Source organism: Cupriavidus sp. 05L310, from assembly GCF_056398185.1.
The window spans coordinates 1-55,799 of sequence record NZ_JBFTOX010000067.1; the positions used below are offsets into that span (position 1 = coordinate 1).

At 65.2% G+C, this 55,799-nt stretch carries 51 protein-coding genes, 1 tRNA gene, 1 rRNA gene and 2 pseudogenes; 19 read left to right on the forward strand and 36 right to left on the reverse strand.

All coding sequences use genetic code 11. The features are described from left to right. A pseudogene (locus AC1DS6_RS35305) lies at nucleotides 1-972 on the forward strand (hypothetical protein); the annotation flags it as partial. A 574-nt stretch (nucleotides 973-1,546) separates the two neighbouring features. Here AC1DS6_RS35305 and tam read toward each other — a convergent pair. Together tam and AC1DS6_RS35315 are read right to left on the reverse strand one after the other, a co-directional pair. Then, entirely contained in the window at nucleotides 1,547-2,317 is a 771-nt protein-coding gene (gene tam / locus AC1DS6_RS35310) for a trans-aconitate 2-methyltransferase (protein ID WP_477104225.1), read from the reverse strand. Between the two features lie 61 nt (nucleotides 2,318-2,378). Beyond that, the gene (locus AC1DS6_RS35315) at nucleotides 2,379-2,678 is read right to left on the reverse strand and encodes a hypothetical protein (RefSeq protein ID WP_276287717.1); all 300 of its coding nucleotides are present in this window, start codon (nucleotides 2,676-2,678) and stop codon (nucleotides 2,379-2,381) included. Between the two features lie 104 nt (nucleotides 2,679-2,782). On the opposite strand from AC1DS6_RS35315, the gene AC1DS6_RS35320 reads away from it, so the two are divergent. After that, entirely contained in the window at nucleotides 2,783-3,697 is a 915-nt protein-coding gene (locus tag AC1DS6_RS35320) for a LysR family transcriptional regulator (RefSeq protein WP_441630733.1), read from the forward strand. A 91-nt stretch (nucleotides 3,698-3,788) separates the two neighbouring features. Further along, nucleotides 3,789-4,683 (forward strand): annotated as a pseudogene (locus tag AC1DS6_RS35325) (methyl-accepting chemotaxis protein); the annotation flags it as partial. 131 nt (nucleotides 4,684-4,814) lie between these two features. On the opposite strand, the gene AC1DS6_RS35330 reads toward AC1DS6_RS35325, so the two are convergent. After that, nucleotides 4,815-5,426, reverse strand: a complete 612-nt coding sequence (locus tag AC1DS6_RS35330; protein ID WP_477104226.1) for a hypothetical protein — start codon at nucleotides 5,424-5,426, stop codon at nucleotides 4,815-4,817. Between AC1DS6_RS35330 and AC1DS6_RS35335 the strand changes: the two genes are divergently transcribed. Together AC1DS6_RS35335 and AC1DS6_RS35340 are read left to right on the forward strand one after the other, a co-directional pair. Then, nucleotides 5,425-5,730, forward strand: a complete 306-nt coding sequence (locus AC1DS6_RS35335; RefSeq protein ID WP_477104227.1) for a LuxR C-terminal-related transcriptional regulator — start codon at nucleotides 5,425-5,427, stop codon at nucleotides 5,728-5,730. The two genes, AC1DS6_RS35330 and AC1DS6_RS35335, sit on opposite strands and share 2 nt — an antisense overlap. Before the next feature lie 425 nt (nucleotides 5,731-6,155). Further along, on the forward strand, nucleotides 6,156-8,360 hold the full coding sequence (locus AC1DS6_RS35340) for a TonB-dependent siderophore receptor (protein ID WP_441630738.1): 2,205 nt from the start codon (nucleotides 6,156-6,158) through the stop codon (nucleotides 8,358-8,360). 83 nt (nucleotides 8,361-8,443) lie between these two features. Here AC1DS6_RS35340 and AC1DS6_RS35345 read toward each other — a convergent pair whose 3' ends face one another. The 4 genes from AC1DS6_RS35345 to AC1DS6_RS35360 all read right to left on the reverse strand — a co-directional run bounded on the left by AC1DS6_RS35345 (nucleotide 8,444) and on the right by AC1DS6_RS35360 (nucleotide 12,241). Next, the gene (locus AC1DS6_RS35345) at nucleotides 8,444-8,767 is read right to left on the reverse strand and encodes an FmdB family zinc ribbon protein (RefSeq protein WP_441630740.1); all 324 of its coding nucleotides are present in this window, start codon (nucleotides 8,765-8,767) and stop codon (nucleotides 8,444-8,446) included. A gap of 115 nt (nucleotides 8,768-8,882) precedes the next feature. Then, complete coding sequence (fmdA, locus tag AC1DS6_RS35350; protein WP_035873612.1) at nucleotides 8,883-10,115, reverse strand: formamidase; 1,233 nt, start codon at nucleotides 10,113-10,115, stop codon at nucleotides 8,883-8,885. A 117-nt stretch (nucleotides 10,116-10,232) separates the two neighbouring features. Continuing rightward, nucleotides 10,233-10,745, reverse strand: a complete 513-nt coding sequence (locus AC1DS6_RS35355; protein WP_035873613.1) for an AmiS/UreI family transporter — start codon at nucleotides 10,743-10,745, stop codon at nucleotides 10,233-10,235. Between the two features lie 302 nt (nucleotides 10,746-11,047). Further along, a complete protein-coding gene (locus tag AC1DS6_RS35360) occupies nucleotides 11,048-12,241 on the reverse strand; it encodes a LuxR C-terminal-related transcriptional regulator (RefSeq protein WP_477104228.1) in 1,194 nt (397 codons plus the stop codon). A gap of 308 nt (nucleotides 12,242-12,549) precedes the next feature. On the opposite strand from AC1DS6_RS35360, the gene AC1DS6_RS35365 reads away from it, so the two are divergent. Next, a complete protein-coding gene (locus AC1DS6_RS35365; RefSeq protein WP_441630745.1) occupies nucleotides 12,550-15,300 on the forward strand; it encodes an ATP-binding protein in 2,751 nt (916 codons plus the stop codon). Then, nucleotides 15,297-16,607, forward strand: coding sequence for an EAL domain-containing response regulator (locus AC1DS6_RS35370; protein ID WP_477104229.1), 1,311 nt, complete (start codon nucleotides 15,297-15,299; stop codon nucleotides 16,605-16,607). The genes AC1DS6_RS35365 and AC1DS6_RS35370 overlap by 4 nt, the downstream gene beginning before the upstream one ends. Before the next feature lie 380 nt (nucleotides 16,608-16,987). Here AC1DS6_RS35370 and AC1DS6_RS35375 read toward each other — a convergent pair whose 3' ends face one another. Next, on the reverse strand, nucleotides 16,988-17,419 hold the full coding sequence (locus AC1DS6_RS35375; protein WP_477104230.1) for an RNA ligase family protein: 432 nt from the start codon (nucleotides 17,417-17,419) through the stop codon (nucleotides 16,988-16,990). Between AC1DS6_RS35375 and AC1DS6_RS35380 the strand changes: the two genes are divergently transcribed. Next, a complete protein-coding gene (locus tag AC1DS6_RS35380; RefSeq protein WP_441630751.1) occupies nucleotides 17,413-18,354 on the forward strand; it encodes an energy transducer TonB in 942 nt (313 codons plus the stop codon). The two genes, AC1DS6_RS35375 and AC1DS6_RS35380, sit on opposite strands and share 7 nt — an antisense overlap. 119 nt (nucleotides 18,355-18,473) lie before the next feature. Continuing rightward, nucleotides 18,474-18,842 (forward strand): hypothetical protein, encoded by a 369-nt coding sequence (locus AC1DS6_RS35385; RefSeq protein WP_441630753.1) that lies wholly within the window; start codon nucleotides 18,474-18,476, stop codon nucleotides 18,840-18,842. 151 nt (nucleotides 18,843-18,993) lie between these two features. On the opposite strand, the gene clpB is transcribed toward AC1DS6_RS35385, so the two are convergent. The 11 genes from clpB to AC1DS6_RS35440 form a co-directional block, all read right to left on the reverse strand. Continuing rightward, on the reverse strand, nucleotides 18,994-21,582 hold the full coding sequence (clpB, locus tag AC1DS6_RS35390) for an ATP-dependent chaperone ClpB (RefSeq protein ID WP_441630755.1): 2,589 nt from the start codon (nucleotides 21,580-21,582) through the stop codon (nucleotides 18,994-18,996). Nucleotides 21,583-21,781: 199 nt separating this feature from the next. Beyond that, nucleotides 21,782-22,699, reverse strand: coding sequence for a MaoC/PaaZ C-terminal domain-containing protein (locus AC1DS6_RS35395; protein ID WP_441630757.1), 918 nt, complete (start codon nucleotides 22,697-22,699; stop codon nucleotides 21,782-21,784). Continuing rightward, nucleotides 22,699-24,864, reverse strand: coding sequence for a D-(-)-3-hydroxybutyrate oligomer hydrolase (locus AC1DS6_RS35400; RefSeq protein WP_441630759.1), 2,166 nt, complete (start codon nucleotides 24,862-24,864; stop codon nucleotides 22,699-22,701). The genes AC1DS6_RS35395 and AC1DS6_RS35400 overlap by 1 nt, the downstream gene beginning before the upstream one ends. 113 nt (nucleotides 24,865-24,977) lie before the next feature. Further along, nucleotides 24,978-26,525, reverse strand: a complete 1,548-nt coding sequence (locus tag AC1DS6_RS35405; protein WP_477104231.1) for an acyl-CoA synthetase — start codon at nucleotides 26,523-26,525, stop codon at nucleotides 24,978-24,980. A 92-nt stretch (nucleotides 26,526-26,617) separates the two neighbouring features. Beyond that, complete coding sequence (locus tag AC1DS6_RS35410; RefSeq protein WP_477104232.1) at nucleotides 26,618-27,694, reverse strand: branched-chain amino acid ABC transporter permease; 1,077 nt, start codon at nucleotides 27,692-27,694, stop codon at nucleotides 26,618-26,620. Nucleotides 27,695-27,709: 15 nt separating this feature from the next. Further along, nucleotides 27,710-28,741, reverse strand: coding sequence for a branched-chain amino acid ABC transporter permease (locus AC1DS6_RS35415; RefSeq protein WP_045239967.1), 1,032 nt, complete (start codon nucleotides 28,739-28,741; stop codon nucleotides 27,710-27,712). A 98-nt stretch (nucleotides 28,742-28,839) separates the two neighbouring features. Next, entirely contained in the window at nucleotides 28,840-29,577 is a 738-nt protein-coding gene (locus AC1DS6_RS35420; RefSeq protein WP_035872323.1) for an ABC transporter ATP-binding protein, read from the reverse strand. After that, nucleotides 29,570-30,415, reverse strand: coding sequence for an ABC transporter ATP-binding protein (locus AC1DS6_RS35425; protein ID WP_477104233.1), 846 nt, complete (start codon nucleotides 30,413-30,415; stop codon nucleotides 29,570-29,572). Before AC1DS6_RS35425 ends, AC1DS6_RS35420 begins: the two co-directional genes overlap by 8 nt. Beyond that, nucleotides 30,415-31,599, reverse strand: coding sequence for a substrate-binding domain-containing protein (locus AC1DS6_RS35430; RefSeq protein WP_035872326.1), 1,185 nt, complete (start codon nucleotides 31,597-31,599; stop codon nucleotides 30,415-30,417). Before AC1DS6_RS35430 ends, AC1DS6_RS35425 begins: the two co-directional genes overlap by 1 nt. A gap of 112 nt (nucleotides 31,600-31,711) precedes the next feature. Continuing rightward, nucleotides 31,712-32,491, reverse strand: coding sequence for an enoyl-CoA hydratase/isomerase family protein (locus AC1DS6_RS35435; RefSeq protein WP_477104234.1), 780 nt, complete (start codon nucleotides 32,489-32,491; stop codon nucleotides 31,712-31,714). After that, the gene (locus AC1DS6_RS35440) at nucleotides 32,488-33,093 is read right to left on the reverse strand and encodes a TetR/AcrR family transcriptional regulator (protein ID WP_006161576.1); all 606 of its coding nucleotides are present in this window, start codon (nucleotides 33,091-33,093) and stop codon (nucleotides 32,488-32,490) included. The genes AC1DS6_RS35435 and AC1DS6_RS35440 overlap by 4 nt, the downstream gene beginning before the upstream one ends. 232 nt (nucleotides 33,094-33,325) lie before the next feature. Between AC1DS6_RS35440 and AC1DS6_RS35445 the strand changes: the two genes are divergently transcribed. Then, nucleotides 33,326-34,234: an alpha/beta fold hydrolase gene (locus AC1DS6_RS35445; protein ID WP_477104235.1), complete on the forward strand. Its 909-nt coding sequence runs from the start codon at nucleotides 33,326-33,328 to the stop codon at nucleotides 34,232-34,234. Nucleotides 34,235-34,244: 10 nt separating this feature from the next. On the opposite strand, the gene crcB is transcribed toward AC1DS6_RS35445, so the two are convergent. The 7 genes from crcB to AC1DS6_RS35480 form a co-directional block, all read right to left on the reverse strand. Then, nucleotides 34,245-34,625 carry a fluoride efflux transporter CrcB gene (gene crcB / locus AC1DS6_RS35450; protein ID WP_035872335.1) on the reverse strand — a complete coding sequence of 127 codons (381 nt, stop codon included), beginning with the start codon at nucleotides 34,623-34,625 and terminating at the stop codon, nucleotides 34,245-34,247. After that, nucleotides 34,625-35,155, reverse strand: coding sequence for a molybdopterin synthase catalytic subunit MoaE (moaE, locus tag AC1DS6_RS35455; RefSeq protein ID WP_477104236.1), 531 nt, complete (start codon nucleotides 35,153-35,155; stop codon nucleotides 34,625-34,627). Before moaE ends, crcB begins: the two co-directional genes overlap by 1 nt. Nucleotide 35,156: 1 nt before the next feature. Continuing rightward, nucleotides 35,157-35,414, reverse strand: a complete 258-nt coding sequence (gene moaD / locus AC1DS6_RS35460) for a molybdopterin converting factor subunit 1 (protein ID WP_035872339.1) — start codon at nucleotides 35,412-35,414, stop codon at nucleotides 35,157-35,159. A gap of 14 nt (nucleotides 35,415-35,428) precedes the next feature. Beyond that, a complete protein-coding gene (locus tag AC1DS6_RS35465; RefSeq protein ID WP_477104237.1) occupies nucleotides 35,429-36,670 on the reverse strand; it encodes a molybdopterin molybdotransferase MoeA in 1,242 nt (413 codons plus the stop codon). Between the two features lie 189 nt (nucleotides 36,671-36,859). Beyond that, nucleotides 36,860-38,308, reverse strand: a complete 1,449-nt coding sequence (thrC, locus tag AC1DS6_RS35470; protein ID WP_477104238.1) for a threonine synthase — start codon at nucleotides 38,306-38,308, stop codon at nucleotides 36,860-36,862. A gap of 8 nt (nucleotides 38,309-38,316) precedes the next feature. Further along, a complete protein-coding gene (locus AC1DS6_RS35475) occupies nucleotides 38,317-39,627 on the reverse strand; it encodes a homoserine dehydrogenase (protein WP_441630780.1) in 1,311 nt (436 codons plus the stop codon). 64 nt (nucleotides 39,628-39,691) lie between these two features. Next, nucleotides 39,692-40,924 (reverse strand): pyridoxal phosphate-dependent aminotransferase, encoded by a 1,233-nt coding sequence (locus AC1DS6_RS35480; RefSeq protein ID WP_441630782.1) that lies wholly within the window; start codon nucleotides 40,922-40,924, stop codon nucleotides 39,692-39,694. Nucleotides 40,925-41,239: 315 nt separating this feature from the next. Between AC1DS6_RS35480 and AC1DS6_RS35485 the strand changes: the two genes are divergently transcribed. The 5 genes from AC1DS6_RS35485 to AC1DS6_RS35505 all read left to right on the forward strand — a co-directional run bounded on the left by AC1DS6_RS35485 (nucleotide 41,240) and on the right by AC1DS6_RS35505 (nucleotide 45,713). Next, the gene (locus tag AC1DS6_RS35485; RefSeq protein ID WP_035872350.1) at nucleotides 41,240-41,620 is read left to right on the forward strand and encodes an Mth938-like domain-containing protein; all 381 of its coding nucleotides are present in this window, start codon (nucleotides 41,240-41,242) and stop codon (nucleotides 41,618-41,620) included. 143 nt (nucleotides 41,621-41,763) lie between these two features. Continuing rightward, on the forward strand, nucleotides 41,764-42,225 hold the full coding sequence (locus tag AC1DS6_RS35490) for a peroxiredoxin (protein ID WP_035872353.1): 462 nt from the start codon (nucleotides 41,764-41,766) through the stop codon (nucleotides 42,223-42,225). Nucleotides 42,226-42,607: 382 nt separating this feature from the next. Continuing rightward, nucleotides 42,608-44,332 (forward strand): PhoH family protein, encoded by a 1,725-nt coding sequence (locus tag AC1DS6_RS35495; protein WP_441630785.1) that lies wholly within the window; start codon nucleotides 42,608-42,610, stop codon nucleotides 44,330-44,332. A gap of 212 nt (nucleotides 44,333-44,544) precedes the next feature. Continuing rightward, entirely contained in the window at nucleotides 44,545-44,982 is a 438-nt protein-coding gene (locus tag AC1DS6_RS35500; RefSeq protein WP_441630796.1) for a hypothetical protein, read from the forward strand. A gap of 71 nt (nucleotides 44,983-45,053) precedes the next feature. Next, nucleotides 45,054-45,713 carry a C40 family peptidase gene (locus AC1DS6_RS35505; protein ID WP_441630787.1) on the forward strand — a complete coding sequence of 220 codons (660 nt, stop codon included), beginning with the start codon at nucleotides 45,054-45,056 and terminating at the stop codon, nucleotides 45,711-45,713. A gap of 88 nt (nucleotides 45,714-45,801) precedes the next feature. Here AC1DS6_RS35505 and AC1DS6_RS35510 read toward each other — a convergent pair whose 3' ends face one another. The 8 genes from AC1DS6_RS35510 to AC1DS6_RS35545 form a co-directional block, all read right to left on the reverse strand. Continuing rightward, nucleotides 45,802-46,812, reverse strand: coding sequence for an inorganic phosphate transporter (locus tag AC1DS6_RS35510; protein WP_045239979.1), 1,011 nt, complete (start codon nucleotides 46,810-46,812; stop codon nucleotides 45,802-45,804). A gap of 13 nt (nucleotides 46,813-46,825) precedes the next feature. Beyond that, nucleotides 46,826-47,452, reverse strand: coding sequence for a DUF47 domain-containing protein (locus AC1DS6_RS35515; protein WP_035872371.1), 627 nt, complete (start codon nucleotides 47,450-47,452; stop codon nucleotides 46,826-46,828). 211 nt (nucleotides 47,453-47,663) lie between these two features. Then, complete coding sequence (locus AC1DS6_RS35520) at nucleotides 47,664-49,055, reverse strand: replicative DNA helicase (protein ID WP_035872375.1); 1,392 nt, start codon at nucleotides 49,053-49,055, stop codon at nucleotides 47,664-47,666. Between the two features lie 239 nt (nucleotides 49,056-49,294). Beyond that, entirely contained in the window at nucleotides 49,295-49,747 is a 453-nt protein-coding gene (rplI, locus tag AC1DS6_RS35525; RefSeq protein WP_441630790.1) for a 50S ribosomal protein L9, read from the reverse strand. 31 nt (nucleotides 49,748-49,778) lie between these two features. Beyond that, nucleotides 49,779-50,057: a 30S ribosomal protein S18 gene (gene rpsR / locus AC1DS6_RS35530; RefSeq protein WP_006163606.1), complete on the reverse strand. Its 279-nt coding sequence runs from the start codon at nucleotides 50,055-50,057 to the stop codon at nucleotides 49,779-49,781. Nucleotides 50,058-50,060: 3 nt separating this feature from the next. After that, nucleotides 50,061-50,360 carry a primosomal replication protein N gene (priB, locus tag AC1DS6_RS35535; protein WP_017228959.1) on the reverse strand — a complete coding sequence of 100 codons (300 nt, stop codon included), beginning with the start codon at nucleotides 50,358-50,360 and terminating at the stop codon, nucleotides 50,061-50,063. Nucleotides 50,361-50,434: 74 nt separating this feature from the next. Continuing rightward, the gene (gene rpsF / locus AC1DS6_RS35540; protein ID WP_006163598.1) at nucleotides 50,435-50,809 is read right to left on the reverse strand and encodes a 30S ribosomal protein S6; all 375 of its coding nucleotides are present in this window, start codon (nucleotides 50,807-50,809) and stop codon (nucleotides 50,435-50,437) included. 101 nt (nucleotides 50,810-50,910) lie between these two features. Continuing rightward, nucleotides 50,911-51,909 carry an asparaginase gene (locus AC1DS6_RS35545; protein WP_441630792.1) on the reverse strand — a complete coding sequence of 333 codons (999 nt, stop codon included), beginning with the start codon at nucleotides 51,907-51,909 and terminating at the stop codon, nucleotides 50,911-50,913. Nucleotides 51,910-52,133: 224 nt separating this feature from the next. Here AC1DS6_RS35545 and lexA point away from each other — a divergent pair, with 224 nt between their 5' ends. From lexA to AC1DS6_RS35560, 3 genes are all read left to right on the forward strand, one after another. Continuing rightward, on the forward strand, nucleotides 52,134-52,790 hold the full coding sequence (lexA, locus tag AC1DS6_RS35550) for a transcriptional repressor LexA (protein ID WP_035872382.1): 657 nt from the start codon (nucleotides 52,134-52,136) through the stop codon (nucleotides 52,788-52,790). A 109-nt stretch (nucleotides 52,791-52,899) separates the two neighbouring features. After that, nucleotides 52,900-53,067, forward strand: coding sequence for a hypothetical protein (locus tag AC1DS6_RS35555; RefSeq protein WP_200876818.1), 168 nt, complete (start codon nucleotides 52,900-52,902; stop codon nucleotides 53,065-53,067). A 169-nt stretch (nucleotides 53,068-53,236) separates the two neighbouring features. Continuing rightward, nucleotides 53,237-53,312: transfer RNA gene (locus AC1DS6_RS35560), tRNA-His, on the forward strand. A 198-nt stretch (nucleotides 53,313-53,510) separates the two neighbouring features. Here the strand turns inward: AC1DS6_RS35560 and AC1DS6_RS35565 are convergent. Continuing rightward, nucleotides 53,511-53,786: a hypothetical protein gene (locus tag AC1DS6_RS35565; RefSeq protein WP_441630795.1), complete on the reverse strand. Its 276-nt coding sequence runs from the start codon at nucleotides 53,784-53,786 to the stop codon at nucleotides 53,511-53,513. A 783-nt stretch (nucleotides 53,787-54,569) separates the two neighbouring features. Here AC1DS6_RS35565 and AC1DS6_RS35570 point away from each other — a divergent pair. Further along, entirely contained in the window at nucleotides 54,570-55,511 is a 942-nt protein-coding gene (locus tag AC1DS6_RS35570; RefSeq protein WP_477104239.1) for a DUF808 domain-containing protein, read from the forward strand. A 199-nt stretch (nucleotides 55,512-55,710) separates the two neighbouring features. On the opposite strand, the gene rrf is transcribed toward AC1DS6_RS35570, so the two are convergent. Then, nucleotides 55,711-55,799 (reverse strand): 5S ribosomal RNA (gene rrf / locus AC1DS6_RS35575); the annotation flags it as partial.

Sequence of the window (55,799 nt, forward strand, 5' to 3'; positions counted from 1 at the left end):
GAGGTGCTGTACCCCGGCATGCACTCGGACGTGGGCGGCGGCTATGGGGCGGGCGACCAGGGCAAGGCCCGGGATGGCCTGCCCGCGCTGATGTCGCAGATCCCGCTGCTGCATATGTACAAGGCGGCCCTGCTGGCTGGCGTGCCGCTCACCCAGACTTGGGGCATGGAGGACAAGGTGCGAGCCGACCTGGAGGCGGACCCCCGCATGGTGCAGGTCTGGAACCAGTACATGCGGTGGAGCCGTTGCGAAGGCGGGCCCTACAACGAGCAGCTCAGCCAGCACTACGCGCGCTTTTTCCAGTGGCGTGCGTGGCTGCTGCGGCGTTTGGAACAGCGCCCTTTCTACCTCGCGTCCAATCCCCAGGACCAGGCCGACCTGCAGGAATCGAATGACCGCCTCAAGGGCGACCTGGTGCTGGTGCGATACCGGGCCGCGCCCCATCGTTCCCCTTATGGGGATCGCAACCCGCTCATGCTGTCGCCCCAGGAGCGTGCCGGGGCCAACCTGATGCAGGTACTCGCCGCCAATATGGCCAAAGCGTTGACGCCGTTTGAGACCGCTGCGATGTCGCACTTTGAAGATCCTGTGCCGCCGCCGGATGGCTGCCATGCGCTGTTCGAGGACCACATGCATGACTCGCTGGCGGGCTTCTACATGGCAGGGGCCGTGACCGAGCTCGATCGCAACACGTCCATCGAGAATGTGTGCCGCAAGCATGCGGCCAACCGGCCGCTCAGCGGGTTCGAGCTGAAGATCTACAAGGAAAACCGGGCCTGGATCGACCGCCGGATGACGCCGCCGGAGGTTGGCCAGGGGCCGAATTGCAAGGCCGAGATTGGCGCCGTCTTCCCGGTGCAGACCGATGCGGATGTCGGAGACCTGCGCGACTGGGTGATCGTGAGCCAGACCAACACGCGGCGGGAGGGCGGTGGCTACCTGCGGGACCGGGCCATCTTTAGCGAGCTGTAACGGGGACCAGTCCCGGCCGGCGCGGCAGGCACCCATTTTTTGAATGGTGTTCGGCACCGATTGGCGAACAATGTGCCGACCGGGTTGCCGTGACCGGAGCACGGTCTGTTAAATGCGGGCGTCATCGCCGAGGATCGAGGTATTGGGCACTAGCCGATCGTGTCCATCTATTCGATCAGGAAAATGATCGGCGGACTAGTCAAAGCCAACGCCAGCAAACCGGCGAAGTCACGCCAGCGCCAGTAACCTAACGGCATGCCTTCAGCTGCCGCCGCCGATATGCGGTCTGCCAGGGTCTATATTCCTTAGGCAACATGCGCCAACCGCAACCGGAGCGCAGACGCTGTTGGTTGCCGTCCCGGTTCTCGTGTTCGCGTTCCTCGCTGCGATGTCGGCGACCGGCTACGCGTGGCTGGATTGACGGACTTACACGGTCGTCATGCCTGTCACGGTGCATGAGGATATCGTCGATGTGCCTTCGTCCGCTTTGGTTGATGAAAAACCGATCGTAGTCCTCGCTCCAGCTACCAAATGCAAGCTGACAGCGGGCCGCTGAAGCCCGCCTGTTTCACCGCTAACGTGTCGCCACGATAAAGAACCTCGGGAACGGCAGCAGCACGGAGCCGTCCGCCATCGGCGGATAGGCTCGCGCCACTTCCGCCGTATAGCGCTCCAGGTAGGCCGCCCGCTCCGCTTCGTCCAGCGGATCCAGGAACGGGCGCAGGCCGGTACCCTTGAACCACTCCACGATCGCGGCCGGGCCATCCGCCAGCGCGTGATGGTAAGTGGTGTGCCACACATCGACCGTGGCACAGTGCGCGCGCAACAGCGCGTAGTACCAGGCCGCGCCCGGCAGTGCGATGCGCGCCTGCGCGGCGGCGGCCAGCTTGCCGGCCCACGGGCCGTCGGCGGCGACGTCGCGCATCAGGCGGTGCGCCGGCGTGTCCAGCGTGTCCGGCACCTGGATCGCCAGGCTGCCGCCCGGCGCCAGCTTGGCGGCGAGCGCGGGCAGCAGGCGCGCGTGGTCGGGCAACCATTGCAGCACGGCGTTGGCGAGGATCACATCGTAGGGTCCCGGGTCGTCCCAGGTTTCGATGCTGCTGACTTCGAACTTCAGCTCCGGCAGCCGCTTGCGCGCGGCCTCGACCATGTCGGCCGAGCTGTCCAGCCCGGTCACGCGGGCGCCGGGAAAGCACGCGGCCAGCACCTCGGTCGAGTTGCCCGGGCCGCAGCCGATATCCACCGCCACGCGCGGCTCGCGCCCTGGCACGGCGGCCAGCAGGTCCCGGACCGGACGGGTCCGTTCGTTCTCGAATTTCACGTACTGCCTGGCTGACCAAGTCATTGCTGCTCCTTTGCGGGTTCGGTTCCGGTGCTTGGTGAATGCGTCGAAACGCTGGCGTTCTTCACGCCGATGGCGGCCTCGCCCGGCGCAGCACGGCCTTGCCCTTCGCGGTGAGCAGGACCACAGCCTGCGCGCGCGGCACGCCCGCCGCGCACTCCATGTCGACCAGGCCGGCCGCGTTCGCGTCCTCCCACGCGGAAAGCCGCGGGCAGGAAGTGCGCCATGCCTCCATGGTGTCGGCATAGGTGCGCGGCCCGGCTGCCAGCCAGGCCAGGAATTCCAGCAGATTGCCTGCATGCGACGCGGCAGGCAAACCGGCATCCCCGGCCTGATCCTGCCCTCCATCCCTGTCTTGCTGCATGGCCGTGCTCCAGCGCGATGCGATTCACGCCGTCAGCATAGGCCCGAACTGCTATGATTTCCAATGCATCCTGAGTACAAAATCCATACCCTGAGAGTATCGCAATGATCGAGCTACGCCGGCTGCGCGCCTTCGTCGCGTTGGCCGAAGAAGGACACGTCACCCGCGCCGCCGAGCGCCTGGGCATGCAGCAACCGCCGCTCACGCGCTTGTTGCGCGGCCTGGAGGCCGAACTCGGCGTACTGCTGATGCGGCGCCTGCCGCGTGGTGTGCGGCCTACCGAGGCCGGGCTGGCGTTGCTGGAGGAAGCCCGCGCGGTGCTGGCGCGAGCCGAAGGCGTGGCCGAGGTGGTGCGCCGTGCCGCGGCCGGGGAGCAAGGGCGGCTCGCCGTCGGCTTCACCAGTTCCGCCGCCTCGCACCCTTTCGTCCCCGCCGTGCTGCGCAGGTTTCGCGAGAGCGTGCCGGGCGTTGCCGTCACGCTGGAGGAAGCCGGCACCAGCGAACTGGTGGACGCGATCCTGCATGAGCGGCTCGACGCGGCCTTCGTGCGCTCGCCGGTGGGCAGCACCACCGGGCTGTTGCTCGATGCCGTGCTGGAGGAGCCGATGCTGGCCGCGCTGCCGGCCGGGCACCCGCTGGCGGCGGATGCCGGCGCCTTGCCGCTATCGGCGCTGGCGCGCGAGCCGTTCATCCTCTACCGCCGCCCGGCCGGGCCGGGGCTGTACGACGCCATCCTGACCGCATGCCGCGCGGCGGGCTTCAGCCCGCTGGTGGCGCAGGAAGCGCCGCGCCTGCCCGCCACGCTGAGCCTGGTGGCGGCAGGCCTTGGTGTTTCTGTGGTACCCGCCTCCATGCGCCGCCTGGGCGGCGACGACATCGCCTACCGCGCGCTTGCCGGCAGCCCGTCGCTGACTGCCCCGCTGCACCTGGCGATGCGCCAGGCCAACCTGCCGGCAGCCGTCATGCGCTTGCGCGCGCTGGTGTACGAGATGCTGCCGCCGGAAGGGCCGGCCGCGTGAAGACCGGCATCATGGCCTGATTCGCGGACATCCCTGATCTGCCCGGCAGACAACAGGCCCTGAAGAGCGGATTTCCGATGCTCCGGCGCTGGTACACCAGCCCTCCGTAAGCGCCTTTCCGCCATCGCGGACGGCTACCGCGGGCGATCTGAGCCGGCCGGTCGAAATCCGCTCGCAAGATGAGATGGGCCAGCTTCTGTCGGGCATCTCCCAGATGCAGGACGGCCTGGCGCAAACCGTGCTGTCGGTACGCACCGGCAGCGAAACGATCGCGGCGGCAACCAGGCAAATCGCCGCGGGCAACGTCAACCTGTCATCGCGCACCGAGCAGCAAGCCGCCTCGCTCGAAGCAACCGCGGCCAGCATGGAAGAGCTGACCACCACCGTGAAGCAGAACGCCGATAACGCGCGCCAGGCCACGGTGCTGTCGGCAACGGCAACGCAAACCGCCAACCACGGCGGCGAAGTGATCCGCAACGCGGTCGCGACCATGGGCGAGATCAACGAAAGCTCCACCCGCATTGCCGACATCATCAGCATCATCGAGGGCATCGCCTTCGAGACCAATATCCTGGCGCTGAATGCGGCTGTGGAAGCGGCTCGCGCGGGCGAACAGGGGCGCGGCTTTGCCGTCGTCGCCGGCGAGGTGCGCACTCATGGGCGAGATCTCCGCCGCATCGGTCGAACAGAACAGCGGCATCGACCACGTCGCGCACGCGGTGAGCCAGATGGACGAAGTGACGCAACAGAACGCCTCGCTGGTCGAGGAGGCGGCAGCCGCCGCGCAATCGCTGGAGGAGCAAGCCAGCAGGTTGAAGGACACGGTGGCCGTCTTCAGGCTGGGCAACCAGGCCGTGGCCAGCGCCGCCAGCCGCGCGCCCGCGCCGAAGGCCGTCACTGTCTCGCCGCGGGGGGTTGCGCCGCGTGCAAGCGCTGCGGCTGCGCCGGCGGCATCCTCATCGGCTTCGGACTGGTCGTCCTTCTGAAGCCGATGCACGCTCGCCCGCGTCAGTGCCTGGCCAGTTCCCATGCGCTGCGCGACCGCCTGGCGTTCGCGGCAAGCCAGCCGCGCAAGGTGCGCGGGTACCTGAATGCGCGTCCGGATCAGTCCGGCGACCTAGTTCTCGCCGGCCACAAGCGACTTCGTGATCCGTTCGAGCACTGGCAGCCATGTGCCGCGCCCCGCGTCGCGGCAGGCCAGGATCAGCAGAAGCTCCTGGTCTGGCGTATAGATGTCGAAGTGCTGCACGTAAATCGTGCCCTGGTCGCCGCTTCGGGTGTAACTGATGGCAATGGCAGGCCAGCCGCCAACCGTCTCAAGTCGCGGACTGGTGATCGACAGCAATTGCCTGCCGGACTTCCTGAGCGAATCCCGGATCAAGCGTTCGAAGCCTGCGCCGAACGCCTCGAGCATGTCCTCATCGAACTTGCGCACCTGCCTGAACGAAACGCCCGGCGGCTGAATCGAGTTGATCACGACGGCTGCATACGGGCCACTGGGGTTCGACACGGCGTGAAGGAGGTTCAGCCGGTCCCCCTCCGATGCATGGCGCGTGATGTCGGTCGCGGCATCGAGCGTCACCTCGCGGCCCCGGCTTTGCGCCTCCGACAACAGCGTCCATCCCTTCGGCAACTGAATCTCAACGTGCCGCGGGAGCTTGACGGGCAATAGCGCTACGTCCTCGCCGCCCAGCCCGGACGCGGAATACGCGAGCACGCAGGCAAGCATGCCTGCCTGGACGAGCCTGCTGCAAAACCGTGCCATTCGGCCCCCTCCGCTCGCGACGTGTTGGTCTCGCAAGGCAATTCTAGGCCATGCCAGCGACGGCCGGTTCCGCGGTTTCAGGGAACACCGGGCGTCCCCGGACGCCAAGGTGCTTTCCGGCCTCGTCGCCGGACAGTCGCCCGCTGAATTCGCCGTGCAGAACGGCGTATCCGAGAACACGGTCCGCAAGCAGGTCGCCTCCCTGAAGTTCAAGATGAACGGCAGCCGGAGCGTGGAACTCGTAAGGCTCGCGCTCATGCACCGTTAATCGCGCTGGCGACGGCCACCGCCTCGCCAGACACGCCCCCTTCCGCCTCGTCGATGCCTCGTACCGAGGTCAGGCTTCGGCAACCGGGGGCGACGCGGCCATCCTTGCTCCACCTCCCCCTGCGCAGCGCGATCGCCTGCCTATCCCGCTGACGCGGCAAGTGGCGGTCTGCCGCCGCGCTGCGTCTCGCGCGCGTTTTCCGCTTCCACTTCAAGGGAGCCCGGGGCGCGCGCAGGCCCGCGCCGGTAAGCCAATGCGGCCGGCAGGCCAATAACCCTGTCGCGCTATCACCTTTGTATTCTTTTCGACACATTCAGTTACAATGCAAACGATATTGATAATGATTTGTATTTCTATTTATAAAGCAACAGGCCAACGGTTTCCCGCCATCTCCCCGGCCGTCTCGAAACATCCTGAAAATACCGATGAACCTGAACATGCCGAAGCGCGCCGCACTCCGCCAACCCCGCCGGAGGCGCCACACCGTTTCCCTGACCACCGTGGCATTGAGCCTCCAGGCCATCGGTACGGCCTTCGCCCAGGCGCCGGCGGCCCAGCCGTCAGTTGGCAAGGCGGATGCAGCGGAGCTGCCAGCGGTGACGGTGCGGGCCAGCAACGCCGACGAAACGCCGACCGGCCCGGTGCACGGGTTCGTGGCCAAACGCAGCGCGACAGCGACCAAGACCGACACTCCCTTGATGGAAACGCCGCAGTCCATCTCCGTGATCACCCGCGACCGCATCGAAGCGCAAGGCGCCCAGTCGGTGCAGCAGGCGCTGGGTTACAGCGCCGGCGTCTATGCCGGCCCGTATGGCAATGACAACCGGGGCGACTGGGGCAAGTTCCGCGGTACGGACTTCACGCAATACCAGGACGGTTTGCTCAACCAGGTCGGCTTCTATAACAACGTGCGCACCGACGTCTACGGGCTGGAACGCATCGACGTGCTGCGCGGCCCGTCGTCGATGCTGTTTGGCCAGGGCGCGGTCGGAGGGATCCTGAACCTTGTCAGCAAGCGCCCGCAGGCCGAAGCCGCCCGCGAGATCGGCGTGCAGTTCGGCAACTACAACCGCAAGCAGGTCCAGGCCGACCTGACCGGGCCGCTGGATGCCGACGGCAAGTGGCTGTACCGGCTGGTGGCCCTTGCGCGCGACAGCGATACCCAGGTCGACTACGTCAAGGACAACCGCTACCTGATCGCGCCCTCCCTCACATTCCGGCCCAGTGCCGACACGTCGTTCACTTTGCTTGCCAACTTCCAGCGAGATGAAAGCGGCACGTCGGTGGGCTTCTATCCCTGGCGCGGGACGCTGTACTCCAACCCGGCGGGCCAGATTCCCGATCACCTGTTCAGCAGCGAACCGGGCTTCGACCGGTACACCGCCGAACAGGCCTCCGTCGGCTACCAGTTCGAGCACAAGGCGAGCGACACCTGGACGGTGCGCCAGAACCTGCGCTATTCGCACAGCACGGTCGACTACCGCAGCATCTATGCGGCGGGCTTTACCGGCGCGACGCATGGCTGGGTGCCGGGCAGCGATACGCTGATGCGCCGCACGGTCTACCTGAACCAGCCCACGCTGAACGCATTTGCCATCGATAACCAGGCACAGGCGACATTCCGGACGGGCAGCATCGGCCATCGGCTGCTCACCGGCCTGGACTACCAGCACGCCGAGATTACCGGCCGCACCGGCGTGGGCGGCACCGCCGCGCCGCTCAACGTATTCAATCCCGTCTACGGCAACTTCGTCGCGCCGGCATCGACACGCGATCTCAACCCCAGCACACAGGCGCAGACCGGCATCTACCTCCAGGACCAGCTCTCCTGGAACAAGTGGCTGCTGATGCTTGGCCTGCGCTACGACTGGTCGCGCGCATCGCAGGACAACACGCCGTCGGCCTCGCGCGACGACAACGAACTGACTAAGCGATTCGGCCTGATGTACCAGTCCGACATGGGCCTGAATCCATACGTGAGCTACTCGGAATCCTTCCAGGGCCTCGCCGGTTTCAACAAGGCCAACCAGGCCTTCAAGCCGCTGCGCGGCTCCCAGTGGGAGGCCGGGATCAAGTACCAGCCGCCGGGCAAGAACGCCATGCTGACCGTGGCCGCCTTCGACATGCGGGAAAAGAACCGCAAGACCGCCGGCGTGGTCAACGGCATGCCGGACACCGTGCAGGTGGGCGAGGCGCGTACGCGCGGCATTGAAGTGGAAGCCACGGCCTCGCTGTCGAACCGGCTCGACGTGATTGCCAGCTACACCTACCTGGACGCCCGCGTGACCGAAGGCAGCGCCGCCGAAATCGACAAGCGCCTGGCCAGCACGCCGTCGAACATGGCCTCGCTGTGGGCAACCTACAAGTTCAACCTGTTCGAACTGCCGGGCTTCGCCGCCGGCGGCGGCGTGCGCTATGTCGGCCCGAGCTACGACGGCACGGACCAGAACAAGGTCAGCGGCGTGACGCTGTTCGATGCCATGCTCGCCTATGACCATGGCCCGCTACGCGTCGCGCTCAACCTGACCAACCTGTTCGACAAGCAATACGTCACCACTTGCCTGGCACGTGGCGACTGCTACTTCGGCGCGCGGCGGACCGTTGTGGGCAGCGTGACCTACCGCTTCTGAATCCGGCCGCGGGGGTGCCAGGCCGCGCGCTTGCTGCCTTCCTTCGATCCGTGCCTTGCGTAGCCCGTCGCCAGATGGCGTCGCTAATGGCTGATCATCCAGGGCCGCGTGCCGGGAAAGGACTTGGCGCCGTCCGGCTTGCCGGCCAGCCGGGCACTCCCCCCCGAGCAGCCGCAGCCGGGCCCGTGGCGGTGCCCCTGCGAACTGACCGGCGCATGGGCGCTGCGCTCGTTACCGGCATGCGCGGCACGCCGGGCCGACGGCATCAGCGCCAGCATCGTCGCCGTGACCATGCGCGGCGCTTCCTGGCCGCAGCCGGGACACGCCTGAGGCGCATCGCGATCGTCGATGCGCCGCACCGCGCTGAAGGTGCCGCAATCCACGCACGCGTATTCATAAATGGGCATTCAGGTCTCCGCTCGGTTGGAACCGGCCGGCGCGGTCCGTGCGAATACGGGAATCCGCGCCGGCCGCCGGTTGCTTCAGATCGCTTCACATCGACCCGGCGCTCGTCAGGCTACGTCAGGCCAGGTCGGGTGAGAGGAGCACATCGGCACCTCCCTTGATATGCACAGTGGGTCCATTGGCCTCCGGCCGGATATCGAAGTCGAAGATCTGCGTCGGTATCCATAGCGTGGCGCAGGAGTTGGGTATGTCCACGACGCCACTGATATGCCCCTGCACAGGCGCCGTGCCCAGGATGGCGTAGGCCTGCGCGCGCGAGTAGCCGAACTTGGTCAGGTATTCGATCGCGTTCAGGCAGGCCTGCCGGTAGGCGACGTTGACATCCAGGTAGTGCTGCTTGCCGCTTTCATCGACCGAGATCCCCTCGAAGATCAGGTAGTCGTTGTAGGTCGGCGTGATCGGGCTGGGCTTGAAGATGGGATTCTTGATGCCGTACTTCGCCATCCCCCCCTTGATCACGTTCACCCGCATGTGCACCCACCCCGCCATCTCGATGGCGCCGCAGAAGGTAATCTCGCCGTCGCCCTGGCTGAAGTGAAGATCGCCCACCGACAGCCCCGCGCCATCCACATACACCGGGAAATACACCCGCGAGCCGCGCGACAGGTCCTTGATATCGCAGTTGCCACCGTGCTCACGCGGTGGCACCGTGCGCGCGCCCTCTGCCGCCGCCCGTTTCGCGCCGTCGCCCTGGAGCTTGCCCATGTGCGCGGTCGCGGCGAACGGCGGGTTGGCCAGCGGCGGCACGCGGTCCGGGTCGGTCTTGATCAGGCCTACCTCGCGTTCGTTCCAGGTCTGCAGCAGCTTGGGATCGGGCAGGCAACCGATCAGCCCCGGGTGGATCAGCCCCGCGAACTGCACGCCGGGCACGTGGCGCGACGTGGTGTAGACGCCGTGGAAATCCCAGATGGACTTCTGCGCCTGCGGGAAATGGTCCGTCAGGAAGCCACCGCCGTTCTTCTTCGAGAAGAAGCCGTTGAAGCCCCACTGGCTCTCCTGCTTGGCGCCCACGTCGAGCAGGTCGACCACCAGCAGGTCCCCCGGCCCGACGCCATGCACGCCCACCGGCCCGGACAGGAAGTGGACGATCGACAGGTCGATGTCCCGCACGTCGTCCGCGGACTCGTTGTTCTTGATGAAACCGCCGGTCCAGTCGTAGGTTTCCAGGATGAACTCGTCGCCGGGATTGACCCAGCAGGCCATCGGGATATCCGGGTGCCAGCGGTTGTGCACCTTCTCGTTCTCGTACGCCGACTGCGCGAGATCGACCTTGATAAGGGTATCTGCCATTTGCCTGTCTCCTTGGTGTGGATCCGGTCAATCGCCGGATTGCGGCCGTGAAACCATGCAGCCGTGGTGGCTGCCTGAACCCGCTTCGTCGTGCGCGATTACGTGCCCCGTTGCTGTCTATTTGAATGACTCGCTCAGCAGCAGATAGCCCGGCAGCCAGCCGGTCGCGATGCCTGCCAGGACCGTGGCGAAACCGGTGAACTTCAGGATGGGGCGCTGCATCGCGAGCAACAGGAAATACAGGAACCACAGCACGCCCCAACCGACCCAGCACCAGGCGAACCAGGTGTCCCAGACGGAGTTCGCGTTGCGCAGCGCGTCGATGGCGACGGGAATCACCGTGACCGAGACGAACAGGCTGAACCAGCCAAGGCCGCGCCCGTCGGCACCATTGAAGCGGTTGAGCGCAACCCACAGGTAGGTGAAGGTGAACAGCAGCGTCAGCGCGCCGGCCTTGATCGATGCGCTATCCGCCTCGCCGCCAAAAATGAGCCGCAGCGACACCAGCATCGTTACCCCGCCGGCGAAGATATTCACGACCCAGATCTCGCGGTCGCCAATTTTTCCGAGCAGCCAAAGGCCGTTCAGGCATAGCACTGCTCCGACGTACAGCAAGGTCAGGCCTAGCATGGCGTGTCTCCCCCGTAAGGTGGTCTAGTTTTATTGGGTGTTCGTGTTCGTGGCCCTGGCGCCGCGCGCTGCCGTGTGGCGACGGATCAACTATATGCAGGGCCGTGCTCATGCGAATCCCTCACGGCGAGGATTTCCGTCTCATCCGGCTGGGTGAGGCGAGTTCACCCAGGCGCATGAGGCAACGGCGCAAGCGGGATACGAAACACGCGTGTCGGTTCGCGCCGGGGAAGGATGGTGCGCCGCGCCAATGCGGGCCTGCGCGGACCCCGGCCCGCAAGGGTTTTGCCGCGTCCGGGCGCTCAGGCCGGCGGGCAGTGCTGGGCGTGCAAACGCACCAGTTCCATCTGGCCGTGCGTGTTGGTCTTCTGGAAGATTTGCTTGAGGTGGCTGCGCACCGTGTTATCGGAGACGTGCAGCACCTCGGCCAGGCTGGCGATCGAGTGGCCGGCAAAGACCAGCGCGTTGACCCGCGCCTGGGCCTCGCTCAGCTTGAACTGGCGCGCGAACAGGCAATCGTGGTGCGCGTGCTCCGTGCCCTGCCGGCGCGCGCTGACCACCACCACCGCGCGCTCCTCGCCCAGGCCGGTACGCAAGGACGCGTCGGCGGCCTGCAGCGTCAGTGTGGTGGGCAACGCAAATCCCGGCGCGCAGACCGACAGCACCTGGGTCGGCACCAGCGCGGCATGACCCGCGTGGGCATCGCGCATGTCGCCGGCACCGCGCGCCAGCCCGGCCAGCATCTCGCGCAAGGCACGGTGATCGGTGGGCATGACGGCGGCGAGATAGTCCCCGTCCCGGTACAGCCCGCTGCCCTGCCCGCACAGCGCCTGGGCACTGCGGTTGCAATAGACGATGCGTCCGTCCTGCTCCACCAGGAAGGTAGCGCTGGGATGGCCGTCGATGATGCGCATCAGCGCCTGGCTCAGGTCGGTGGCGCTGTGCCGTTGCCAGCGGTTCTCCAGCGACAGCGCCATATGCGCCAGCAGCCCGCGGAACTCGGTCTTTTCCTTTGCGCTGAATCGCCGCTGGTCTTCGCGCCGGTACAGCTCAAGGAAATAGACCACGTCTGCCTCGCGGGCGACGACCCCGCACAGGCGGTGCAGGTATTGATGGGGCCGCAGCAGCGCATGATAGAAGTCCGTCCTGACCAGGTCGCTGCTGCTGAGCATGTCGTCGCCGCCGATCACCTGCAGCGGCTGGTAGGCATTGCTGGAGAGAAACCAGGGATTGCGTGGCGAGTATTCCGCGAAGGTGCGGAAGAACGCCGCATCATCCGGCGCGCCGCACAGTACCGCTCCCTGTCCGCCAGCCAGGTGCCGCCGTGCCAGCACCGCCGTGCCCGCGGAGAACTGGTCGCGCAGCAGCGCGATGACACCGCGCAACCCTTCGTCGTCGCGCGCGGCGTGGATGCGGTAGACCAGCTCACCGTTCAGGGGATCGGCGCTCTCGGCATTCTTGGCGGTCAACCGCGCGTCCTCCATGACTTCAGGCACAGTGGATTCGGGCAGCGCTCGGGTAAATGCCGTCTGCCCCGCTCTCTTCAAAATGAGGATTGCCGGCCAGTGTTTCCGCTGGAACCTCAAAAGTCAAGACGCGTGCGTCTGCTGCCGCGCAGCATTCCGGCCGTGCGCTATCGCTGCGTCCGTCCCCTCCCGCGCGTGGGATGCATGTCATTGCGCAGGGACCGGATTCAGTCAATAATCGAAGCGCTCGCTGCCAACCCTCCGCCTCGACTCGCATCCATTCGACCCCGATCGCATACGCTTCCCCGGACCCGCATCGCACCCGACGCCCCCACGCCATGCGCATCAAACGAGAATATCAATCCTGGGTCGCGAATGAAACGCTGGAGGATTACGCGCTGCGTTACGCGGCGCGCTCGTACCGGCGGTGGTCCCCGTTCACGCTGGCCAACACAGCCATCGGCGGCGTGTCCTTCCTGGCGCTCGAGGCGATAGGCGCCAGCATCACGCTTAGCTTCGGCTTCCAGAATGCGTTTCCGGCCATCCTGCTGGTCTGCCTGCTGATTTTCCTGATCGGCCTGCCGGTGGCCTACCACGCCAGCGTGGCCAATGTGGACATCGACCTGCTCACGCGCGGCGCGGGCTTCGGCTACGCCGGGTCCACCATCACCTCGCTGATCTACGCGTCCTTCACCTTTATCTTCTTCGCGCTGGAATCGGCCATCCTGGCCCAGGCGCTGACCATCGCCACCGGGCTGAACCTGACCCTGGGCTACCTGGTCTGCTCGCTGGTGATCGTGCCGATGGTGTTCTTCGGCGTCACGCTGATCAACAAGCTGCAGATGTGGACGCAGCCGCTGTGGGTGCTGCTGCTGGTGCTGCCGTTCGTCTATATCCTGCGCCACGATCCTGGCGTGCTGGCGCAATGGGCCGCCTTCACCGGGCGCGACGGCGCCTCGCCCGCCTTCAACGTGCTGGCCTTCGGCGCCGCCACCGGCGTGCTGTTCTCGCTGATGGGACAGATCGGCGAGCAGGTGGACTACCTGCGTTTCCTGCCTGAGCGCACCGCGCAGAACCGGTGGAGCTGGTGGAGCGCGCTGCTGCTGGCGGGACCCGGCTGGATCCTGATCGGCGGGCTCAAGGTGCTGGCGGGCAGCCTGCTGGCGGTACTGGCGGTGCAGGCCGGCCTGGCCACCGGCAAGGCCATGGAACCCATGCACATGTACGTGTGGGCGTACGGGCAGGTCTTCGACCAGCCCGAGTTGGTGATGGCGGTGGCGCTGCTGTTCGTGGTGGTCTCGCAGATCAAGATCAACGTGACCAATGCCTACGCGGGCTCGCTGGCCTGGTCCAATGTGTTCGTGCGGCTGGCGCACTACCATCCGGGCCGCGTGGTATGGCTGGTGTTCAACGTACTGATCGCGCTGCTGCTGACGCTGCTGGGCATCTTCAGCACGCTGGAGGCCGTGCTCAGCGTTTATTCCAACCTGGTGATCGCCTGGCTCGGCGCGCTGGCGGCCGACCTCGTCGTGCTCAAGCCCCTGGGCATCAGCCCGCGCCACATCGAATTCCGGCGAGCCTACCTGTACGCATTCAACCCGGTGGGCTGCGGCGCCATGCTGATCGCCTCAATGGCAGGCATCGGCGCTTACTCCGGCCTGCTCGGCCCCCTGGCGCAAGCCTATTCGGCCTTTATCGCGATGGGCGCCTCGTTCGCCAGCGCCATCCTGATCGCCTATGCGACCGGCGGCCGCTACTATATCGCGCGCCAGGAACCGCAGATCCGCGCCGCCAGCACCGACGAGCCGCTGCGCTGCTGCATCTGCGAGCGCGACTATGAAGCGCCGGACATGGCCCACTGCCCCTTCTACGAGGGGCCGATCTGCTCGCTGTGCTGCGGCCTGGACAACCATTGCCACGATGCCTGCAAGGCGCCCGGCGCCGCCGCGCAGACGCAGGCATCGCCGCGCGAGAGCAGCTTCCTGCGGATACTGCCTCCGCATTTCCTGCGCCGCCTGGTGCGTTTCCTCGGCCTGTTCGTGATCGCGTCGGCGGCCATGGGCGCGGTGTTCCTGCTGGCCTACCGGCTCCTCGGCGAGGGCGCCCCGCCGTCCGCCGGCGGGCTCGGGGACCTGCTGCTGCGCGTGTACTCGGCCACCCTGCCCCTGCTCGCATTCGGCGCGTGGTGGATCGTGCTGTCGCACGAAAGCCGCGAGCTGGCGCAAGCCGAACTGATGGAATCGCTGCGGCATCTCGAATCCGCGCGCAAGGACCTGGTGGAAGCCGGGAAGATGGCATCGCTGGGCGGACTGGTGGCGGGGGTCGCGCACGAGATCAATACGCCGGTGGGGATTACCGTCAGCGCCGCGTCCTACCTGCAGGACCGCACCAGCGCCACGCAGGCGCTGGTGGCAGGCGGCGGGCTGACGCCGGCGGAGCTGGAGCGCTACCTGTCGGACGCCGCGCAATCCGCCCGGCTGCTGTTGTCCAACGCCAACCGCGCGGCGGAACTGGTGCAGAGTTTCAAGCAGATGGCGGTCGACCAGACCAGCGAAAAGCGGCGCAGCTTCGATCTCGGCGACTACATCCGCGAAACCGTGGTCAGCCTCGACCCCAGGCTGCGCGACACGCGCGTGGCGTTGCAGATCGACTGTCCGGCGGGCATCGCCATGACCGGCTACCCTGGCGCGATCGCCCAGATCCTCACCAACCTGATCATGAACTCGCTGGTGCACGCCTTCGGCGGCGGCGACACAGGCCCAGTCCGCGGCGCCATCCGCATCGCCGCGCGCCACGCGCCCGGCGACGAGGTGGTGATCCGCTACGCCGACAACGGTTGCGGCATACCGGACGCGCTGCACGAGAAGATCTTCGAACCCTTTTTCACTTCGCGCCGCGGCAAGGGCGGCAGCGGGCTGGGCCTGCACCTGGTCTACAACCTGGTTACGCAGCGCCTGGGCGGCACCATCGCGGTGGGCAACGGCGTCAGCCAGGATGGCGGAGGCATTGTCTTCACCATCCGGATGCCGAGAGTCACGCCCGCCACGAAGGCCACCATTCCGATCGCGTCCGTAAAGAGTCCGTCATGAACACCTCCTTGTCTGTGCCCCCGTGGCAGGTCCTGCTGGTCGACGACGATCCCGACGTGCACGAGATCACGCAGCTGGTGCTGGCGGACCTGACGTTTTCCGGCCGCGGGATCCAGTTCCACAGCGCCTACTCCGGCGAAGAATGCAAGGCGTACCTGGCCGCGCATCCGGACACGGCGCTGGTGCTGCTCGACGTGGTGATGGAAACCGATGACGCCGGCCTGGAGACGGTGCGCTACATCCGCGAGCAACTGCGCAACGCCGACCTGCAGATCGTGCTGCGCACCGGACATCCGGGCATGGCGCCGGAGCGCGAGGTCATCACCGGATACGAGATCAATGGCTACTTTCTCAAGACAGAACTGACAGCGCAGAAGCTGACGTCCGTCGTGATCGGCGGCCTGCGCACGTACCAGTATGTCAAGGCATTGCAGCAGGCCAATGCGCTGCAACCGGAGGGTGGCGTGTCCGCCGCCCGTCCATTGCCGGACCTCGCAAGCGCTGCGCCATCCGGCGGCCCGGGCGTGGAAGACGCCATAGAAGAGAGCTTGCGCGGCGGGCAGTACCGGCTGCAAGCGGTGTCCCAGTTCGACTTGAGTTCCGCCGCCATTGCTGCCATCGCACTACTGCCGGAGTGGCCGGTAGCGGGCGGCTGGATGCCGCATACCGAGATCGCCTGCCGAATCCGCCGGCCCGGCCTGATTACCGAAATCAACGCCGCGCTGCTGCGCCGCGCCTGCGAGCTTGCGCAAGCCTGGCACACCGACCCGCAAGCCGCCGTATCCAGCCCGACCCGCGTCAGCGTTCCCATCCTGCTGCCGCAGGTGGCCGGCGCGGAGGAATCCGCGCTGCTGGCCTTGCCGGAGCTGCTCAGGCAGTCCCTGCGCGAGACCGGCCAGCCCGGCAACCAGCTCGACCTGCAGCTACCCGGCATCCTGCTGGGCACGGCCACGGAAGCCGCCCGCCTCGCCTGCGCCCGGATCCAGGAGCAAGGCGCGGCGGTCACGCTGGCCGACGTGGGCAACACGCCGATCTCCCTCGCGAACCTGCAGCGCCTGTTGCCCGACCGGCTGCAGATTCCGCTTGGCTACGTGCGCAACGTGGCCACCGACGCCAGGCGCGCCGCCATCGCGCGAGCCGTGATCGCGCTGGCGCATACGCTCGGGATGCAGGTGCTGGCCAACGGGCTGGCCAGCACGGACGAGCTGCAGTTCTTCAAGTGGGAAGGCTGCGACCACGGGCAGGGAGACGTGCTGGGCACAGCGTGGGAGACGACGGCGTGGATGAAGGCGGCCGCGCGGAAGTAGGGATGGCACGGCAGGTTCCTGCCTGGGTTTTGGCCGCTGCCTGCCACCCACCCGGCCCGCAACGACAGGAGGGCCAACCTCTTCCACGACGTTCCACTGGGCGTTATGTCGCGGTAGGAATGCCCATTACTAGGCACCCCCCGCACAGATCCCGGCGTGCGCGATTCGCGCACCGGGCTCCTGCCTCGGGTGTTTGGCGGTGAACCGCACAACAGGCCAAGAATGAAGGACTCGGGCAGGTGGAAGCCAATCCCTTTCCAGTCGCTTGATCAAAGCCCACGTAGTGTTGTCCTTCTGGCTGCCGGTATCGTAGGTCACCGAGTGCGCCTCCACCGGGGACACCACCTCCCATCGATGCAACACTCTTTCGATGGCTGCATTTATGAGCGTGGTGTCCCGCGCGAGAGCGCCTGGATCGCCGTGGTGTCGAACTTGCCGTCTTGAAGCACGGGGACCGGCTCGACGCCGAGCAAGGCAAACCACTCCACCGTCTCTTCCGAACCGAGGCATACGTTCCGCGCGTTCCAGACCGAGAATCCCATGAAGAAGGAAGCCAGGTCCCGGTAACGGATCGAATGCGTCGCATCGATTACGCCACGGTGCGAAGGGGGCTGTGACTGCGCGCCGATCCCGGCATAATCTGCAGGAAATACAAAACGAGCCAATTCAATCCATGAACGACTGTCGCCGATGCAGTCACCCAGGCCCGGCCGTTCACCGGGGCGCTGGCGAACCGGAAGCGCTTCCCCACCGCGTTCCGGCCCCTGGGCTGATCGGGAGGCCTGCGATCTTGCCGGCGGTCTTGATGGCATTGGCACTCGCTTACAGCCACGACGGCCGGGCGGCGCCGCTGCGCGCGTTCACCATCGAGGACGTCGCGTCCGAAGCGAAGTCCCAGTGCTACACCGAATGGCCAGCCTATCCGGCGGAACTCGGCCGGGCCGGGATCCGCGGCCGCGCGTCGGTATCGATGTCCATCGCGGCAACAGGCAAGGTGGCGTCGGTGTCCATCAAGGTCAGTTCCGGCAACGCCATGCTCGACGGCCTGGCCCTGGCAAACCTGCGCAAGGCCGATTGCCAGCCGTTCTGGAGCGCCGAAACCGGGCAAGCCATCCCCGGCACCGCCGTGGTGCAGGTCAGTTTCCCGCCCGACAACGCCGACGTCCCGAGACGTCCCCAGCCAGAGCAGCTTGCGGTAGCCACCGAAGATAGGGTTGCGGAGCCGCCGCAGTTGTTCCCGCCTACCTACGATGAAGCCGTCACCGCGCTGATCCGCGCGTTCGATGTCGGCGCCATCCTTGCCGTCGGCCTGGACCAGGCGTTCGCAAGGCTGCCTGCGAAGATCGGACCGATCCCGAAAGACCGCTACGTGGAATGCACCCGTACGAAGCTCTCGCCCGATCTGGTGGAGAAGGCTGTCAGGCCTGCGCTGGCGGCGGAGATACAGGATCCCGGCCTGACGATGCGGCTGGCGCGCTTGCTCGGCTCTCCGATCGGGCGCAAGACCAAGGAAGCGGCGTTGTCGGGCAAGGCGCTGGCGGATGCGGGGATTACCGGGGCCGACCTGCTCGAGTTCAACCGGTATATGGAGAACCGGGACTTGAAAGCCTTTCTTGAAAACGGAGGCCTGCGCCGCATAAAGGATGCCGTCTCCCGCGTGATCGACGTGGAAAGCAAGGCGGCGGCGAACGCCTGCGTCAGGCAACTGATGCCGCTGTACCGCCTGAAGAACGAGCGTTCGGCGTGACCTCGCCTGGCACCCGCCGCATCCGAATCCCCGCGTGAAATATCGTTACAGTTGTATCCTGCGGCAAGGCAGCGGCAGGGCTAAAGTCAGATCCTGCCTACTGCACGACGAGGATCGAAATGAGACATGGTTTCTTCTACGCGCTGGGTATCGGAGCGCTGGCCTGGGCGGCCTCCCAGCCCGCTCTGGCACGCGTCGATGTTGACCTGAATATCGGTGTGCCCGCGCCGGTGATCGTGGCGCCGGCACCCGTCTATGCCGCCCCGGCCTATCCGGCTCCGCCGCCCCCGGTGGTTTATCCGGCCCCGCCGCCTGGCTATGGGCCTCCCCCGGCCGTCTACGGACCGCCCCCCGCCTACGGCCCCCCGGTGGTGGTCGCACCCGCGGTGGTCATCGGGTGGCATGGGGACCGTTACTGGGACGGGCGCCGCTGGTGGGGACGCCGCGACTGGTACGCCTATCACCACCCCTACCCCTATCACCGCTAGCCGCCCGCGGCAGCCGGCGCTGCTTGTAGCACAGGCGCAACGGACCGGATGGAATTCTGTTAATTCTTATTACACGCAGGAAAACAAAAAGCCGCCCCGGCAAGGGGCGGCTTGTTTGTCTGGCATGAGCCTTGGTGGGCCTTGGTGAGCGTTAGTGGGCCTTCGTACCGATGACGAACTCTCCGTCCTGGTAATCCACCGGCACCACATCCTTGGCGGCAAACTTTCCCTCAAGGATGGCGCGCGCCACCGGGTTCTCGATCTGCTGCTGGATCGCGCGCTTGAGCGGACGCGCCCCGAACACCGGATCGTAGCCAGCGCTGGCGATCTTGGCGATGGCAGCCTCGCTCACCTCGAGCGTCATGTCCATGCGCGCCAGCCGTGCCGTCAGCCGCTCCAGCTGGATGCGGGCGATCGACTCGATATGTTGCTGGTCGAGCGAATGGAACACCACCACCTCGTCGATGCGGTTGAGGAACTCGGGCCGGAAATGCGTTTTCACTTCCTGCCACACCGCGCCCTTGACCGCCTCGTGCGGCTCGCCTGTCATCGCCTGGATGATGTGCGAACCCAGGTTGGAGGTCATCACGATCACCGTGTTCTTGAAGTCCACCGTGCGCCCCTGGCCGTCGGTCAGGCGGCCGTCGTCCAGTACCTGCAGCAGCACGTTGAACACGTCCGGGTGGGCCTTCTCGACTTCGTCAAGCAGGATCACGCTGTACGGCTTGCGGCGCACGGCCTCGGTCAGGTAGCCGCCTTCTTCATAGCCCACGTATCCCGGCGGCGCGCCGATCAGCCGGCTCACGCTGTGCTTCTCCATGAACTCGCTCATGTCGATGCGGATCAGGTGGTCCTGCGAATCGAACAGGAACTCGGCCAGCGCCTTGCACAGCTCGGTCTTGCCCACGCCGGTAGGACCGAGGAACAGGAACGAGCCGTAAGGCTTGTTCTCGTCCGACAGGCCGGCACGCGAGCGGCGGATGGCGTCCGACACCAGGCGCACGGCCTCGTCCTGGCCAACCACGCGGCGGTGCAGGTAGTCCTCCATCTTGATCAGCTTCTCGCGCTCGCCCTGCATCATCCTCGACACGGGGATGCCGGTCGCGCGGCTCACCACTTCGGCGATTTCCTCGGCGCCAACCTGCGTGCGCAGCAGCTTGTTGGGCTGCTTCTGCTCGCTGGCCTCGGCCGCGGTGGCGGCCTTCAGCTTGCCTTCGAGTTCGGGCAGCTTGCCATACTGCAGCTCGGCTACCTTGTCGAGCTTGCCCTCGCGCTGCAGGCGCGTGATCTCCAGGCGGATCTTGTCGATCTCTTCCTTGAGCGCGGCCGCGCCCTGGGCGGCACCCTTCTCGGCCTTCCAGATCTCTTCGAGGTCGGCGTACTCCTTTTCCAGGCGGCCGATTTCCTGCTCGATCAGTTCGAGACGCTTCTTGGAGGCTTCGTCGGTTTCCCGCTTGACCGCCTCGCGCTCGATCTTGAGCTGGATGGTGCGGCGCTCGAGCTTGTCCATCACCTCCGGCTTGGAGTCGATTTCCATCTTGATGCGCGCGCCGGCTTCGTCGATCAGGTCGATCGCCTTGTCGGGCAGGAAGCGATCGGTGATATAGCGGTGCGACAGCTCCGCCGCGGCGACGATGGCCGGGTCGGTGATCTCCACGCCGTGGTGCAGTTCATACTTCTCCTGCAAGCCGCGCAGGATGGCGATGGTGGCCTCCACGCTGGGCTCGTCGACCAGCACCTTCTGGAAGCGGCGCTCCAGCGCGGCATCCTTCTCGATGTACTTGCGGTATTCGTCCAGCGTGGTGGCGCCGATGCAGTGCAACTCGCCGCGCGCCAGCGCGGGCTTGAGCATATTGCCCGCGTCGATCGCGCCCTCGGCCTTGCCGGCGCCGACCATGGTGTGCAGTTCGTCGATAAAAACGATGGTCTGGCCCTCGTCCTTGGCGATGTCCGACAGCACCGCCTTGAGCCGTTCCTCGAACTCGCCGCGGTACTTGGCGCCGGCCAGCAGGCCCGCCATGTCAAGCACCAGCACGCGCTTGTTCTTCAGGCTTTCCGGCACCTCGCCATTGACGATGCGCTGGGCCAGGCCTTCCACAATGGCGGTCTTGCCCACGCCCGGCTCGCCGATCAGCACAGGATTGTTCTTGGTGCGGCGCTGCAGGATCTGGATGGCGCGGCGGATTTCGTCGTCGCGGCCGATCACGGGGTCGAGCTTGCCGATACGGGCGCGCTCGGTGAGGTCCACGGTGTACTTCTTGAGTGCCTCGCGCTGGGTCTCGGCGTCGGCGCTGTTGACCGAATCGCCGCCGCGCACGGCTTCGATGGCGGTCTCGAGCGACTTGCGCGCCAGGCCGTTCTCGCGGGCGATGCGGCCGGCCTCGCCCTTATCGTCAGCCACGGCGAGCAGGAACAGTTCGCTGGCGATGAACTGGTCGCCACGCTTGATGGCTTCCTTCTCGGTGGCGTTGAAGAGCGCGTTAAGCTCGCGCCCGACCTGGACCTCACTGGTGCCCTGAACCTGCGGCAAGCGCTTGATGGCGGCATCGAGCGCGGTGGTCAGGCCGCCGACGTTGACGCCGGCGCGCGACAGCAGCGCGCGTGCGGCGCCGTCGTTCTGCGCAAGCAGAGCGCGCAGCACGTGCAGCGGGTCGATATATTGGTTGTCGTTGCCGATCGCCAGGCTCTGGGCATCAGCCAGCGCTTCCTGGAATCGGGTAGTCAGTTTGTCAAGTCGCATTTAGGAGCCCTCTTTTTCGGATGAGTGCCCGATGCGGAAGGCGGGGCGTCTGCGCCCCGGCCTGCCGATCCCGTCGCACGGGCCGGACACTGGATGTCTGATCGAAAGATAAGGCTTTGCGCCTACATTTCAAGGCCTGACTGCACGGCCATTGATGTGGCGCAGGAAATACGTTGCGACCTGTTCCCTCCCGCGCATTTCACGCGGCCGCGAGCGCCCGCTTGTCTTCCAGGTTGCGCACCAGCACCAGGGCTTCGCCGGCCAGCACCACGCGGCCATCGTCCCCGGTGACGACGGTGGCCAGGTTGACCAGATCCTTGTCGCCGCGCAGGCGCACGATCCGCACCGAGGCGGTCAGCAATTCGCCCAGCCGCGCCGGCGACCGCAGCCGCAGCGACTGTTTCATCCAGCCGGTGCCGCGGCCCGGCAAGCGCGTGCCCAGCAGGTCCGAGAACATGCCGGCCAGCAGGGGCAGCGGCACGATGGCACCCCCGAAGCCGCGGCTGCGGGCAAATACCGGGTCGGTATAGAAGGCGTTGCCATCGTCGGTCAACGACACGTATTCATCGATATCGCCGGCGCTGAAACTGCGTACCGCCGAAGCCTCCTGGCCGACGCTAAGGTGATAGAGCCTCCGGTCGCCGTCCACCGCGGCGGCAAGGCGCCCGGCGTCGTCCGCCTCGTCAAGCGGCGCCTGCGCCAGCGTTTCGGCACTTGCGTCGACCAGCAGGATCGCATCTCCCTGTGCCGTAATCTGCTCATCGGTAGCTGCCGTTCGCATGCGGCCACGCTGCATGCAGCGGATCTCGGTGTCCAGGGCGATACGGTCCTGGCCGGGCGTGTCGTTCAGCACCAGCACGGCCGCCACGCCGTCGCCGACGAAGGTGGGACGAGGAAACATCAGCGTCTGCCCGATCGGCAGGACCGGCCTGGGGTTGCTGCGCCGCATCTGCGCGCACAGCAGCGAAAACAGGAACATGCCGTGCGCCACGGTCGCGCCGAAATGCGTCGTCCTGGCGAACCGCGGGTCGCAGTGAATGGGATTGTCGTCGCGCGAGAGCGAAGCGAAGCGGTCGAAATCTTCTTGCGTCAGGACGCGCGTGCGGGATGCCTTCATCAGTTGGGTACCTCTACGGTGCTGCCGATGACCGTAATCCGGTCCGCATTGGCCGGGGTGGCGGCAAACGGCGGCAAGTTGGTGGGCAGGATGGTGGGCGCCGGCGACAAAATGCCACCGCGCGCGATCGTGCGCACCACCTGCGAGGGCGGCAGCGCGGTGCCGGTGGTGAGGTTGGCGTAGACCGCGTCGAGCGCCCGGTTCAGGTAGACGTGGAGCGGGATATAGCGATTGTCATAGCCCGCTACCGCGCCGATGAAACTGTCGAAGTGCTGGCCGTTCGTGACTTCCATATAGGAGAGATTGCTGGCGCTGCCCTCCTTGAGCCGGTTGTAGCCGAGATAGGGCCGCGAGGTATGGTTGACCGGCAGCAGCGCATCGCTGCGGCCATGCACGATGATGGCCGGCTTGCCATGCAGGTCGCCCGAGCGCAGCGTCTGCGCCAGCCCGGCCTGCAGCGCCTGGGCCTGGGTGCCGGTGCCGGTCAGCAGTGCGCGCAGGCAGCGGGCGCCATCGAGGTTGGCATCGGCCAGGCTTGTGCCGGGCGATCTGGAATAGAGGTCGCGCAGCGGCCCGCCGGGGTTGTTGTCGTTGATCAGTTGCACGCCGGCCGCCGGCGGCACGCCATTGCCCGTCGAATACAACACATTGAGCGTGGCCGGCGCGATTGTCGCCGGCGTCAGCACCGCCGTCCCGGTGGCGGCAAAGCTGTAGCCGCACAGACGGTCGGCCACGGCGGCACGCGCCAGCGCGTTGGCGAATGTCACGGATACCGCACTGGCCACCTCAAAAAGGGCAAGCGACGGATGGAGCGCGTCGGAATCCGACTCCCAGCCGGCATCATGCAGCTTCTGCAACGCATCGGCAGCCCGGCTGGCCCCGTCGGCCCCGCTGACCAGCCCGGCATTGGCCAGCGACTGGCAGCGGTTGAGCGCCGGTTGCACGAGCCCGACGGCGGGCAACGCATACAAGGCCACGCCCGGCGCATTCACCAGCGCGGTCGCCTGCGAGGTGCAAAGTTGCATCAGGTTGGCCGTGGTGGTGTAGTCATACAGCACGAGCCCCGACTTGCTGACCGGCACCCCACCACGCGTGACGATCACCCCGGTGTTGGCGGGCAGGTTGAGATTCGGCTCGGCCACCGCCACGCCGTCGATCAGGCCCTGGGTATCCTGCTCCGCCGCGGCGACGGCCGCGCCACCGCCATTGGAGACGCTGGACGCGATGACAACGATCTTGTCGGGGCCGAAGCTGCGCTGGCGCGTGCCATCGGAGGCCACCGTGCCAAACCGGTCATTGATGGCCCAGATCGCGAATTCGGCGGCCTGCAGCGTGAAGGTGCCCCAGTCCTTCTCGGGATTGCGCTGCGAATGGGCGTGCTTGAACGCGAGCCGGTGCGGCGCCAGCGCATTGAAGGCGGCCAGGCTGGTATTCGGGAACGGGGCGGCGAACTGCGCGCTGGTGCCGGCGGCGGTACGGTTGGCTCGCGTGCCGTCGATCAGCGGCACGGTGTCGGTATCCAGGTCGTGCGGCGCGGCGCCGGTGCCCTTGTCCGTATAGGCGACGGCGCAGCCGCGCTTGAGCGCCCACTCGCCAGTGGAAATCGCGCCGTAGACGCCCCGCGAGCCGGACGAGGTGGCCGTGATCAGGCAGGGCTTGGCCACGTTGAAACTGTCGGGAATCTGCACCAGCATCGTCACGTTCTGCTGGCCGCTGCCATCGTCCGAGAAGGCCAGGTACTCGCGCCCGGCGACCTTCCCCTGCCCGCTGGTGACATTGCCCTGCGCGTCCACGTTGGGGCCATACAGGCTGCCATAGCCACCGCCCACCGTGATATCCACCAGCGCGCGGTAGTTGGTATAGATGGCATAGCGGCGCAACTCGGCCGCCGTGGGCGCCGCGGGGTTCAGCGGCACCGGCGCCGTGGCCGAGCCCAGGCCGTCCTTGCCAAGACCGGCGGTGAGCAGGTCGTCGGTGTTGCCGTCGTAGGTCGTAATCGTTACCGCACCGATATTCGCGGGCTTGGGATTGGGATTGGGATTGCCGTTGTTCGCATTGTTGTCGCTCGAGCCGCATGCCACCAGCAGCAGGCCTGCCGCGCCTGCCAGCGCCAGGCGCCCTCCGCGTCCGCACCTACCGCCATGTCCTGCAAGTCCGCGCAACATGTTGACCCCCTTTTGCATGCTTGATCTATCGGAACGCAATACAGAAACGAGAATTTCACAAGACAGCAACTGCATGACATCGAACTGGGCCGCGACAGGCGCTGGCCGCCGCCTCATTGCGCCTGGAAACGCGCGCGCAACTTGTGTTTTTCCACCTTGCCGGACGGCGTGCGCGGCAGCGCCTCGATGATCCGGACATGGCGCGGCACCTTGTAGCCTGCCAGCGCCGCGCGGCAATACGCGAGCACCCCTTCAGCATCGAGCGCCACGCCTGGCCTGGCCACCACCAGGGCCATGCCGACTTCGCCCCAGCGCGCGTCCGGCACGCCGATGACGGCCGCCTCGGACACCCCGGCAAGCTGGAACAGCACGTTTTCCACTTCGGCGGGATAGACGTTCTCGCCACCGGAAATAAACATGTCCTTGGCGCGGTCGACGATGTAGTAATCGCCCTCCTCGTCCATGTAGGCGATGTCGCCCGAATGCAGCCAGCCGCCGCGAATGGCGGCATCGGTGGCCTGCGGCAGGTTCCAGTAGCCGGGCGTGACGCCCGGCCCCTTGATCAGCAACTCGCCGCGCTCGCCGGGCGCCACGTCGCGGCCGTGCGCATCCACCACCCGCGTCAGCATCGAGCCCACCGGCTTGCCGATGGTGCCGATCTTGCGGCGCGCAGTGGCTTCGTCGCAGACAAACACGGTGGGACCGGTCTCGGTCATGCCGAAGCCGAAGCAGATCGTCACGCCCTTGGCCAGGTAGGCCTCCAGCAGAGGCCGAGGCACCGCCGAGCCGCCCGCGGACATATTGCGCACCCGCGAAAAGTCCGCCGCAGCGAAGCCGGCGTGCTGGCTCAGGAAGAGATAGACCGCGGGCACGGCAAAGAACATGGTGATGCCTTCGCCGGCGCTGGCATCGAGCTTGCCCAGCGTGACCGCGGCGTCGAACTGCCGCATGATATGCACGGTGCCGCCTGCATGGAGCACCGGGTTGGCGTACAGGTTCAGCCCGCCCGTATGGAAGAACGGCAGCACATTGAGGAACACGTCGTCGCGCGTGATCTTGTTGGCCAGCATGGCGTTGACGGCATTGAAGAAGACCATGCCATAGGTCTGTATCACGCCCTTGGGACGGCCGGTGGTGCCCGAGGTATATAGCAGGTGCCAGACCTCGTGCTCGTCGCGGCAAGGCATCTCGATGATGCGGCCCGAACTGCCGGCCAGCATCGCTTCATACTCCATCCAGCCTCCCGGCACATCGGCGCTCTCGTCGTCGGCCAGGTGCAGGACCGCGCGCAGGGGCAGCGCACTGCTCAAGTCCGCGGCGGTAGCCAGGAAGCCATCGCCGGCCACCAGCACGTCGGGCGCGCAGTCGCGCAGGATGGGCAACAATTCCGCCGCAGGCAGGCGCCAGTTCAGGCAGACCATCACCATGCCGGCCTTGGCGCAGCCGTAGAGCATCTCGAAATAATCGGAGCTGTTGTGGGCCAGCACGGCCACGCGGGCGCCAGGCGCCAGCTGCAACCGCTCGCCCAGGTACTCGGCGAAGCGGCTGGCACGTTCGTCGAACTGCCGGTAGGTCACCTTGCGGCCGCTCTCCACGTCGACCAGCGCCACCTTGTCCGGCATGTGCAGGGCGTTCTTGTGCAGCCAGTCGACTACATACATGGTCCCGGATCTCCGCTGTTAGGTGTCTTTGTTATAGCGCTTCTTATCGTGCTTGTTAACACTTGCCGCATGGTCCGGCATGTCGAAAAGCCCTACGACGCCACCTCGTGCTCCGAGCGATCGCCGCGCAGGCGGCCAACGATGCCTTGCGGGAAGTAGTACACGCTGAGGATGAACAGCAGGCCGAGCCATAAGAGCCAGCGGTCCGGATGCAGCAGCCCCGAGAGCAGCGGCACGGCCGTGGTGGCCTCGCTGGCCAGCTTCATCACATCCTGCAGGTAGGTTTGCGCCACCAGGAACAGCGTAGTGCCGATGATGGCGCCGTACAGCGTGCCCATGCCGCCGATCACCACGATCAGCAGGATGTCGACCATGATCTCGAACGACAACGAAGTATCGGGCCCGTTGTAGCGCAGCCAGAGCGCCATCAGCACGCCGGCCAGCGTGGCGAACCCGGCCGACAGCACGGTGGACACGGTCCGGTACACCACGGTGCGGTAGCCGATCGCCTCGGCGCGGAAATCGTTCTCGCGGATCGCCTGCAGCACCCGGCCGAACGGCGAGTTGACCACGCGCAACAGCAGCAGGAACAGCACCAGCGCGCCGGCGAACACGAAGTAGTAGGAGAACAGCTTGCCGTTGAGCGGCACGCCGAACCACTCGGCGTCTCCCAGGGTAAAGCCTGGCGTGAAGACTTCCGGCACCTTGAAGGTGATGCCATCCTCGCCGCCGGTCCATTCAGACAACTGAGATACCAGCGTGGCGAAGGCGGTCGCCACCGCCAGCGTGATCATGGCGAAGAAGATGGCCCTGACCCGCAGCGAGAACAGCCCGATCAGGAAGGCCAGCGCCATCGACACCGCCAGCGCGCCCAGCGTGCCGAGCGCCAGCGCGCCCCACCCCGGATCGAGCCGCGACATGGCGATCGCCACACCATAGCCGCCGATGCCGAAGAACATGGTATGGGCAAAGGAGACGATGCCGGTATAGCCGAGCAGCAGGTCGTAGCTGGCCACCAGCACCACGAAGATGCAGATCTTGGCCGCCATATTGAGCGCGCGCGCGCCGGGAAACAGGAACGGCGCGCAGGCCAGCGCCAGCAGCATCGCCACCAGGATGACGATGAGCACGCGGCTTCTTGGCAGGTCGCCGGAAAGCAATCGGATCATGGTTTTCCTCGGCGCTCAGCGCTTGGCTACCGGGTACAGGCCCTGCGGACGCCACAGCAGGATCATTACCATCAGCAGGATGTTCGAGAACAGCGCTACCTTGGGAAACAGGAAGCCGGTGTAGTTGGCCATCAGCCCGACCAGCAAGGCGCCGACGAAGCAGCCGGTGGTGGAGCCGAGCCCGCCGATGATGATGACGATGAAGATCAGCACATTGACCTGGGCGCCGATGGCGGCGGTGATGTTCTGCTGGTACAGGCCCCACAGCACGCCGCCCATCCCGGCCAGGCCGGCACCCACCACGAACACGCCGATAAACAGGCGCCGGATACGGTAGCCGAGTGACTCGACCATCTCGCGGTTCTCCACGCCGGCGCGGATCAACAGGCCAATGCGGGTACGGTTGAGCACCAGCACCATGGAGACGAAGATCACCAGCCCGAGCACCACGGCGATCAGCCGGTATTTTTCGATCGCCGCATCGCCCAGCAAGACCGCGCCGCGGAAGGTGGTGGGCACCTGCAGCGCGATGGTTTCGGCGCCCCAGATGGCCTTGATCAGTTGCTCCGCCACGATCATGCCGCCCATGGTGATCAGGATCTGCTTCAGGTGCTGGCCGTAGACCGGGCGCACCACGATGCGCTCGAACAGGAAGCCGATCGCTCCCGCCGCCACCATCGCCGCTCCGATGGCGAGGCCGAACACGGCCAGGTTGAGCGCCAGGCTGTCGGCCTCCACCCAGGCGCCCAGCGGCAGCAGCACCGACGCCGCCACGTAGGCGCCCAGCGCGATAAACGCGCCGTGGCCGAAGTTGAGGACGTCCATCAGGCCGAACACCAGCGTCAGCCCCGAGGACACCACGAACACGATCATGCCCATGGCAAGGCCGGCAATGGTCAGGGTGAGCCAGGTCGAGCCACTGCCGATCAGGGGATAGGCCAGCAGCATCAGCAGCGGGGCCAGCGCCAGCGGCGTCCAGTCGAGCCGGACCTTGGGCAGGTCGGCCGGCGCCGCCGGCGTGGTGGGTAAGGAGCTTGTACTCGTCATTGTCTCGGTCCTGACGATTCTTGTTTGATTGCGTGAAGGCCTTGACGGCCCGCCACGGGCGGCGGCACTTGCCACCGCGCTTCATGCCGCGCCCGACGCTACTGATGCGCCGCCAGCGACAAACCCAGCAGCCGCTGCTGCAAGGCCTCGTCCCCTGCCAGCTCAGCCATGTTGCCCGTATGCACCACGCGCCCGTCGTCCATCACGGCGACCGTATCCCCCACCGACCTGGCCATGTGGAAGTTCTGCTCCACCAGCAGGATCGACACGTCTGTCTGCTTGAGCTCGCGGAAGACCGTGATCATGTTCTGGATGATGGCCGGCGCCAGGCCCTTGGTCGGCTCGTCGACGATCAGCAGCTTGCGCGGCTCGATAATGGCCCGCGCCACCGACAGCATCTGCTTCTGCCCGCCGGACAACACGCCGGCTCGCTGGTGCCAGAAAATCTTCAGCGCGGGAAACATGCGGAATACCCAATCCAGCCGCTGCCCGTCGATGGCGCCGCTGCGCGCGGCCAGGCGCATGTTCTCGGCCACGGTCAGCTCGGAGAACACGCTCATGTTCTCCGGCACGTAGGCGATGCCGGCCTGCGCGATGGCGGGCGTGCCGCGGCGGGTAATATCCGCGCCGTCGAACGCGATGCGCCCCTCGCTGGCCTGCCAGAGATTCATGATGGTGCGCAGCGTGGTGGTCTTGCCGGCGCCATTGCGCCCGAGCAGCATCGTCACGCCGCCGCGCGGCACCGAAAAGCTCACGCCGTGCAGGATGTGATATGGCCCGATATGCGTCTGCACGCCATCCAGGCGCAGGATGGGCGTTGCCGGTCCGTCAGCCATGTCTGCCCTCCCCCTGCACGCCGTCGTCGGCGGCGCCGATCCCGAGATAAGCCTGTTGCACGATCGGCGAGGCGATCACCTCGGCCGGGTCGCCGTCCGCCATCAGGTTGCCGTTATGCAGCACGATGATCCGGTCGGCCAGCGAGCGCACCACATCCATCTTGTGTTCCACCAGCAGCACCGTCTTGCTCCTGTCGCGCTTGATCTCCTGGATCAGGTCCAGGATGACGGGCACTTCGTCCACGCTCATGCCGGCGGTCGGCTCGTCGAACATGAAGATGCGCGGTTGCAGCGCCAGCAGGATGCCCACCTCCAGCTTGCGCTGGTCGCCGTGCGGCAGCGAGGCAACAGGCAAATGGCGCTTGTCGGCCATGGCCACGCGTTCAAGACAGCGCTCCGCCTCGGCGCGTACCGCGCGGTTGCCGCTCCACACGGACCACAGGTCCAGTCCGATGCGTTGCCGCGCCTGCACCGCCAGCCGCACATTCTCGAACACCGACAGGTTCGGGAACAGGCTGGTCAGCTGGAAGGCCCGGCCAATGCCGCGCGCCGCCTTGTGTGGTACCGGCAGCCGCGTCACATCCTCGCCGCCAAGCAGGATCTGCCCGGCGGTGGGCGGCAACTGGCCCGAGATCAGGTTGAAATAGGTGGTCTTGCCGGCCCCGTTGGGGCCGACGATGCAGGTCAGCTCGCCCGGTCGGAACGCGCATGACACCGCATTGACCGCCACATGCCCGCCAAAGCGGATGGTGAGGCCGCGCGTCTCTAGCGCGGGCGGCTCCGCCACCGCCCGCGAGAGCGCCGCCGTGGTATCGATGGAAGAGGCGCCCACCGTCATCACCGCTTGTTGCGGATCGGCACGTTCATCTCCTCCGGCTTGATCTCGCGGATCAGCTCGGGCACGCCCCAGGCGAACGCCGGATCAACCTTGATCTTGAAGTGATACATCGACTGCAGGGCCTGGTGGTCTTCCTTGCGGAACGTCATCTTGCCCTTGGGCGTCTCGAACGACATGCCCTCCATCGCGCCGATCAGCTTCTCGGTATTGGTGTCGCCATTGGTCTTCTTGAGCGCCTCGACCAGCGCGATGCCGGCCGACATACCGCCCGCGGTAAAGAAGTCAGGCGGCGACTTGAACTTGGTGTAGTGGTTGGATACCAGCCACTCGTTGGCCTTGTTCTTGGGAATGCCGAAGTAGTAGTACGTCGCGCCTTCCATGCCGGGGAAGTTCTTGTAGTTGCTCATGGCGGGCAGGATATTGCCGCCCGTGGCAATCTCGATGCCGTAGCGCTTGGGGTCGAGGTCGGCGATCTTGAACGGATTGCCGGCGCCGGCCCAGATGATGAAGATGATCTTGCGGCCCGGCTTGTCCTTGAGCGAATCAAAGAGCCGCTGGGCGCCGGCCGTGAAGTCCGTGGTGTTGGTGGGCAGGTATTCCTCGTGAACGATCTTGGCGTTCTTGAGCGCGCCCTTGAAAGCCTTCACGCCATCGCGGCCGAAGGCGTAGTCCTGCGCCAGCGTGGCGATCTGCACGCCAGGCTTGTCCAGCGCTACCGCGTTGGAGATGGCGTCCTGCGACGAGTTGCGGCCGGTGCGGAAGATATAGCGGTTCCACTTCTCGCCGGTGATCGAATCCGCCACGGCGGGCTCGACCAGCAGGATCTTCTTGTATTCCTCGGCCACCGGCAGCATCGCCAGCGCGGTGCCGGAGGACGTGGGTCCCACCGCGATGTCCGCGCGATCATCGCTATAGGCCGCGGCAAGCTGGGCCTTGGCGACGTCGGGCTTGCCCTGGGTATCCTTCTCCAGCACCACCAGCTTGTTGCCGTTGACCATCATGGTGCCGTTGGTGGCATAGTCCAGCCCCATCATCAGCCCGGTCTGGGTCTGCTTGGCGTAGGCTTCCAGCGCCCCTGTCTTGTCGTAGACGTGGGCAATGCGGATGTCCTTGGCAAAGGTACCGCCGGCGGCCAGCAGGCCGGCCAGCGCGAACGCGGCTGCGGCTTGGTGCTTGAGTTGCATGCTGTGTCTCCTCTTTGGGTTTCTCTGTTTCTCTTATTGTTGCAAGTAGAGATGCTGCTCGATAACTGCTGATCGCGGCGATTGACCGTGGCCGCCCTATTGCTCCGCTCCTTCAGCCCGCATCCGCGCCGCCCAGGAAGCGGCGCATGCCGGCGGCGGCCTCGGCGCGCGTCACCTGCACCACAAACGCCGCGCGCTCTCGCTCGAGGCCGTGCGCCAGGACCTCAGGGTCCCAGCGCAGCAGCGCGCGCGTACTCGCCACGCTGCCGGCTACCTTGTCCTTCAGTCCGGCCGCCAGTGACAGCGCCATGGCCTCGGCTTCGCCGGAAGGCGCGAGATGCGTGACCATGCCCAGCGAGGCGGCTTGCCCCGCGGTCAACGTCGTGTTCTCAAGCTGGATCGCGCGCGCCCTTGCGGCACCAATCATCTGGGGCAGCATGGCGGTCCAGCCGCCGTCCGGGCTGAAGCCCACCACCGTGTAGTACGGCGCAATGCGCGCGCCCTCGCCCAGCACCGTCATATCGCAGGCGAGCGCCAGGCCCAGCGCGCCGCCGGTCAGCCAGCCCTCCACCGCTGCGATCACCGGGCAACGCAGCGCCGCCAGGCGCAGGATGGCGGCGTTCAGCAGGCCAAGCAGCCGGTGCGCATACTGTTCCAGTTCAGCGCTTTGTGGCGGGAAAGCGGCAAAGGCACCCACGTCGCCGCCCGTGGAAAACGACCGGCCGGCATGGCCGAGCACCACGGCGCGGACGTCCGGATCGGCCTCCACGCGTTCAAGCGCCGCCAGCAAGTCCTCCAGCAACCCTGGCACCAGGCTGTTGTGGCGCTCGGCGCGGTTGAGCCGCAGCACTGCCGTGCTGCCGCTACGCTCGACCAGTACCAGCGCGCTCATCGTGCGGCCAATCCGTGAGAGATCATGTCGAAGGCGGTATCGACCACCTTGTCCATCGACGCCGGCCGCTTCCACAGCGCGTAGCGCATACCGAGGAAATTGCTGATGCCGATCAGGCACCACGCCCGCACTTCGGCATCGCCCGGCGAAATCTCGCCTTGCTCCTCGGCCTTGCCCAGGCGCCGGCTGTAGACGTCGGCGAAGACCTGGAAATAACTGCTGTAGATGGTCTCGTCGACCGAGTAGGAATCGAGCACGATGCGGTACAGGTTCTTGTGGCGCGACACGAAGGAAAGGAAAGCTTTGAGCCCGAGCCGCTCGGCCTCGATCTGCGTTTGCGCCGGCCCCACGTGCTTGCGCAAGTGGGCGCGCACCAGCTCCAGCATGTGCTGCACCAGCGCGCGGAAGATGTCTTCCTTGTCCTTGAAGTAGAGGTAGAAGGTGCCCATCGCCACCTCGGCTTCCTGCGTGATCTCGGAGATCGAAGCCACGTAGTAGCCCTTCTCTCCGAATACTTTTTCAGCGGCGCGCAGCAGTGCTTCGCGGGTCTTCTGGCCGCGTGCGGTCTTGGGCTGGCTTACGCCGGATTCGGTAAGGGACATCGGGGCTCCGCGGTGGCCGGTCGGGCCGGAATCTCGGCAGCTATATTGCGGTCTTGCACCGCGGCAACTGCCCGCTCCGGCCGACCTCAAAACATGATAGCTGATTCATGTTTCATGATATAAAGTTAGCCATCCGAATGTCAATACATCGCTTACCCGGAGCCCTGCCACCCATCCGGGGAACATGGGCACGCCGCCTGGCAGGCCAACACATCGACTGGAACCATCGCCATTGGATGCTTCTCACACGGCGCCCCATGCCACGCTAGCCGAGCCAGCCGGCCTGGCTCCGGCCTTCGCCGTCCACGCCGCCAGCGCGGCCCGGCCAGGCTGGCGGGAGACGGGCAGCGGGCAAGCGTTGCTGCTCCTGCACGGGTGGTCGCTATCCGGCGAAGCCTTCGACGGCCAGCGCGCGCTGGCGCGACTCGGCTATCGCGTAATCGCCCCCGACCACGCCGGACACGGCTTGTCTGCTGCGCTGCCGCATGCGGGGCAAGCCAGCATTGCGCGGCTGGCCGCGGATGCGGCAGCGCTGATCGGGCACCTGGGCCTGCGGGACGTCGTGGTGGTCGGATGGTCGATGGGGGCGATGGTGGCCTGGGAACTGATGCGCGGCCATCCCGCGCTGCCGCTGGCCGCCGTCGGCGCCATCGACATGACGCCGCGCCTGGTCGGAGACGCGGAATGGCCGCACGGCTTGCACGGATGCTACGACAGGGTCCAGGCCGCAAGAATGGCCATGCACGTGCGCAAGGACTGGCCCAGCCTGATCGATTCGGTGCGCGCCGGACTCTGGTCCGCCGGCAGCGAACCCGATGCGGCGCAATCAGGCCGCATCACCGGCATCATGCGGCAGTGCGCGCCGGACGCGCTCGCCGCGCTGTGGGAAGACATGGCGCGCCAGGACTATCGCCCGGCGTTGCGCCAGGCTCGCCTTCCCTTATTCCACCTGGTCGGGCAGCACAGCCGACTCTATGCGCCGGCCGTGGGCCTGGCCACACTGGCACTGCAACCGGCCGCGCGCCTTGCCACCGTCGATGGCACCGGCCATGCCCCACATATGGAGCGGCCGGCGGCCTTCAACACCGCCTTGCTTGGGATGCTTGACTGGCCTGGCTTGCCCGCTGCACCGGCGCCATGAGCCGCTACCTTCAGGCCAGCAGCCGGTAGGTCCACAAGCCCAGCGCGGTCAGCAGCAGCGAGCCGCCAAGATGCGCGGCCAGGTGAACCGCCGCCCAGCCATAGTCGCCCGCCATCAGGTTGGCGACAACCTCGCTGGAAAAGGTGGAAAAGGTGGTCAGCCCCCCCAGGAAGCCGGTCACGGCCAGAAGGCGCCATTCGGGCGACAGATCCGCGTGCGCGCCAAAGAATCCTGCCGCCAGGCCGATGAGGTAACCGCCCACCAGGTTGGCCGTCAGCGTGCCATAGGGCAGCGCCGGGTTGGCCGCATTCCACAGGACCGAGAACACCCACCGCAGCCAGGCCCCCATCGCGGCACCGACCCCGACCGCAACAAAACCGAGCCCGCCCATCAGTGCTTGATACCCGTGTCTTCCGCCTGCACCGGGGTGGCGCTGCCTTCCGGCGCCTCCCCGCTGGCATTCAGCGAGCGAATGCCCCAGCGCGCCAGCGCGGACTCATCGGTCACCCGCGCGTCGACCCAGCGCTCGCCCTCCGGCGTCTGTTCCTTTTTCCAGAACGGCGCTTCGGACTTGAGGTAATCCATGATGAACTCGCAGGCGGCAAACGCATTGCCGCGATGCGCGGAGGCCACCGCCACGAGCACGATCTGGTCCAGCGGCAGCAGGGGTCCGACCCGATGCACGATGGTGACGCCGAGCAGTTCCCAGCGCTCACGCGCAACGGCTTCGATCCGCGCCAGCGCCTTTTCGGTCATGCCGGGATAGTGCTCCAGTTCCATCGCGCTGACCGCGCTGCCGTCGTTCATGTCGCGCACGGTGCCGACGAAACTGGCCACCGCGCCCACGCCCGGCTGGCCGTGGCGCAATGCCGCCACCTCCGCGCCCAGGTCGAAATCCTCGCGCTGCACTCTAACGCTCATGTCAGCCTCCGGTCACCGGCGGGAAAAACGCCACTTCGCAGCCGTCGGCCAGCATGCTGTCCGCGCTCGCCACCTCATGGTCCACGGCCATGCGCAAGGCCCGGCCTTCAGCCAGCACCTCGGCCCATGCGCCGCCGCGGGCGCCCAGCCACCGCCGCAGGTCCGCAACGGTGGCCACCGCCGGGGGCACCTCGACCCGCTCCTGTCCCAGGCCCAGCTGCTCGCGCACGCTGGCAAAAAAACGCAACTCGATATGCATGGCGGTCTCGCTCCTCATGCCAGCAGGCCGTCGAAAGCGATGTACTGCACGGTGTCGCCCCGCGCGATCGCCTGGTTGGGCGGATTGTCGACCAGGCCGTCGCCCCACACGGTGGAGGTCAGCACCCCCGAACTCTGGTTGGGAAACAGGTCGAGCCCGCCAGCCTGGTTGACGCGCACGCGCAGGAATTCATTGCGGCGGTCGCCCTTGGGCAGGTCGAAATCGGCGCGCAGCGGCAGCCGGCGCGGCAACACGTTCTGCACGCCCTGCAGCCGCAGGATAAAGGGCCGCACGAAGAGCAGGAACGTCACGAAGCTGGAGACCGGATTGCCCGGCAGGCCCAGGAAATAGGCCGGCGCCTGATCGCCGCGCGCTACCTCGCCGAAGGCCAGCGGCTTGCCCGGCTTGATGGCGATCTGCCACAGGTTGAGCCGCCCTTCCGCCTCCACGGCCGGCTTGATGTGGTCTTCCTCGCCCACAGAGACGCCGCCGGACGTGATGATCAGGTCATGCCCATCGGCGGCCCGGCGCAGGGTGTCGCGCGTGGCGGCCAGGGTATCGGGCACGATGCCGAAATCGCTGACCTCGCACCCCAGGTTTTCCAGTAGTCCGCGCAGCGTGAAGCGGTTGGAGTTGTAGATGGCACCGGGCTTGAGGGGCTCGCCCGGCATGGCCAGTTCGTCGCCGGTGAAGAACACCGCCACCTTGACGCGCCGCACAACGTCCAGCGCCGCCTGCCCTACCGAGGCGGCCAGCCCCAGCGCCTGCGGCGTGAGCCGCGTGCCGGCTGGCAGGATCACGCTGCCGGCGCGGATGTCCTCGCCGGCCCGGCGGATCCACTCGCCCGGTTGCGGCGCGTGATTGACGATCACATCGTCGCCTTCCGCCACGCATTGTTCCTGCATCACCACCGCGTCCGCCCCCGGCGGGATCAGGCCACCGGTGAAGATGCGGGCAGCCGTGCCGGCCGCCAGCGCCGTGCCGACATGGCCGGCGGGAATGCGCTGGGCCACCCGCAGCCGCGCGCCCGGCGCGGCCACGTCGGCACTTCGCATGGCGTAGCCGTCCATCGACGTATTGTCGGCCGGCGGCACGTCCAGCGTGCTAGATACCGGCGCGGCCAGCACGCGCCCGTTGGCGTCCAGCGTGGCGATGCGCTCGACTTCGGCGATCGGGCTGGCGCCGGCCAGCAAGGCTTCGAGAGCCTCGGCCATGGTCAGCATGGGGGGACGGGCGGGCGCGGCAGCTTGGGTCATGACGGGAACAGGTAGGTAAGTCAGCGTGAGACAGCAAACCCATGGCCATCCATCCGCCATGGGAAACGGCCCGCGTACCGCCGCCGATACATCCGGGGCAATGCGAGGGCCGTGCGATTCAGCTCGGCAAGTCTGATTGTAGCGAGTTGGCGCGCAGGCGGCAGGAACGCCGCCTGCACGGGCTGGCGCCTACAGGCCCGTGTGGCCGGCGATATAAGCCTTGATTAGGTCCACCTCGGCCGGCATCACCTCGAAGCGCTGCGGCAGGTTTTCGATGCCTTCGAAGCTGGCCGGACGCTCCGGCTCGTGGCCAAGCGCCTCGCGGATGGTGTCGGCGAACTTGGCCGGCAACGCGGTTTCCAGCACCAGCATCGGCACGCCGGGCGTGAGATGCTCGCGCGCGACCTTGATGCCGTCGGCGGTATGGGTGTCGATGGTGATACCGTAACGCCCCGACAGGTCGCGGATGGTGGCAACGCGGTCCTCGTGCGTGCTGCGGCCCGAGACAAAGCCGAAGGCGCGGATGCGCTCGAATTCCGGCGTGCCGGACAGGTCGAAGCCACCCTTGGTGTCGATGTCGTCGCGGAACATCGTCGCCAGCTTGCCGGCGTCGCGGCCCAGCAGGTCGAACACGAAGCGCTCGAAGTTCGAAGCCTTCGAGATGTCCATGCTCGGGCTGGAGGTGTGATACGTCTCGGCCGACTTGCGCACGCGGTAGGTGCCCGTGCGGAAGAACTCGTCGAGCACGTCGTTCTCGTTGGTCGCGACCACCAGCTTGTCGATCGGCAGGCCCATCATGCGCGCGATATGGCCGGCGCAGACGTTGCCGAAATTGCCGGACGGCACGCAGAACGACACCTTCTGGCCGGGGCCGTCGGTAGCCAGCAGCCAGCCCTTGAAGTAATACACCACCTGGGCCACCACGCGCGCCCAGTTGATCGAGTTGACCGTGCCGATCTTCTGGCGGGCCTTGTAGTCGAGATCGTTGGAGACCGCCTTGACAATGTCCTGGCAGTCGTCGAACACACCTTCGACCGCCAGGTTGAAGATGTTCGGGTCCTGCAGGCTGAACATCTGCGCGGTCTGGAACGCGCTCATCTTGCGGTGCGGGCTGAGCATGAACACGCGGATGCCGCGCTTGCCGCGCATGGCGTATTCCGCCGCGCTGCCGGTGTCGCCGGAGGTGGCGCCGAGGATGTTCAGCTCCTGCCCGGCGCGCGCCAGCGCGTACTCGAACAGGTTGCCGAGCAGCTGCATGGCCATGTCCTTGAAGGCCAGCGTGGGACCGTTGGACAGGCCCAGCAGTTGCAGCGGCGCGCCACCCTCTGCGCCCAGCGTGCGCAGCGGCGTGATATCCGCGGTATTGTCGCCGGGGCGGGCGTTGCAGTACACCTCGGCGGTGTAGGTCTTGCGCGCCAGCGCACGCAGGTCCTCAGCCGGGATGTCGTCGCAGAAGCGGGACAGCACTTCAAAGGCGAGATCGGCGTACGACAGCTTGCGCCAGGCCTCCAGCTCGTCGGCCGTGACCTGCGGGTACTCCTGCGGCAGGTACAGGCCGCCGTCCGGCGCCAGGCCGCCCAGCAGGATCTCGGAGAAGGTTTGCGGCATCTCATGGCCGCGCGTCGACTGGTATTTCATCGGTGCGTTCAGTTCAGTTCTTCCATGCGCAGGCGCGTGACGGCCGACAGCACGGTCGGCAGCGCTTCGATCTTGGCGATGGCGGCGTTGACCTGCTTCTCCAGGGTGAGGTGCGACAGCATGATGATGTCGGTCTGCGGCTCGCCTTCACGCGATTCCTTCTGCAGCATGGCATCGATGGAAATGCCGGCGTCGGCCAGGATGCGGGTGATGTCGGCCAGCACGCCGGTCTCGTCCGCCACGCGCATGCGCAGGTAGTACGAGCTGGTGACCTCCTCGATCGGCAGCACCGGCACGCTGGACAGCTCATCCGGCTGGAACGCCAGGTGAGGCACGCGGTGCTCGGGATCGGCGGTGTGCAGGCGGGTCACGTCGACCAGATCGGCGATCACGGCCGAGGCGGTCGGCTCGGCGCCGGCGCCCTTGCCGTAGTACAGCGTGGCGCCCACGGCGTCGCCCTGCACCAGCACGGCGTTCATGGCGCCTTCCACATTGGCGATCAGGCGCTTGGCCGGCACCAGCGTCGGGTGCACGCGCAACTCGATGCCGTTTTCGCGGCGGCGCGTCAGGCCCAGCAGCTTGATGCGGTAGCCCAGCTCTTCGGCGTAGCGGATATCCACGGCCGACAGCTTGGTGATGCCCTCCACATAGGCCTTGTCGAACTGCACCGGCATGCCGAAGGCGATCGAGCTCATCAGCGTGATCTTGTGAGCCGCGTCGATGCCTTCGATGTCGAAGGTCGGGTCGGCCTCGGCATAGCCCAGCGCCTGGGCCTGCTTGAGCACGGTGTCGAAGTCCAGGCCCTTGTCGCGCATTTCCGACAGGATGAAGTTGGTGGTGCCGTTGATGATGCCGGCGATCCACTCGATGCGGTTGGCGGTCAGGCCTTCGCGCAGCGCCTTGATGATGGGGATGCCGCCGGCCACAGCGGCTTCGAAGGCGACGATCACGCCCTTCTTGCGCGCGGCCTCGAAGATCTCGTTGCCATGCACGGCCAGCAGCGCCTTGTTGGCGGTGACCACGTGCTTGCCGTTCGCGATGGCCTTGAGCACCAGTTCGCGGGCAATCCCATAGCCGCCGATCAACTCGATCACGATGTCGATCTCGGGACGGGTGACGACTTCGTTGGCGTCCGCCACCACCTCGACCTGCCCACCGGTCAGCTCGCGGGCGCGCTCGGTGTTGAGGTCGGCCACCATGGCAATCTCGATGCCGCGCCCGGCGCGGCGGCGGATTTCCTCCTGGTTACGTTGCAGCACGTTGAACGTGCCGCTACCGACGGTACCGATGCCAAGCAGGCCTACTTTGATGGGATTCATGGACGATCTGACTCTGAGTTGCTGAAAAATGAATGACGCCGCAAACGGACCGGTTCAGGGCCGCTCAGGCCGCGTGGCCGTGGCGCTTGCGATATGCCTCGAGGAAACGGCCAACGCGGCCGATGGCCTCGCGCAGGTCTTCCTCGTGCGGCAGGAACACGATACGGAAATGGTCGGGCTTGCCCCAGTTGAAGCCCGTACCCTGCACCAGCAGTACCTTGGACTCCTGCAGCAGTTCGTAGATGAACTCCTGGTCGTCCTGGATCGGGTACATCGACAGGTCGAGCTTGGGGAACAGGTAAAGCGCGGCCTTGGGCTTGACGCAGGTGACGCCGGGAATCTGCGTGATCAGTTCATGGGCAATATCGCGCTGGCGGCGCAGGCGCCCGCCTTCGTTCACCAGGTCGTTGATGCTCTGGTAGCCGCCCAGCGCGGTCTGGATGGCCCACTGGCCGGGCACATTGGCGCACAGGCGCATCGAGGACAGCATGTTCAGCCCCTCGATATAGTCCAGGGCGGGCCGCTTGTCGCCCGACACCACCATCCAGCCGGACCGGTAGCCGCACGAGCGGTAGTTCTTCGACAAGCCGTTGAACGTGACGGTCAGCACATCGGTCGACAGCGAGGCGATCGAGGTGTGGGTATGGCCGTCGTACAGCACCTTGTCGTAGATCTCGTCCGCGAAGATGATCAGCCCATGCTCGCGCGCGATCGTCACGATGCTCTTGAGCAGTTCGTCCGAGTACAGCGCGCCGGTGGGGTTGTTGGGGTTGATGACGACGATCGCCTTGGTATTCGGCGTGATCTTGGCCCGGATATCGTCGAGATCGGGCATCCATTCATTGGCCTCGTCGCACACATAGTGCACCGGGGTGCCCCCCGAGAGGCTCACGGCGGCTGTCCAAAGCGGGTAGTCCGGCGCCGGCACCAGCACTTCGTCGCCGCTGTTGAGCAGCGCGTTCATCGACATCACGATCAGTTCCGAGGCGCCGTTGCCGACGTAGATATCGTCCAGGCCAACGCCCTCGATGTTCTTCTGCTGCGTGTAGTGCATGATCGCCTTGCGCGCGGCGAAGATGCCCTTGGAATCCGAGTAGGCTGCCGAGTTGGGCAGGTTGCGCATCATGTCCTGCTGGATCTCTTCCGGCGCGTCGAAGCCGAACACGGCCAGGTTGCCGATGTTCAGCTTGATGATCTTGTGGCCTTCCTCTTCCATCTGCTTGGCCTTCTCCAGCACCGGGCCGCGGATGTCATAGCAAACATTGTTGAGCTTATTGGATTTCTGGATCGGTTTCACGGCGATGTCGGCAGGAGGCAAGCGCCGCCGGCTGGCGGCGGCAATCTAGGGAATCTGGGTGGGAAAGGAGCGGCCCGTTGTGCGCATCCGCTGCGATGCAACGCAAAACGTGGCAGGCAGGAAGGCAAAAGCTATAATTTATCGGATTATGACAGACTTCGGCAGGGATTCTTGCATTGCAGCGTACGGCGCCGTCACCCGGCCCCCGCGACGGCAACCCCCTCCCGACCTGCCCCAAAATGCTCTCAACCCGCCTTGCGCGGCCCGGCCGGGTGCCGGACGGCCGCCCAAGGCAGCGCCCGATAAGGTTTGCCCTTGAAACTCCACGCTGACCAGCCCAATGCTCTCAATACGGTGACGTCCTACGGACCGGGCTATATCGACATCAATATGGTGCGCTACACGGAATCCGTGCTGGTCATGCCCGAGGGCGAGATCCGGCCCTGGCCGGTGCAGCGCTTCGAAGACCTGGAGCCGGCGCATTTCGAAGGCCTGCTGGCGCACTCGCCCGAGGTGGTGCTGCTTGGCACCGGCAACCGCCTGCGCTTCCCCCACCCCCGCCTGACCGCGTCCCTGGCGCGCCTGCATGTGGGCGTAGACGCGATGGATCTCCAGGCCGCCTGCCGCACCTACAATATCCTGATGGCTGAAGGCCGCAAGGTGGCGGCCATCCTGCTGCTGGAAGACCCGGCCTGAGTCCGCCGCGCCGCCTGCCGGGCGGTGCCGCAAGTTAAGTCCGCGCCACGCTTGAAGTTTCCGGGCCCGCCCCCATCTGCCGCCACCATGGTGGCAGCACTCATGCAGCCGCCCCCTTCCTGCCCCTCCCAGGAGCCATAAGAATGACAGTCAGTCTCAGCAAGCCCGTACCCGATTTCAGCGCGCCCGCCACCGGCGGCACGTTCAGCCTTGCCGACCAGCGCGGCAAAACCGTCGTCCTGTATTTCTATCCCAAGGACAACACGCCGGGTTGCACCACCGAAGCCATGAACTTCCGCGACCAGCATGACGATTTCGTCAAGGCCGGCACCGTGGTCTTCGGCATCTCGCGCGACAGCCTGAAGTCGCACGAGAACTTCAAGGCCAAGCTGGAACTGCCGTTTGAGCTGATCTCCGATGGCGATGAAGCCGTCTGCCATCTGTTCGATGTCATCAAGATGAAGAAAATGTATGGCAAGGAAGTGCGCGGCATCGAGCGCAGCACCTTTATCATCGACGGCAAGGGCATCCTGCGGCACGCCATGCGCGGCATCAAGGTCCCCAACCACGTCGACGAAGTCCTGCAGATCGTCCGCGCGCTCTGATTCGGGCGGTTGCCGGGCCATTCCCTGGCCCTGGCGGACGGCATGTTTAATGCGCCGCAGCAACACCCTCGCAAGTCGTCTCGGCCAGCGATTGCAAAACAGAAAACGTTCGGATACATTGACCTTTAATGAGTTCAGATTCCGGATGCCACGCTGCTTCATCGTCCCGGCCCAGGCGCTTCCTGCCACAGGCCGGTAGCGGACCTGCCGTGTCTCCGGTCCGAAAAAAAGCCGCCAAACCTGCCCCCCAGGTCTGGCGGCTTTTTTGTTTGTACTGCCCCCACGCACAGGACACGATCGGCAAGTCCGCGGCGCCAAGCGGCCGCGCCAGTGTCCTGCGCCGTTTTCCAGCCGTCTTCTCCCCCTGAAAGGAAAGCCAAGCATGCCGCTGCCGACCATGCCCGCCAAGCCTGCCCAATTGCTTGACCCGAGCGAATTCGCCCCGGTGACCAAGCTGACCAAGGCCAAATCAGCGTCGCAGGGTAAGAAACCTGTGCCGGCGCTGGAGCGTGTGGCCTTGCTGGAAACCGGAAATAGCCAAGCGGAAGGCGCGCCGGCCGTGGTGGCCCGCGCCAGCGGTTCGACGCGAGCGCGCACCAAGGAAGCGCCTCCGTCCTCGCTGAAGTCCGTACCGCCGCTGGCCGCCGTACCCTCGGCGCCCGCCAAGCCAGTACCGAGCACCACCAATCGCCGCGCACAAAAACACGTTGGTCCCAGCAAGCTGTTCGTGCTGGACACCAATGTGCTAATGCACGACCCGTCCTCGCTGTTCCGCTTCGAAGAGCACGACGTCTATCTGCCGATGATGACGCTCGAGGAGCTGGACAACCACAAGAAGGGCATGAGCGAAGTTGCCCGTAACGCGCGCACCGTCAGCCGCACGCTGGACGCGCTGGTGGGCGGCACCGACGGCGTGCTCGACGAGGGCTTGCCGCTGGCCAAGCTGGGCAACCGCGACGCGCAAGGCAAGCTGTTCCTGCAGACCAAGCTCAACGAGATCAAGCTGCCCGACGGCCTGCCGCAGGGCAAGGCCGACAACCAGATCCTGGGCGTGGTCAGCGCGTTGCAGCAGCAATTCCCGGAGCGCCAGGTCGTGCTGGTGTCGAAAGACATCAACATGCGCATCAAGGCGCGCGCCCTGGGCCTGCCCGCCGAGGATTACTTCAACGACCAGGTCCTCGAGGACAAGGACCTGCTCTACTCGGGCGTGATGCTGCTGCCCAACGACTTCTGGGCCAAGCATGGCAAGGGCGTGGAAAGCTGGCAGGACCCGAAGTCCGGCGCGATGTTCTATCGCCTGACGGGCCCGCTGGTGCCCTCCTTCCTGGTCAACCAGTTCGTCTACATGGAGCCCAGCGACGGCAGCCTGCCGCTGTACGCCCAGGTCAAGGAAATCAACGGCAAGACAGCGCTGCTGCAGACGCTCAAGGATTACACGCACCACAAGAACAATGTGTGGAGCGTGACCGCGCGCAACCGCGAGCAGAACTTCGCACTCAACCTGCTGATGCATCCGGAGATCGACTTCGTCACGCTGCTGGGCCAGGCCGGTACCGGCAAGACCTTGCTGGCGCTGGCCGCGGGCCTGGAGCAGGTGCTCGACCAGAAGCTGTACAACGAGATCATCGTCACCCGCGCCACCGTGCCGGTCGGCGAGGACATCGGCTTCCTGCCGGGCACCGAGGAAGAAAAGATGCAGCCCTGGATGGGCGCCTTCGACGACAACCTGGAAGTGCTGCAAAAGAGCGACGACAGTGCCGGCGAGTGGGGCCGCGCCGCCACCCAGGAACTGATCCGCTCGCGCATCAAGGTCAAGAGCATGAACTTCATGCGCGGACGCACCTTCGTCAACAAGTTCGTCATCATCGATGAGGCGCAGAACCTGACGCCAAAGCAGATGAAGACGCTGGTAACGCGTGCCGGCCCCGGCACCAAGATCATCTGCCTGGGCAATATCGCGCAGATCGACACGCCTTACCTGACCGAAGGCTCGTCCGGTCTCACTTACGTGGTAGACCGGTTCAAGGGGTGGAGCCACAGTGGCCATGTCACGCTGGCGCGCGGCGAACGCTCGCGCCTGGCCGATCATGCCGCGGACGTCCTGTAAAGGCCACCGACCGGAAGCCCATGTAGGACCATACCCGGCAGATTTGTCTGCCGGCTTGGCCTAGCATCAAAGCATCCGGAGCGCCCGCCATATCGGCACCTCGCGTGCCGGCGAATGGCGGGCGCTTTTTTTGCCCCCTCCGGCTTGTTGAATCGATGGAGACATTGATGGACAACCACCTGCACCACCATCTGGCTTGCGCCCGCAAGTACATGCCCCTACAGCTATCACGACCATTGCGGCCATTGCGGCCATTGCGCCTGGCACTCGCCGGCAGCATCGTGATTGCCGCATTTTCATGGCTATCGGCTCCCGCGCTGGCTGCCGACGAAATGGTGATCCGCACCATGGGCCCGGTCAGCTATGTTTGCGGCGGTATCGCCGCGGACGAACAGCAACAACTGGCCGCGCAACAAAAGAACTTCAATATGGGCGTCCTGTTCACCCAGGGCGAGCGCGGCGAATATGTCGCCGATGTGGCCGTACGCATGACGCGAGAAGGCCACGAAGTGGCCAGCTTCACGGCATCGGGCCCGAAGTGCCTGATAAAGGCCCCGCAAGGCAGCTACAATATCGAAGCGACTTATAAGGGTCAGGCCAAGTCGATAACCGTCAGTACTGGCACATACAACGCACAGTTGCGCTGGTAGGCCCACGGGCGGCAGCTTCGCTGCCTGCCCGCCACTGGCGCGGCACCTGACCCGGGACCGGACCGAGAAGGATGCCACCGCGCCAGATAGCCCATACCGGAAGACCCGCGCCTTTGCTGGCCGGCGTCTTCGACAGCGCCCGCCTGCCCGCGCTTTGCACCGCTGCGCTGCTGCTTGCCGCCTGCGCCTCTGCTCCGCCGACGCGGCCCGGCGCCCAGTCCCGGGCATCGGCCCCGCCCATGGTCGATCCCAGCGCCGGGCTCGAAGAAGTGTCCATCCAGGCCATGTCCCTGGTTGGCACGCCCTATCGCTACGGCGGCAATACGCCTGACTCCGGCTTCGACTGCAGCGGCCTGGTGCGCTATGTCGTGCTGCGCGCCGCCAACGTCAACTTGCCGCGCACCACCGAAGCCATGGGCGATCGCGGAGTCGCGCTGGAGCGCAGCCAGGTGGCATCGGGCGACCTGGTTTTCTTCAATACCACGGGCCGCGCCAATTCGCATGTCGGCATCTATGTCGGGCAGAACCGCTTTGTCCATGCACCCTCCACCGGCGGCACGGTGCGCCTTGAGGACATGAGCAAATCCTATTGGGCCTCCCGCTACAACGGTGCCCGACGGGTCGCGACAGGGTTTACGCCGCCGCCGGCTGCCTCACCGGCGCCGCAGCCATCGGTTGTGCCGCCGGTGCCGGTGGACGACGACCCCATCGCCGCATTCGCCAATCGCTGACGGCATACGCTCTCCCGCACCGCAACAAACAAAAAGCCAGGCATTGCGCCTGGCTTTTTGCATTCTTGTCGAAGAGGTGTCCGATCGCTCAGAGCACGTGCCGGCCGATCCACCACGCGATGGCTGCCATGAAGGCAGAAGCCGGAATGGTCAGCACCCAGGCCCAGACGATGTTGCCCGCCACGCCCCAGCGCACCGCCGACATCTTCTGCACCGAACCCACGCCGACGATGGCGCCCGTGATGGTGTGCGTGGTCGACACCGGCACGCCCAGCGCCGAAGCGATGAACAGCGTGATCGCGCCACCGGTCTCCGCGCAAAAGCCGCCTACCGGCTTGAGCTTGGTAATCTTCTGGCCCATGGTACGCACGATGCGCCAGCCACCGAACATGGTACCCATGCCGATCGCCACGTAGCAGGAAACGATGACCCAGACCGGCGGCTCCGCGCCGCCCTGCGCCACGTGACCGCTGGCGATCAGCAACATCCAGATGATGCCGATGGTCTTTTGCGCGTCATTGCCTCCGTGGCCCAGGCTGTAGAGCGAGGCCGAGATCAGCTGCAGCCTGCGGAACCAGCGGTCCACCCGCGACGGCGGCGTGCGAAAGAACGTCCAGGCCACGATCACCATCATCAGCGAACCGAGCAGGAAACCCAGCAGCGGTGAGATCACGATAAAGGCCACGGTCTTGAGCAAGCCACCACCAACCAGCGCACCGGTGCCGCTCTTGGCCACCGCGGCGCCAACCAGGCCGCCGATCAGCGCGTGCGAGGACGACGAGGGAATGCCGTAGTACCAGGTGATCAGGTTCCAGGCAATGGCACCCATCAGGGCGCCGAAGATGACATAGTGATCGACAATATTGACGTCGATCGTGCCGGTTCCCACCGTGGCCGCCACCTTGAGGTGGAAGATAAAGATAGCCACCACGTTGCACATGGCGGCCATCGCCACCGCATGGTGCGGCTTGAGCACGCCCGTCGACACCACCGTGGCAATCGAGTTGGCGGCATCGTGGAAGCCGTTCATGAAATCGAACAGCAAGGCGAGCGCCACCAGCAGGGCGATCACCCACAAGCTCATTTGTATGGTCTGCATTCCGATGTGTGCCTCAGGCGTTTTCCAGGACGATGCCTTCGATGATGTTGGCAACGTCCTCGCACTTGTCGGTGATGGTTTCCAGTTGCTCGTAGATGGCCTTCAGCTTGATCAGGCGCTTGACGTCCGTCTCGTCGCGGAACAGCTTGGACATCGCCGCGCGCATTACGCGATCGGCCTCGGACTCGAGCTGGTCGATCTGCTGTGCCGTCTTCAGGATCGCGCTGGCATTGCTCATGTCTTCAAGCAGGCCGACCGCGATCTTGACCTGGTCGCAGCACTGCACGCAGATGGCGGCGAGCTTGCGCGCCTCGTCCGTCAGGCTGGTCACGTCGTACAGCGAGATGGTTTCCGCCACGTCTTCCATCAGGTCGAGGATATCGTCCATGGTGGTGATGAGCTTGTGAATCTCGTCGCGGTCCAGCGGCGTGATGAAGGTCTTGTGCAGCAGGTCGATCGTGTCGTGCGTAATGCGATCAGCCTTCTTTTCAGTGGCCTGCACGCGGCGCGCATGCGCCTCGGCATTGGGCAGATCGTTGACCAGCACCTCCAGCTCGCGGGCGGCGGTCACCGCGCAATCGGCATGCTGGTTGAAGTATTCGAAGAACTTGCCCTCGGTGGGCATGAATCGGCCGAACATGGAATGTTCCTTGTCGAAGCGCGGGGGCGCCGCGGGTTATTGCTGAATGAGGCAGGTACGCATTGCATGACAGCCGCCCTGGGGCGGCTGTCATCAAAACGCAATATTTTACAGGGTTGTGGAGCGAAGCCGGAGGACTTTGACAAGCGGCATGGACAATCCACCATCGCAGCCGAGCCACGATGCCCGGCAAGCCGCGCCAGGACAGGCTTCAGGTATCGTTATCGAAGAAAGCGGGGCCGCCGCTGAAGTTGTCAAACTTCGTGAATTGACCCAAGAAAGTCAGGCGCACGGTCCCGATGGGGCCGTTACGCTGTTTACCGATAATAATTTCGGCCGTGCCCTTGTCCTGCGAATCCGGGTTGTAGACCTCATCACGGTAAATAAACAGGATCACGTCGGCATCCTGTTCGATAGCGCCGGATTCACGCAAGTCGGACATCACCGGGCGCTTGTTGGGCCGCTGCTCAAGGCTTCGGTTCAGCTGCGAGAGCGCGATCACCGGACAGTTGAGTTCCTTGGCCAGCCCCTTGAGCGAACGCGAGATTTCCGAGATTTCGGTCGCGCGGTTTTCACCGCCGCCCGAACCCGACATCAACTGCAAATAGTCGATGATGATCAGGCCAAGCTGGCCGCACTGGCGCGCCAGCCGCCGCGAGCGGGCCCGCAGTTCCATCGAGCTCAGCGCCGGGGTTTCGTCGATGAACAACTGGGCATCGTTCATGCGCTGGATGGCATGTGTAAGCCGTGGCCAGTCCTCGTCGAGCAGGCGGCCGGTACGCAGGCGGTGCTGGTCCAGGCGGCCGACCGAGCCAAGCATACGCATGGCCAGCTGTGTGCCGGCCATTTCCATCGAGAACACCGCCACGGGCAGGCCCTGCTCCACCGCCACGTGCTCGCCGATATTCAGCGAGAAGGCGGTCTTACCCATCGAGGGGCGCCCGGCAACGATGATCAGGTCGCCCGCCTGCATGCCGCTGGTCATGCGGTCCAGATCGATGAATCCCGTCGGCACGCCCGTCACGTCGGTACTCGAGTCACGGTGGTACAACTCGTCGATGCGCTCCACCACCTGCGTCAGCAGCGGCTGGATCTCCTGGAAGCCCTTCTGCCCGCGCGAGCCCTCCTCGGCAATGGCGAACACCTTCGATTCGGCTTCGTCGAGCAGTTCCCGCACTTCGCGCCCCTTGGGGGCGAAGGCCGCACTGGCGATATCGTCGGCCGCGGTGACCAGCTTGCGCAGCACCGAACGCTCGCGCACGATTTCCGCATAGCGGCGGATATTGGCAGCACTAGGTGTGTTCTGCGCCAGCGAATTCAGATAGGCCAGCCCGCCCACCTCCTCCGCCTTGCCAGCGACCTGAAGCGTCTCGTAGACAGTGATGACGTCGGCGGGCTTGGTGGCGGCGATCAACCGGGAGATGCTCTGGAAGATCATCCGGTGATCGAAGCGGTAGAAGTCCGCTTCGGACAGGAAATCGGCGATACGGTCCCAGGCGGCATTGTCCAGCAGCAAGCCACCCAGCACCGATTGCTCGGCCTCGATGGAGTGCGGTGGAACCTTGAGATTATCTAGTTGGGGGTCTGCGACGGGCGCGTTCATGGGAAGGGATTATAACGGTCGCCGCCAGACAGCCGGGGGAGAATTCGCAGCCGGTTGTTACCGCGTCCGGCCAAGTGACGGCGGGACAACCAGCCCTGTGGCAATGATGCAAACGAGGGTAGCGGCCAAACAAAAAGGCAGGAGCAAAACGCTCCTGCCTTTTTGTTTGGTCAAGCCCGATACCGGCAACCGGCCCTGCCAGCCCAACAGGCAAGCGGGACCGGTAGCGAGATCAGTGCTTAGACGTGTTCGCCCAGGACGGAAACCGTCACGTCGACCAGCACGTCGGTATGCAGCGAAACGCTGACCGGATGGTCGCCGACGATCTTCAGCGGGCCATTCGGCAGGCGCACTTGCGCCTTCTCAACCTTGAAGCCTTGACCAGCCAGCGCTTCGGCGATGTCGGCGTTGGTGACGGAACCGAACAGGCGGCCGTCCACACCCGACTTCTGGGTGATTTGCACGGTCAGGCCGTTCAGCTTTTCGCCTTCGCCCTGGGCCGCGGCCAGCTTCTCGGCAGCTGCCTTTTCCAGTTCAGCGCGCTTGACTTCGAACTCGCTGATAGCGGTCTGGGTAGCACGGCGGGCCTTCTTGTTCGGGATCAGGAAGTTACGGGCATAGCCGTCCTTCACGCGAACGATGTCACCCAGGTTGCCCAGATTGATGACTTTCTCAAGCAGAATAATTTGCATCGTGTTTTCTCCTTAACGGACCTAGGGCCGATCAGTTCTTGTGCAGGTCGGTGTAAGGCATCAGCGCGAGGAAACGCGCGCGCTTGATAGCCGTATCGAGCTGACGCTGATAGTGCGCCTTGGTGCCGGTCAGGCGGGCGGGGGTAATCTTGCCGTTGTCGCCGATGAAATCCTTCAGGGTGTCCAGATCCTTGTAGTCGATCTGTTCCACGCCAGCCACGGTGAAGCGGCAGAAGCGCTTGCGCTTGAACAGCGGGTTTTGCTGCTGGAAGCGCTTCTTGTTCTTGTTGTCACGTTTGACGAATGCCATGATTCAATCCTTTTCGAATGCTTTACATCCAGTGATGTGAAAGACGAGAGCCTTGCTGTTGCGGTGCTTGCGGGCCAGGAATCCTTCGCAGTCGAGCATCGCGCCGAGCGGAGTCCGCTCAAGCCGCTGGCCGATCTGACCGATTCCCATGGCGGCGATGGCGAATTCCACCTGCCTGGGCGTTTGCGCCTCGACCGTCTCGCCCGCGTACTGCAAGATGCAGTTGACAACGGGGACCCCGGCCGGGGTGTAACGCAAGGCATCGCGTTCCGCGAGCGTTGCGCAGAGCCTTAGCTGGTTCAACGCACTCTCCCGCACCGATGCCCGCACTTGCCGCCGCGGCGTTCAACGCCCACGGCAACCACAACAGTCCGCACTTAGGCGGCCTGGACTTCGCTGGTCTGTTGCGCGGCCTTGCGGGCTTCTTCGCGCTGCACTTCCTTCATCATCGGGGACGGTGCGGTTTCGGCCTTCTTGGTCTGAACGATGAGGTGGCGCAGCACCGCGTCGTTGAACTTGAACGCGTGTTCGAGTTCAGCCAGGGTTTCCTTGCCGCATTCGATGTTCAGGCAAACGTAGTGAGCCTTGGCCAGCTTCTGGATCATGTAGGCCATCTGACGGCGGCCCCAGTCTTCCACACGGTGGATCTGGCCTTCCTGCGACGTGACCAGCGTCTTGTAACGCTCGATCATGGCCGGAACTTGTTCGCTCTGGTCCGGATGGACGATAAATACGATTTCGTAATGACGCATTGACGCTCCTTTTGGATAAGCCGCCCGGGCGCCATGTCCGGTGCAGCAAGGTTGGATAGCCTTAAAGTATAGCGTGCTTTTGCCTTTTGGAGCAAGCCGCCTTAGTTTTCGGCGAAGAGCGCCTGCAACGCAGCGGGATCCGCAGCCAGTCCGGGCGTTGTCGCCAGGGCCAGCATCAGGAGCACGCGCGCCTTATATGGATTGAGATCGCCTGCAGAAACGAAGGCACCTGAAGCCGGTCGTGGAGGTGCCGGCATTGCCACATGCCCTGCCCCGGTGCGCGAGCTACGCACCACGGCCACTCCCGCCCCGGCCGCGTCCACCAGCGCATCGACCAGCGACTGGTGAACCGACCCGTTGCCTGCGGCCGCCACGACCAGCCCCGCCACACCTGCCTGCGCCAAAGCATCCACCACCAACCGGCCGGGCTCCGCGTAACTAGCAATAATCTCCACCTGCGGCCACTTGCACGGCACGGCCCAGGCCCGGTCCGGCAACAGCCGGGGCGCACGGACAAATCGCACGAGGTCGTCCTGCACGAACCCGATCGGGCCAGCCAGCGGCGACACAAAAGCGTTGACCGCTGACGTATGTCCCTTCACCACATCCCGCCCGGCATGGATTTCCTGATTAATCACCAGTAGCACGCCCTTGCCCGCCGCCCCGGCGCTGGCAGCCACCCGTACCGCGTCCAGCAGGTTCAAGGGACCATCGGCCGACAGGGAGGTCGAAGGCCGCATCGCCGCCGTCAGCACCACCGGCACCGTGCCCACCCATGCCAGATGCAGCAGCATTGCCGTCTCCTCCAGCGTATCGGTGCCATGGGTAATCACAATGCCCGCCACATCGGCCTGCGCAGACCAGAACGCAACGCGTTCAACCAACCGGGCCCAGAGGACGAACGACATGTCCTTGCTATCCACCTGCGCCACCTGCTCCGCCTCGACGCGGGCCACGGCACCGAGCGCCGGCACAGCATCAAGCAGCGCCGTCACAGGCACCGTGGCCGCCTGGTACTTCGCGCTGCTGGCAGCACTGGATGAAGAACCGGCAATGGTGCCACCGGTAGCAAGCACGACGACACGAGGCAGGAGGGACATGGCGAGATAGAGATCGAAAGCCAGAAAGGTTAAGCAGCGAGCGAAAAATTAGGCTGCAAGTGCCGCGAATTGTAACGCCCAGGCTCACGCCGCACGGCGCGGCGAGCCTCGCCTGACGCACCTGTCGATGCGCAAACTCCCAAAATTCCGCTTGCACTTCACTCGATACTGTATAAAATCACAGCATACTGTTTAAACATACAGTGCTTTCCAACACGGCGACCATGGCGACCCTGACACCGCGACAGCAGCAGATTTTCGATCTGATTCGCAGCAGCCTCCAGCACACGGGCTTTCCGCCCACACGCGCCGAGATCGCCGCCAAGTTCGGCTTCTCATCGCCCAATGCTGCCGAGGAACACCTGAGGGCTCTGGCCCGCAAGGGCGTAATCGAACTCACCCCCGGCGCCTCGCGCGGCATCCGGCTCAAGGTTTCGCGCAGCGACTCAGAACTACCAGACCAATTCTCGCTGCCAATGGCCGGCGTGATGCAACTGACGCTGCCCCTGGTCGGGCGCGTCGCGGCCGGTAGCCCGATCCTTGCCGCAGAACACATCGATCGCCAATACCAGGTCGACGCTTCGGTGTTCGACGTGCAACCTGACTACCTGCTCCGGGTACGTGGCCTGAGCATGCGGGACGCCGGCATCCTCGATGGCGATCTGCTTGCGGTCAAGCGTGCCAGCGAGGCCCCGAACGGCAAGATCGTCGTTGCGCGACTGGGAGACGACGTCACCGTCAAACGCCTCAACCGCCGCGGCGACTCGATCGAACTCATTGCCGAGAATCCCGATTTCCCCAGCATCATCGTGCGCCCCGGCCGCGAAGAATTCTCTCTGGAAGGTATCGCCGTCGGCTTGATCCGACCCAGCGGCTTCTGACGAGTGCGGCTGAGGCGGGCAAGCCCGTATCACGCCGACGCCCGATTGTGCCAACGCCGCCCGCTAGTCGGGCACCGCTAACTGTTGTTGCAAGTCACCAGGTGTAGCCATGCTGCCAGCCAACCGCCTCTCCGCCCGCCGCCCCGTCAAGCCCGTACCATTCCGCCAATCCAAAGGCGTGCGTATCTACCAGGGTGCGCAACGACGCACCATGGTGGGCAGCATGGCAGCCATCTGCCGCATGCTTGAGCTGGAGGAGTCGGCCAAGCTTTCATAGGTGGGTTACGGCAGCACTCACTTGCGCGCGTCGCGGTAACCGACCTAACCGGCTGAAATCGCATAAGGCAGCGCAGAGAAAAAATTTGTGCAGAGTGCTAGCCATCCGCCTTTTGGTATTGTATGATCTTGTTCTTCGTTGCTCAGCAGCCAGCTGAGCAACCTCTACGGTGGCTGTAGCTCAGTTGGTAGAGTCCAGGATTGTGATTCCTGTCGTCGTGGGTTCGAGTCCCATCAGCCACCCCAAGAATTTGCCCTGCAAAACAGCGCCTTAACCAAGGCGCTGTTTTCATTTGTGCATCCCAAAGCCGGGTTCCATTCCCGCCATCCTCCCACGGTGGGAATACTTGCAACCGCCGGTGTCAGCACCACCGGCTCGATCTAGCCTGCTTCAGCATACCCCTCCCCCGTTTCTTCCACGCAGCGACCTCTCCCATCCCTTAGCTAGTCCGCAAGAGGGAATCCAAATTCGCCGCGCTCCAGATCTCGTTCAAATGCGACTGTCCACGAAATGCCGGTAGCTGCGGGATAGACTTGGACGTCTCCGCCCACTCGGGCGACAGTGATTTTCCGGGGGATATGACTCGCCCCGCTGCCTCGCGAAATGCCCTCTTCCTCGCTCACCTCGAAGTCTTCTCGAACAAATCCATGCCGCGCGCAGGCGGATTCAAAGTCGCCGCGTTCATTCACGGGCAATTCGTGGAACAGCTTTTGAACCATGGCTATCTCCCAGAGCCTGGCAAAATCCTAGCATGACGGCAAACCAGCGCGCATAGCCAGAAGCGCCAGGCATGAGCCTCATCGAGCGAATGAGAGTGCGGAATCAAAGTTCTACGAGGTGCCTAGATGCTCAGCGCCAGGAGCATCTCACACGATGGCGATTGCACAAGCGAACCTTGACCAAGCGATTTTGGACTCCGCTGAACATTATCGCCGGGCGATTGCCAACGCTTAACAGGCGCGTCTCCTGACTATCACGGCTACACCTGGGCCGACCGATAGCGGGGGGATCGTCAGCCACCGCAGGTCCGTTGAGTACCGCAGTAAGGCGCCTGGCAAAGCATCGTGCGACAGGTTCACAGTAAAAATCAGCCATCTCAAAAGCAAATCAGATCGAACTGCTCTTGCCTGGATCGCATACCCACTAGGTATGGCAGTTCGTCATCCAGCCATTCGATGGGCAAACTCGAATGGATGCGCTGCCCCTCCTGACGCAATTCGCGAGTTGGCTCCACTGCCACGACGCGACGCCCAAGCCGCGCAACAGGAATGACGCGACAAGCATTGATTTTAGATATTTCCCCTACGGCCGAGGAAGCGAACGGTTCTCGCTCGATTTTAGCCTGCAAGCTAACAGCCCACTGAAGGCGAACCGCCAGGATCGCCCCCAAATAGAGTGGGTATGGGATCAATCGCCGTCTTTCCATATGGCAATATCTTGCCATGCGGCCTTGATCACCTGAAGGGCCTCTCCTACTCAGCACCGACATGGGAGCTTGAAATATGGCCGGCACCAGCCTGCTTTTGTTGATCGACGACATCACCTCGATCCTTGACGATGTGGCAACCATGAGCAAGGTGGCTGCCAGGAAGACCGCTGGTGTCCTGGGCGACGATCTTGCCCTCAATGCGCAACAGGTCAGCGGCGTGAAAGCCGATCGCGAGTTGCCGGTTGTGTGGTCGGTTGCGGTGGGTTCTTTGCGCAACAAGGCGATTCTGGTACCGGCTGCGCTCGCAATCAGTGCTGCGACCCCTTGGGCGATCGTGCCACTGCTGATGGTGGGCGGCGCGTTCCTTTGCTACGAAGGATTTGAAAAGATCGCGCACCGCTTCATGCACGGAGAGTCACGGAGCGAAGTAGATCCTCCTGGCGAGCATCAGGCACAAGATCCTCCGACGGATTCAGCAATTGACGAGAAGGCGAAGATCCGCGGCGCGGTGCGCACGGATTTCATCCTGTCCGCCGAGATCATCGTGATCTCACTGGGGACCGTCTCCGGCGCGCCGTTTGGTACGCAGGTGGCCGTGCTGTCCGCCATCGCCCTCGTCATGACAGTGGGTGTCTACGGGCTAGTGGCCGGCATCGTCAAGCTCGACGATGCCGGCCTGTATCTTAGTCAGAAAGCCTCCACCCTCGCGCGAGCCGTGGGCCGCGGGGTTCTTCGGCTGGCGCCTTGGCTAATGCGTATACTTTCCGTTGTGGGTACCGTGGCAATGTTCCTGGTTGGCGGCGGGATACTGGCACACGGATTTCCTGGCATGCATCGCCTGACGGAGGTAACAACGCAAATGCTTGGGGAAGTACCGTTGCTCGGCAGTGGACTGGAAATAGCGGCACCGATGCTGATCAATGCGATGATCGGTCTGCTGGCCGGGGCGTTGGTTACGATCGGCTTCACGGCAGTGAAGCGAGGAATGCGGGTTCTTCTGCCGTCATCGCGCTAACTTGCGACTGGACCTGTACCTTGTGCTGGCGATCGCGGACAAGAAGGTTTGCTTGAAGCAGGCTTTAATCGGCCTTTTCGCCACGAGCGGATCAGAGCGCTGTGCTTGTTTCGGCGCAAAACTCCGAAGGAGCAGCGTGAATCGCCGCCGCAAAAGCAAAACCCCCCAGTACTTTCGTACTGGGGGGTTTCAAGGGAGAGCCTGGCGATTACCTACTTTCACACGGGTATCCGCACTATCATCGGCGTGGAGTCGTTTCACGGTCCTGTTCGGGATGGGAAGGGGTGG

Coding starts and splice junctions, on each gene's coding strand:
- AC1DS6_RS35355 (WP_035873613.1), bottom strand. CDS start 10,745: ATGCTAGGCCTGACCTTGCTGTACGTCGGAGCAGTGCTATGCCTGAAC.
- thrC (WP_477104238.1), bottom strand. CDS start 38,308: ATGAAATACCAGTCGACGCGCGGCCATGAGATGCCGCAAACCTTCTCC.
- AC1DS6_RS35315 (WP_276287717.1), bottom strand. CDS start 2,678: ATGCAGCAAGACAGGGATGGAGGGCAGGATCAGGCCGGGGATGCCGGT.
- AC1DS6_RS35495 (WP_441630785.1), top strand. CDS start 42,608: ATGCCGCTGCCGACCATGCCCGCCAAGCCTGCCCAATTGCTTGACCCG.
- AC1DS6_RS35385 (WP_441630753.1), top strand. CDS start 18,474: ATGAGACATGGTTTCTTCTACGCGCTGGGTATCGGAGCGCTGGCCTGG.
- AC1DS6_RS35440 (WP_006161576.1), bottom strand. CDS start 33,093: ATGTCCCTTACCGAATCCGGCGTAAGCCAGCCCAAGACCGCACGCGGC.
- AC1DS6_RS35365 (WP_441630745.1), top strand. CDS start 12,550: ATGCGCATCAAACGAGAATATCAATCCTGGGTCGCGAATGAAACGCTG.
- moaD (WP_035872339.1), bottom strand. CDS start 35,414: ATGCATATCGAGTTGCGTTTTTTTGCCAGCGTGCGCGAGCAGCTGGGC.
- AC1DS6_RS35465 (WP_477104237.1), bottom strand. CDS start 36,670: ATGACCCAAGCTGCCGCGCCCGCCCGTCCCCCCATGCTGACCATGGCC.
- tam (WP_477104225.1), bottom strand. CDS start 2,317: ATGACTTGGTCAGCCAGGCAGTACGTGAAATTCGAGAACGAACGGACC.
- AC1DS6_RS35405 (WP_477104231.1), bottom strand. CDS start 26,525: ATGTATGTAGTCGACTGGCTGCACAAGAACGCCCTGCACATGCCGGAC.
- rpsF (WP_006163598.1), bottom strand. CDS start 50,809: ATGCGTCATTACGAAATCGTATTTATCGTCCATCCGGACCAGAGCGAA.
- AC1DS6_RS35475 (WP_441630780.1), bottom strand. CDS start 39,627: ATGAATCCCATCAAAGTAGGCCTGCTTGGCATCGGTACCGTCGGTAGC.
- AC1DS6_RS35565 (WP_441630795.1), bottom strand. CDS start 53,786: ATGGTTCAAAAGCTGTTCCACGAATTGCCCGTGAATGAACGCGGCGAC.
- AC1DS6_RS35400 (WP_441630759.1), bottom strand. CDS start 24,864: ATGTTGCGCGGACTTGCAGGACATGGCGGTAGGTGCGGACGCGGAGGG.
- fmdA (WP_035873612.1), bottom strand. CDS start 10,115: ATGGCAGATACCCTTATCAAGGTCGATCTCGCGCAGTCGGCGTACGAG.
- AC1DS6_RS35510 (WP_045239979.1), bottom strand. CDS start 46,812: ATGCAGACCATACAAATGAGCTTGTGGGTGATCGCCCTGCTGGTGGCG.
- AC1DS6_RS35515 (WP_035872371.1), bottom strand. CDS start 47,452: ATGTTCGGCCGATTCATGCCCACCGAGGGCAAGTTCTTCGAATACTTC.
- AC1DS6_RS35555 (WP_200876818.1), top strand. CDS start 52,900: ATGCTGCCAGCCAACCGCCTCTCCGCCCGCCGCCCCGTCAAGCCCGTA.
- AC1DS6_RS35425 (WP_477104233.1), bottom strand. CDS start 30,415: ATGACGGTGGGCGCCTCTTCCATCGATACCACGGCGGCGCTCTCGCGG.
- crcB (WP_035872335.1), bottom strand. CDS start 34,625: ATGGGCGGGCTCGGTTTTGTTGCGGTCGGGGTCGGTGCCGCGATGGGG.
- AC1DS6_RS35545 (WP_441630792.1), bottom strand. CDS start 51,909: ATGTCCCTCCTGCCTCGTGTCGTCGTGCTTGCTACCGGTGGCACCATT.
- AC1DS6_RS35395 (WP_441630757.1), bottom strand. CDS start 22,699: ATGAAGGCATCCCGCACGCGCGTCCTGACGCAAGAAGATTTCGACCGC.
- AC1DS6_RS35375 (WP_477104230.1), bottom strand. CDS start 17,419: ATGCCATCAAGACCGCCGGCAAGATCGCAGGCCTCCCGATCAGCCCAG.
- AC1DS6_RS35410 (WP_477104232.1), bottom strand. CDS start 27,694: ATGATCCGATTGCTTTCCGGCGACCTGCCAAGAAGCCGCGTGCTCATC.
- AC1DS6_RS35330 (WP_477104226.1), bottom strand. CDS start 5,426: ATGCTTGCCTGCGTGCTCGCGTATTCCGCGTCCGGGCTGGGCGGCGAG.
- moaE (WP_477104236.1), bottom strand. CDS start 35,155: ATGAGCGTTAGAGTGCAGCGCGAGGATTTCGACCTGGGCGCGGAGGTG.
- AC1DS6_RS35340 (WP_441630738.1), top strand. CDS start 6,156: ATGAACCTGAACATGCCGAAGCGCGCCGCACTCCGCCAACCCCGCCGG.
- AC1DS6_RS35505 (WP_441630787.1), top strand. CDS start 45,054: ATGCCACCGCGCCAGATAGCCCATACCGGAAGACCCGCGCCTTTGCTG.
- AC1DS6_RS35490 (WP_035872353.1), top strand. CDS start 41,764: ATGACAGTCAGTCTCAGCAAGCCCGTACCCGATTTCAGCGCGCCCGCC.
- AC1DS6_RS35415 (WP_045239967.1), bottom strand. CDS start 28,741: ATGACGAGTACAAGCTCCTTACCCACCACGCCGGCGGCGCCGGCCGAC.
- AC1DS6_RS35345 (WP_441630740.1), bottom strand. CDS start 8,767: ATGCCCATTTATGAATACGCGTGCGTGGATTGCGGCACCTTCAGCGCG.
- AC1DS6_RS35320 (WP_441630733.1), top strand. CDS start 2,783: ATGATCGAGCTACGCCGGCTGCGCGCCTTCGTCGCGTTGGCCGAAGAA.
- rpsR (WP_006163606.1), bottom strand. CDS start 50,057: ATGGCATTCGTCAAACGTGACAACAAGAACAAGAAGCGCTTCCAGCAG.
- lexA (WP_035872382.1), top strand. CDS start 52,134: ATGGCGACCCTGACACCGCGACAGCAGCAGATTTTCGATCTGATTCGC.
- AC1DS6_RS35420 (WP_035872323.1), bottom strand. CDS start 29,577: ATGGCTGACGGACCGGCAACGCCCATCCTGCGCCTGGATGGCGTGCAG.
- AC1DS6_RS35430 (WP_035872326.1), bottom strand. CDS start 31,599: ATGCAACTCAAGCACCAAGCCGCAGCCGCGTTCGCGCTGGCCGGCCTG.
- AC1DS6_RS35500 (WP_441630796.1), top strand. CDS start 44,545: ATGCCCCTACAGCTATCACGACCATTGCGGCCATTGCGGCCATTGCGC.
- AC1DS6_RS35370 (WP_477104229.1), top strand. CDS start 15,297: ATGAACACCTCCTTGTCTGTGCCCCCGTGGCAGGTCCTGCTGGTCGAC.
- AC1DS6_RS35380 (WP_441630751.1), top strand. CDS start 17,413: ATGGCATTGGCACTCGCTTACAGCCACGACGGCCGGGCGGCGCCGCTG.
- AC1DS6_RS35435 (WP_477104234.1), bottom strand. CDS start 32,491: ATGAGCGCGCTGGTACTGGTCGAGCGTAGCGGCAGCACGGCAGTGCTG.
- AC1DS6_RS35335 (WP_477104227.1), top strand. CDS start 5,425: ATGCCTGCCTGGACGAGCCTGCTGCAAAACCGTGCCATTCGGCCCCCT.
- AC1DS6_RS35520 (WP_035872375.1), bottom strand. CDS start 49,055: ATGAACGCGCCCGTCGCAGACCCCCAACTAGATAATCTCAAGGTTCCA.
- clpB (WP_441630755.1), bottom strand. CDS start 21,582: ATGCGACTTGACAAACTGACTACCCGATTCCAGGAAGCGCTGGCTGAT.
- AC1DS6_RS35570 (WP_477104239.1), top strand. CDS start 54,570: ATGGCCGGCACCAGCCTGCTTTTGTTGATCGACGACATCACCTCGATC.
- rplI (WP_441630790.1), bottom strand. CDS start 49,747: ATGCAAATTATTCTGCTTGAGAAAGTCATCAATCTGGGCAACCTGGGT.